This is a genomic window from Streptomyces sp. NPDC057697 (genome assembly GCF_042799335.1).
Classification (GTDB): Bacteria; Actinomycetota; Actinomycetes; order Streptomycetales; family Streptomycetaceae; genus Streptomyces.
The window spans coordinates 637,005-694,675 of sequence record NZ_JBHVJA010000003.1 but is presented as its reverse complement, the minus strand read 5'-3'; the positions used below and the strand labels follow the sequence as shown (position 1 = coordinate 694,675).

The 57,671-nt window shown below is 70.7% G+C and carries 39 protein-coding genes, 1 tRNA gene and 1 pseudogene (2 of these 41 cut by a window edge); 11 read left to right on the top strand and 30 right to left on the bottom strand.

The features are described from left to right. The 3 genes from ACFVFH_RS12900 to ACFVFH_RS12890 all read left to right on the top strand — a co-directional run. Positions 1 to 776 carry the 3' portion of a cytochrome P450 gene (locus tag ACFVFH_RS12900; RefSeq protein ID WP_383766543.1) on the top strand. It extends 430 nt beyond the left edge of the window, so the window shows 776 of its 1,206 coding nt (coding positions 431-1,206); its start codon lies beyond the left edge, outside the window; the stop codon is at positions 774 to 776. A gap of 831 nt (positions 777 to 1,607) precedes the next feature. Further along, positions 1,608 to 2,666, top strand: coding sequence for a type III polyketide synthase (locus ACFVFH_RS12895; RefSeq protein ID WP_383766541.1), 1,059 nt, complete (start codon positions 1,608 to 1,610; stop codon positions 2,664 to 2,666). A gap of 312 nt (positions 2,667 to 2,978) precedes the next feature. Further along, positions 2,979 to 4,703 (top strand): bifunctional 3'-5' exonuclease/DNA polymerase, encoded by a 1,725-nt coding sequence (locus ACFVFH_RS12890; RefSeq protein WP_383766539.1) that lies wholly within the window; start codon positions 2,979 to 2,981, stop codon positions 4,701 to 4,703. Positions 4,704 to 5,192: 489 nt separating this feature from the next. Here ACFVFH_RS12890 and ACFVFH_RS12885 read toward each other — a convergent pair whose 3' ends face one another. After that, positions 5,193 to 6,035, bottom strand: a complete 843-nt coding sequence (locus ACFVFH_RS12885; RefSeq protein WP_383766536.1) for a carbohydrate-binding protein — start codon at positions 6,033 to 6,035, stop codon at positions 5,193 to 5,195. Between the two features lie 436 nt (positions 6,036 to 6,471). Continuing rightward, the gene (locus ACFVFH_RS12880; protein WP_383766814.1) at positions 6,472 to 7,833 is read right to left on the bottom strand and encodes an alpha-lytic protease prodomain-containing protein; all 1,362 of its coding nucleotides are present in this window, start codon (positions 7,831 to 7,833) and stop codon (positions 6,472 to 6,474) included. Between the two features lie 194 nt (positions 7,834 to 8,027). On the opposite strand from ACFVFH_RS12880, the gene ACFVFH_RS12875 reads away from it, so the two are divergent. Next, positions 8,028 to 8,708 (top strand): phosphotransferase, encoded by a 681-nt coding sequence (locus ACFVFH_RS12875; protein WP_383766534.1) that lies wholly within the window; start codon positions 8,028 to 8,030, stop codon positions 8,706 to 8,708. 141 nt (positions 8,709 to 8,849) lie between these two features. On the opposite strand, the gene dapF is transcribed toward ACFVFH_RS12875, so the two are convergent. The 7 genes from dapF to ACFVFH_RS12840 form a co-directional block, all read right to left on the bottom strand. Beyond that, the gene (gene dapF, locus ACFVFH_RS12870; RefSeq protein ID WP_383766532.1) at positions 8,850 to 9,815 is read right to left on the bottom strand and encodes a diaminopimelate epimerase; all 966 of its coding nucleotides are present in this window, start codon (positions 9,813 to 9,815) and stop codon (positions 8,850 to 8,852) included. Positions 9,816 to 9,848: 33 nt separating this feature from the next. Further along, entirely contained in the window at positions 9,849 to 10,910 is a 1,062-nt protein-coding gene (locus ACFVFH_RS12865; RefSeq protein ID WP_383766528.1) for a fatty acid desaturase, read from the bottom strand. Between the two features lie 52 nt (positions 10,911 to 10,962). Next, complete coding sequence (locus ACFVFH_RS12860; protein WP_383766525.1) at positions 10,963 to 11,754, bottom strand: leucyl/phenylalanyl-tRNA--protein transferase; 792 nt, start codon at positions 11,752 to 11,754, stop codon at positions 10,963 to 10,965. Positions 11,755 to 11,767: 13 nt separating this feature from the next. Then, positions 11,768 to 13,621, bottom strand: coding sequence for a non-ribosomal peptide synthetase (locus ACFVFH_RS12855; protein ID WP_383766522.1), 1,854 nt, complete (start codon positions 13,619 to 13,621; stop codon positions 11,768 to 11,770). Positions 13,622 to 13,859: 238 nt separating this feature from the next. After that, entirely contained in the window at positions 13,860 to 15,125 is a 1,266-nt protein-coding gene (locus tag ACFVFH_RS12850) for an MFS transporter (protein ID WP_383766519.1), read from the bottom strand. A 61-nt stretch (positions 15,126 to 15,186) separates the two neighbouring features. Continuing rightward, positions 15,187 to 16,032: a thioesterase domain-containing protein gene (locus ACFVFH_RS12845; protein ID WP_383766517.1), complete on the bottom strand. Its 846-nt coding sequence runs from the start codon at positions 16,030 to 16,032 to the stop codon at positions 15,187 to 15,189. Positions 16,033 to 16,423: 391 nt separating this feature from the next. After that, positions 16,424 to 16,765, bottom strand: a complete 342-nt coding sequence (locus tag ACFVFH_RS12840; protein ID WP_383766514.1) for a hypothetical protein — start codon at positions 16,763 to 16,765, stop codon at positions 16,424 to 16,426. A 138-nt stretch (positions 16,766 to 16,903) separates the two neighbouring features. Here ACFVFH_RS12840 and ACFVFH_RS12835 point away from each other — a divergent pair, with 138 nt between their 5' ends. Further along, positions 16,904 to 17,893 (top strand): LuxR C-terminal-related transcriptional regulator, encoded by a 990-nt coding sequence (locus tag ACFVFH_RS12835; RefSeq protein WP_383766511.1) that lies wholly within the window; start codon positions 16,904 to 16,906, stop codon positions 17,891 to 17,893. Here ACFVFH_RS12835 and ACFVFH_RS12830 read toward each other — a convergent pair. The 12 genes from ACFVFH_RS12830 to ACFVFH_RS12775 all read right to left on the bottom strand — a co-directional run bounded on the left by ACFVFH_RS12830 (position 17,883) and on the right by ACFVFH_RS12775 (position 37,809). Further along, positions 17,883 to 18,284 carry a hypothetical protein gene (locus ACFVFH_RS12830; RefSeq protein WP_383766508.1) on the bottom strand — a complete coding sequence of 134 codons (402 nt, stop codon included), beginning with the start codon at positions 18,282 to 18,284 and terminating at the stop codon, positions 17,883 to 17,885. The two genes, ACFVFH_RS12835 and ACFVFH_RS12830, sit on opposite strands and share 11 nt — an antisense overlap. 148 nt (positions 18,285 to 18,432) lie before the next feature. Further along, positions 18,433 to 18,506, bottom strand: a tRNA-Thr gene (locus tag ACFVFH_RS12825). Positions 18,507 to 18,636: 130 nt separating this feature from the next. Next, the gene (locus ACFVFH_RS12820) at positions 18,637 to 20,190 is read right to left on the bottom strand and encodes an alpha/beta hydrolase (RefSeq protein ID WP_383766505.1); all 1,554 of its coding nucleotides are present in this window, start codon (positions 20,188 to 20,190) and stop codon (positions 18,637 to 18,639) included. A gap of 551 nt (positions 20,191 to 20,741) precedes the next feature. After that, positions 20,742 to 21,947, bottom strand: a complete 1,206-nt coding sequence (locus ACFVFH_RS12815) for a DNA polymerase III subunit delta' (RefSeq protein WP_383766502.1) — start codon at positions 21,945 to 21,947, stop codon at positions 20,742 to 20,744. A gap of 492 nt (positions 21,948 to 22,439) precedes the next feature. Then, positions 22,440 to 25,541 carry a dTMP kinase gene (gene tmk / locus ACFVFH_RS12810; RefSeq protein WP_383766499.1) on the bottom strand — a complete coding sequence of 1,034 codons (3,102 nt, stop codon included), beginning with the start codon at positions 25,539 to 25,541 and terminating at the stop codon, positions 22,440 to 22,442. 171 nt (positions 25,542 to 25,712) lie between these two features. Then, entirely contained in the window at positions 25,713 to 28,583 is a 2,871-nt protein-coding gene (topA, locus tag ACFVFH_RS12805; protein WP_383766496.1) for a type I DNA topoisomerase, read from the bottom strand. A gap of 389 nt (positions 28,584 to 28,972) precedes the next feature. Continuing rightward, on the bottom strand, positions 28,973 to 29,170 hold the full coding sequence (locus tag ACFVFH_RS12800) for a hypothetical protein (RefSeq protein ID WP_383766493.1): 198 nt from the start codon (positions 29,168 to 29,170) through the stop codon (positions 28,973 to 28,975). 1,145 nt (positions 29,171 to 30,315) lie between these two features. Beyond that, positions 30,316 to 31,830, bottom strand: coding sequence for a methyltransferase (locus ACFVFH_RS12795; RefSeq protein ID WP_383766490.1), 1,515 nt, complete (start codon positions 31,828 to 31,830; stop codon positions 30,316 to 30,318). Between the two features lie 179 nt (positions 31,831 to 32,009). Next, positions 32,010 to 32,612 carry a small secreted protein gene (locus ACFVFH_RS12790; RefSeq protein WP_383766487.1) on the bottom strand — a complete coding sequence of 201 codons (603 nt, stop codon included), beginning with the start codon at positions 32,610 to 32,612 and terminating at the stop codon, positions 32,010 to 32,012. A gap of 517 nt (positions 32,613 to 33,129) precedes the next feature. Then, complete coding sequence (locus ACFVFH_RS12785) at positions 33,130 to 35,592, bottom strand: sodium-translocating pyrophosphatase (protein WP_383766484.1); 2,463 nt, start codon at positions 35,590 to 35,592, stop codon at positions 33,130 to 33,132. Between the two features lie 649 nt (positions 35,593 to 36,241). Beyond that, positions 36,242 to 36,724, bottom strand: coding sequence for an ATP-binding protein (locus ACFVFH_RS12780; RefSeq protein WP_383766481.1), 483 nt, complete (start codon positions 36,722 to 36,724; stop codon positions 36,242 to 36,244). Between the two features lie 731 nt (positions 36,725 to 37,455). Beyond that, positions 37,456 to 37,809: an STAS domain-containing protein gene (locus tag ACFVFH_RS12775; RefSeq protein ID WP_003967428.1), complete on the bottom strand. Its 354-nt coding sequence runs from the start codon at positions 37,807 to 37,809 to the stop codon at positions 37,456 to 37,458. Between the two features lie 78 nt (positions 37,810 to 37,887). Here ACFVFH_RS12775 and ACFVFH_RS12770 point away from each other — a divergent pair, with 78 nt between their 5' ends. Continuing rightward, positions 37,888 to 40,506: a DEAD/DEAH box helicase gene (locus ACFVFH_RS12770; RefSeq protein WP_383766479.1), complete on the top strand. Its 2,619-nt coding sequence runs from the start codon at positions 37,888 to 37,890 to the stop codon at positions 40,504 to 40,506. Positions 40,507 to 40,546: 40 nt separating this feature from the next. Here the strand turns inward: ACFVFH_RS12770 and ACFVFH_RS12765 are convergent. From ACFVFH_RS12765 to ssd, 7 genes and pseudogenes are all read right to left on the bottom strand, one after another. Next, a pseudogene (locus ACFVFH_RS12765) lies at positions 40,547 to 40,768 on the bottom strand (Rv3654c family TadE-like protein); the annotation flags it as partial. A 278-nt stretch (positions 40,769 to 41,046) separates the two neighbouring features. Beyond that, positions 41,047 to 41,409, bottom strand: a complete 363-nt coding sequence (locus ACFVFH_RS12760) for a TadE family type IV pilus minor pilin (protein WP_383766476.1) — start codon at positions 41,407 to 41,409, stop codon at positions 41,047 to 41,049. Between the two features lie 106 nt (positions 41,410 to 41,515). After that, on the bottom strand, positions 41,516 to 41,716 hold the full coding sequence (locus ACFVFH_RS12755) for a DUF4244 domain-containing protein (RefSeq protein ID WP_383766474.1): 201 nt from the start codon (positions 41,714 to 41,716) through the stop codon (positions 41,516 to 41,518). A gap of 83 nt (positions 41,717 to 41,799) precedes the next feature. Beyond that, the gene (locus ACFVFH_RS12750; RefSeq protein WP_383766471.1) at positions 41,800 to 42,606 is read right to left on the bottom strand and encodes a type II secretion system F family protein; all 807 of its coding nucleotides are present in this window, start codon (positions 42,604 to 42,606) and stop codon (positions 41,800 to 41,802) included. Further along, the gene (locus ACFVFH_RS12745; protein ID WP_383766469.1) at positions 42,603 to 43,448 is read right to left on the bottom strand and encodes a type II secretion system F family protein; all 846 of its coding nucleotides are present in this window, start codon (positions 43,446 to 43,448) and stop codon (positions 42,603 to 42,605) included. Before ACFVFH_RS12745 ends, ACFVFH_RS12750 begins: the two co-directional genes overlap by 4 nt. A gap of 32 nt (positions 43,449 to 43,480) precedes the next feature. Next, a complete protein-coding gene (locus ACFVFH_RS12740; protein WP_383766467.1) occupies positions 43,481 to 44,629 on the bottom strand; it encodes a TadA family conjugal transfer-associated ATPase in 1,149 nt (382 codons plus the stop codon). Beyond that, the gene (gene ssd, locus ACFVFH_RS12735; RefSeq protein WP_383766464.1) at positions 44,626 to 45,687 is read right to left on the bottom strand and encodes a septum site-determining protein Ssd; all 1,062 of its coding nucleotides are present in this window, start codon (positions 45,685 to 45,687) and stop codon (positions 44,626 to 44,628) included. The genes ACFVFH_RS12740 and ssd overlap by 4 nt, the downstream gene beginning before the upstream one ends. Positions 45,688 to 46,252: 565 nt before the next feature. Here ssd and ACFVFH_RS12730 point away from each other — a divergent pair. Next, positions 46,253 to 47,092 (top strand): HAD family hydrolase, encoded by an 840-nt coding sequence (locus tag ACFVFH_RS12730; RefSeq protein WP_383766461.1) that lies wholly within the window; start codon positions 46,253 to 46,255, stop codon positions 47,090 to 47,092. A 671-nt stretch (positions 47,093 to 47,763) separates the two neighbouring features. Here the strand turns inward: ACFVFH_RS12730 and ACFVFH_RS12725 are convergent. Further along, positions 47,764 to 48,588 (bottom strand): oxidoreductase, encoded by an 825-nt coding sequence (locus tag ACFVFH_RS12725; RefSeq protein WP_383766458.1) that lies wholly within the window; start codon positions 48,586 to 48,588, stop codon positions 47,764 to 47,766. Positions 48,589 to 48,690: 102 nt separating this feature from the next. Here ACFVFH_RS12725 and ACFVFH_RS12720 point away from each other — a divergent pair, with 102 nt between their 5' ends. Then, positions 48,691 to 49,686, top strand: a complete 996-nt coding sequence (locus tag ACFVFH_RS12720; protein WP_383766455.1) for an ATP-binding protein — start codon at positions 48,691 to 48,693, stop codon at positions 49,684 to 49,686. 214 nt (positions 49,687 to 49,900) lie between these two features. Here ACFVFH_RS12720 and ACFVFH_RS12715 read toward each other — a convergent pair whose 3' ends face one another. Further along, positions 49,901 to 51,370, bottom strand: coding sequence for a hypothetical protein (locus ACFVFH_RS12715; RefSeq protein WP_383766452.1), 1,470 nt, complete (start codon positions 51,368 to 51,370; stop codon positions 49,901 to 49,903). A gap of 290 nt (positions 51,371 to 51,660) precedes the next feature. Between ACFVFH_RS12715 and ACFVFH_RS12710 the strand changes: the two genes are divergently transcribed. The 3 genes from ACFVFH_RS12710 to nhaA form a co-directional block, all read left to right on the top strand. After that, positions 51,661 to 54,684 carry a SulP family inorganic anion transporter gene (locus ACFVFH_RS12710; RefSeq protein ID WP_383766450.1) on the top strand — a complete coding sequence of 1,008 codons (3,024 nt, stop codon included), beginning with the start codon at positions 51,661 to 51,663 and terminating at the stop codon, positions 54,682 to 54,684. Positions 54,685 to 54,875: 191 nt separating this feature from the next. After that, positions 54,876 to 56,873 (top strand): acetate--CoA ligase, encoded by a 1,998-nt coding sequence (gene acs / locus ACFVFH_RS12705; protein ID WP_383766447.1) that lies wholly within the window; start codon positions 54,876 to 54,878, stop codon positions 56,871 to 56,873. A 330-nt stretch (positions 56,874 to 57,203) separates the two neighbouring features. Next, positions 57,204 to 57,671, top strand: partial view of a Na+/H+ antiporter NhaA gene (nhaA, locus tag ACFVFH_RS12700; protein ID WP_383766445.1) — the start only. Its footprint extends 942 nt past the window's final position; 468 of the gene's 1,410 nt are visible here — the first part of the coding sequence; the start codon lies at positions 57,204 to 57,206; its stop codon lies beyond the right edge, outside the window.

Genomic DNA, 57,671 nt, shown 5'->3' with positions numbered 1-57,671 from the left:
CCCCCCTGCCCCTGACCACCATCTGCGAGGTTCTCGACATTCCGGAGGCCGACCGCGCGCAACTGCGCGCCCACGCCCGGACCATGATGGACACCACCGTCGAGAACAAGGACGCGGCGGTACGCGCCAAGGCCGATCTCCGGGCGTACTTCGAGACGTTGACGGCCGAGCGGCGCGCCAACCCGGGCGACGACCTGATCAGCGCGCTGGCCACCGCGCGCGACGGTGACGAGATCCTCAACGACCAGGAACTGACCGTGATGGCCATGGTCCTGCTGATCACCGGCCAGGACACCACCACGTACCAGATCGGGAACATCGCCTACACGCTGCTCACCAGGCCCGACGAGCTCGCCATGGTGCGCGAGCGGCCCGAGATGCTCCCGCAGGCCATCGAGGAACTGCTCCGCTTCATCCCCTTCCGCAAGGGCGTCGGCATCCCCCGGGTCGCCACCGAGGACGTGGAGCTCAGCGGCGTTCAGATCCGGGAGGGGGACATCGTGCACGTCTCCTATCTGACGGCCAACCGTGACGGCCGGAAGTTCGACCGCCCCGACGAGCTGGACCTGGAACGGCAGGGGCCGTCCCACATGACCTTCGGGTGGGGCGGCCACCACTGCCTCGGTGCCCCGCTCGCGGCCACCGAGCTGGAGGTCGCCATCGGAACGCTGCTGAAGCGCTTCCCCGCCCTGAAGCTGGCCGCTCCGGCCGAGGAGGTCCGCTGGAACAAGACGTCCATCTGGCGCTATCCCCTCGAACTGCCCGTCACCTGGTGAACCGGGGGCGCCCCGGGTGCCCGCCCGCCCCGGCCACGGCCGACGACGGGCCGTCATCGATGATGCGTCGGCCTGCGGCCGGCGGCAACCCGGGGCGCCTGCCGCAGCGGACACCGGACGTATGCCGGGCGCGTACGCCCCGGCGCGCCGGACCCCGCCCGCAGACGAACACCAACGCGAACGCCACACGCGGACACACCGGCGCGCCGAGCCCCGCCCGCAGACGGACACCGGGGCGCCGGGCTGCTGCCCCGTACGAGCGCCCCCTCCGCACAGCCCACACGCGCCCCCTCCACGCACGCCACCCCACCCCACCCCACGAGACCACCCCACGAGCCACCCCCACCCCACCCCGGGAGCCACTTCCTCCCCGCAAGCCACCCCTCCGCGCGCCGCCCCGTCCCCACGAGCCACCCCCACTCCGCGCACCGCCCCGTCCCACGAGCCACCCCCTCCACGCGCCGTACGACCGTCCTGGCCACGGTTTCTCTCCGCGCGGAGGACCCGTGGCCGCCGCGCGCCAAGGCCCGCTCGACACGCGCCGGGGCCCGCTCGACATGCGGCCCCGATCCGGCTGCCGTAGCGTGATTCCGACGGTCACCCCAGCCGTGGCGGATCCGCTTCCGCCCACGAACGGCTGGCACTCATTCTTCGACGGTCGGCCCGTCCGCGCCCGTTCCAGGGGATACCTGGCCCGGCACCGGAATACACCAGCGCTCCAGCCCCACGCGATGACGCGTGCACGGAGCCGCGGTGGCCGTCTCCGGCAGGCGAATGCCCCGTGACTCTTCGGGCCCGGCCGTGTGAACCATGTCCGCTAGGAGGAGTTCCATGGCGGTTCTCTGCAAGCCGGCCATCGAGGTTCCCGAGTACGTCATCACCAACGAGGAAACCCTCGAACTGGCCCAACGGTTGCACGGCGACCATCCGCAGATCGACCTGGTGCTGCGTCTGATCGAACACACCGGGGTGCAGAAACGACATCTGATCCAGCCGATCGACAAGGTGTTGCAGCACCCGGGTTTCGACGCCCGCAGCGTGACCTACGAGGAACACACCAAGGCGCGGGTCCCCGCGGTGGTGCGCCGGGCGCTCGACCAGGCCGAACTTGAGCCGAGGCAGATCGACTTGATCGTCTACGTCTCCTGCACCGGCTTCATGATGCCGCCGGCGACCGCGTGGCTCATCGGCGAGATGGGCTTCCGGCCGGAGACCCGCCAGCTGCCGATCGCGCAGCTCGGCTGCGCCGCGGGTGGAGCGGCCGTCAACCGGGCCCACGACTTCTGCACGGCGTACCCCGACGCCAATGTGCTCATCGTGGCCTGCGAGTTCTGCTCGCTCTGCTACCAGCCCACCGACCTGGGCGTGGGATCGCTGCTCTCCAACGGGCTCTTCGGCGACGGCATAGCCGCCGTCGTGCTCCGGGGCAGCGGCGGTACGGGAGTCCGTCTGGAGCGCAATGGCTCGTACGTCATCCCGGCCACCGAGGACTGGATCTCCTACGCGGTCCGGTCCACCGGATTCCACTTCCAGCTCGACAAGCGGGTGCCCGGCACCATGGAACCCCTCGCACCGGCCCTGGAGGCGGTCGCCGAGGAGAACCAGTGGAACGCCGGAAAGATGGACTTCTACATCATCCACGCGGGCGGCCCGCGCATCCTGGACGACCTCAGCCACTTCCTGGACGTGCCGCCCGAGGCATTCCGCTTCAGCCGGGCCACACTCACCGAGTACGGCAACATCGCCAGCGCCGTGGTGCTGGACGCCCTGGGCAGGATGTTCGACGAGGCATCGGCGCTCGACGGCCACCGCGGCCTGATGGCCGGCTTCGGCCCCGGCATCACCGCCGAGATCTCCCTGGGCACCTGGACCTCCGAGTCGGAGACCTGACCCCCCGCCCGTTCCCGCTCCCATCCCCTGGCTCCCACCCCTCCATCGCCCCGCACCTCCACCCCACCCCACCCCACCTCACCTCCTCTTCGACCGCACCCCTCCCCTCCCCCGGCCCGCGCGCCTTCCCGGCATCCGCGGACCGGGGGCGGGGCCCGCCCCGCCACCTGCCGCCCGTGCCCCGCCCCCTGCCCCCTGCCCCTGTCAGCCGGGCCCCGCCCCCTGCTTCCCAGGCCGCCGCCCAGCGCGCCGGGCGGCAGTGTCAGTGCCGGGTGCCAGACTCGAAGGCATGACCGAACGCTGGGCTAAGGCATGACCGAACGCTGGGCTCTGGCCATGACGGAGACCGGTGGCGCCCTCCTCGCGCCACTGGCCCCCACCGGCCTGCCCGCCGCCCCGGTCGTGGCCGAGGCCGATCTCGTGACGGCGGTCCGCTCCCGCCCCGACGTCACCCGTTGGGTCTGGCGGTCCACCGCCGAGATCTACCCACGCCTGCTCGCGGCCGGCGTCCACATCAGCCGCTGCTACGACATCGAGGCCGCCGAGTCGCTCCTCCTCGCCCATGAGGGGCGCCTCGGTGAGCCCCGCTCGGCGGCTGCCGCCCATGCCCGCCTGAACAACGCCCCCGTACCCCCCGATCCGCCGATCCGCTCCGCGGAGCCCGGCTCGCAGTCCTCGCTTTTCGAGCCCCCGTCCGGCGCCCAGCTGCCCTTCGACGACCTCCTCCGGGTCTATGCCGAGCAGCTCCGCCGCCACGACACCACCGAACACCCGGACAGGATGCGCCTGCTCACGGCCTCCGAGTCGGCCGGGATGCTGGTCGCCGCCGAGCTGAACAGATCCGGCCTGCCCTGGCGCGCCGATGTCCACCGCGACGTCCTCCACGACCTGCTCGGTGAGCGGTACGCGGGCGGCGGCGAGCCCCGGAAGCTGGCCGAGCTGGCCGACAAGGTCTCGGCCGCCTTCGGCAGACGGGTCCGTCCCGACCTCCCCGCCGACGTCGTGAAGGCCTTCGCGCAGGCCGGGATCAAGGTGAAGTCCACCCGTCGCTGGGAGCTGGCGGAGCTGGACCACCCGGCGGTGGAACCCCTCATCCAGTACAAGAAGCTCTACCGGATCTGGACGGCGCACGGCTGGGGCTGGCTCCAGGACTGGGTGCGCGACGGCCGCTTCCGCCCCGAGTACCTCCCGGGCGGCACGGTCAGCGGCCGCTGGACGACCAACGGCGGCGGCGCGCTCCAGATCCCCAAGGTGATACGGCAGGCGGTCGTCGCCGACGAGGGCTGGCGCCTGGTCGTCGCCGACGCCGACCAGATGGAACCCCGGGTCCTCGCCGCGATCTCCCGCGACCGCGGTCTGATGGAGGTGGCGGGCCATGACGGCGATCTGTACACGGCGCTGTCGGACCGGGCGTTCCACGGCGACCGGGACCACGCCAAGCTCGCGCTGCTGGGCGCGGTCTACGGCCAGACCTCGGGCGACGGCCTGAAGAACCTGGCCGCCCTGCGCCGGAGATTCCCGCTGGCCGTGGCCTATGTCGACGATGCCGCGAAGGCGGGAGAGGAAGGCCGTCTCGTACGGACCTGGCTGGGCCGGACCAGTCCCCCCGCCGCGGGAAGCGGGGCGGGCGAGGAAGCCGGAATCCCGCAGGAGAGCCCCGAACCGCCCTCCGGCGACGACGGGTTCGCCTCCGGTGACGCCCCGTCGAGCGGGTTCACCCCCGGTTACGCCTCGTCGAACGCCCGCGCACGCGGCCGCTTCACCCGCAACTTCGTGGTGCAGGGCAGCGCGGCCGACTGGGCGCTGCTGCTCCTGGCCGCCCTGCGCCACTCGCTCCGCGCCGCCGGGCTCCGGGCGGAGCTGGTCTTCTTCCAGCACGACGAGGTGATCGTGCACTGCCCCGAGGAGGAGGCCCCGGCCGTGGTCGCGGCGATCCGGGCGGCCGGAGAGCTGGCCGGGCGGACCGCCTTCGGCGAGACACCGGTGCGCTTTCCGTTCACTACGGCGGTGGTGGAGCGCTATTCGGATGCGAAGTGAGCCCCTTGTCCGACCCCGCACCGGCACCGGACCCCGGACCGACACCTGGACCTGGACCGACACCGGAACCGGACCCCGGACCGGCGCCGCGCCTCGGACCGGTGGCCGGACCTTCGTCGAAGCCGGCCAGCCCGTGGTCGTAGTGCGCCGGGCGCAGATGCTGATGGCGGTGGCGGGCGTTGAGCAGATGAATGACGTACGCCGCGATCGCGATCATCGCGAGGACGACCACGACAGTGACCAGGGTTTCCATGCGATACCGGCCCCCTTCGATGCGCAGGCCGACCCGGGCGGCTCACCTGGAGCCGTATGTCTCCAGGTTACTCCGCAGCACCGCTCCCGGCCCCTGCCGGGAACCGGGAGCGGTGCGACGGTCGGGGGTCCGGGCCGGAAGCACTTCCGGCCCGGACCCGGCGCGGCGCGTGCCCCGCGAGGGAACGCTCCGGGGCACGCCCGCGCGGCGGGGTGCGCCCACGCCGAACTGCGTATCTACCCGCGTTCCCACAGCGCGGGGACGTTCGGCGGTTCCCAGCCGGCCATGGCCGAGTGCGCCTGCAGACAGCGGTACGCGACCCCGCCGTACGTGACGCGGTCTCCCGCGTTGTAGAGCGTTCCGGCCGCCCAGGTGGAGCCGGGCGGGTCGGTCGGCGGGTCCGTCGGATCGGTGGGCGGATCGGTCGGACTCTGGGCGACGTCGAGGACGAAGTCGAAGGTCCCCTGCTTCGCCGAACCGGCGTCCCGGACGTTCATCAGGAGCGCCGGGTCGAAGAGGGAGTCGGTGTTGTTGCGCGGCTCGCCGGGGAAGTACAGCTGGGTGGTCAGGATGCCCGAGCCGGGCGCCTGGACCTTGACGTGGATGTGGCGGGTGCGCCCCGGGTACAGCCCCGGCACGATCGTGGTCAGGCTGAAGGCTCCCGACTGATCGCTGAACTGGTGCCCGCGGAAGGCGAATCCGCTCATGTCGTACGCACCGTTGGTGTCCGCCTGCCAGAAGTCCAGCAGCACTCCGGAGATGGGCCTGCAGGCCCGCCCGAAGACATAACCGCTGACGGTCAGCCGGACGCCGGGCGTGCTGTCGGTCACCAGGCTCGTTCGGAGCGGGGAGTTGGGCTTGAAGTACGGCCCCTCGATCTGGTCGTGCGTCGGGCCGTCGCCGTCGTCGCAGTTCGGCGTGGGGGCCAGCGGCCGGCCACCGGTACCGGCGTCACGCGCCAGCGCGACGCCACCGCCCGCGAGCAACGGCACGGTTCCGGCGACGAGAGCGGCCTTGAGCAGGGTCTTGCGGCTGATCCGGCGGTCGCCGCCGGGGCCTTCGGTCGGTTCTGGGGTCATGGCTGATTCCTCGGGTGGGGGAAGGACACGTGCATGACACAGAGCAGGAGCGAGGTACGAGGAGCGAGGTGCGAGGAGCGAGGTGCGAGGAGCGAGGTGCGAGGTGCGAGGTGCTGAGCCCGGGTCCGAGCCCGGACGCGGGTCCGGGTACGAGTACGAGTACGGATCGGACGCCGGCCCGAGTAGTGACTCCGGCACGGGTCCGGGTGCGCGCCGCCCGGCCGGGAGGCCGGAGCGGAAGCCGGGCGGGCGCAGTCTGCGTGGCGACCCCATCGGGACCACCGGGACCAATCAGGGCCACCGGGACCACCGGGACCATCAGGGCCACCGGGACCACCGGAACCGCCAGGACAACCGAGACCACCGGACTCGCAGCAGTCCCTGAAGCCACAGAGGCTGCGCGGCCGAAGCCACAGAGGCTGCGCGGGCGTCACCCTCAGATGCGCTGCCAGAGGGCGGGCACGTTCGGCGGTGTCCAGCCGGCCTGCGCCTGGTGGGGCTGGAGGCACCGGTAGCTGTCGGAGCCGTACGTCACGACATCGCCCGCGGCGTACGTCGTGCCCGCCGCCCAGCTGCCGCCCGGCTCGGTCGGCGGGTCGGTGGGCGGCTCGGTCGGGGTGCCGCTGGTGACCAGGGTGAGACCGTACGCCTGGAGCGCCGGGTTCAACGGCTGGAAGTACGTCGTCCCGCCCTGGGAGCAGTTGCCGGAGCCACCGGAGGTGACGCCCTGCGCCTGGCTGCCGGAGATGAACGACCCGCCGGAGTCACCGGGTTCGGCGCACACATTGGTCCGGGTGACCCCGGAGACGGTGCCCTCCTGGTAGGTGACGCTGGTGTTGCGCTGCTGGACCGTCCCGCAGTGCCAGCCGGTCGTCGAGCCGGAGCGGCAGACCGACGCCCCTTCCAGCGCTTCGGTGGAGCCGGTGACCGTCACATCGCCCTGGCCGTAACCGTTCACCAGCGCGCGCGGCGTCCAGCTGGTGTTGGTGGCGACCCAGGAGTAGTCGCGGCCGGGGAAGGTCGAGCCCTGGAAGGAGCCCTGGGCCTGCTGGTTGTAGCCGCTGGTGCTGACCCCGGGCGTTCCGCAGTGCCCGGCGCTGACGAAGCCGGACTGGCTGCTGCCCCGCTTGACCGGGAAGCCGATGGAGCAGCGCCCCGAACCGTTCATGTAGTACGCGTCGCCGCCCCGCAGATCGGTGAACGTACGGGGCACGGAGTCGGTCTGCCGTACCGTCACCATCTTGGGCGACACTCCGGCACCGGCGAGGAACGCGTCGGCGGCCGAGGTGCGGGCGGCCTCCAGGACGACCCGGTTGCTTGCCACGTCGACGTACCAGACGGGCACGTCCTTCGGGGCCCGGTGCAGAGCCACCCGGTCCAACGCGGCCTTGGCCGCGTCCAGTTCGGCCTGGCTGTGCTCGACGACGACGGGCCTGGCGCCGGCCTCGCGGATCCTGGCCGCGTCCGCGGCGTCGGTGGTGGCCACGGTCAGGGCCGCGTCGTCCCCGCTCACCCGGGCACCGGCGAAATCCGCGCCGAGGGACTGCTTCAGCCCCGCGGCGACGGCCGCCGCCCGGGTCTCGTGTCCGATCCGGTCGCGCGCCTCGGCGGCGGTCAGTCCGAGATCGCGCCGCATGGCCGCCAGCAGACCGGGCGAGAGCTGCTCGGCCCCCGTGGCGGTGGGGGTACGGAGGTGGGGAGCCGGATCGGCGGATGCGCTGTTGGTCAGGCCCGCCAGCGCGAGCACACCGACGGCCACGGTGGCGGTACACGCGGCCAGGGCGCGTCTGCGGAGCATGGATCTCTCCACGGAACTCTCCTTGACTTCGGGGGAATTGCCGCCAAGGTAGCCGCGTACACGTCATCCCCAGGAGATCCCGTCCGCCCCCTCACTTCGCGTTATGGGCTCCCTGACCAGTGACGATGGGCCCCACGTTCCGCAGTCGGGCCGCGGACATGCCCTTCCGCCGCCGATCCCCGTAGGTTCGCCCCATGCGAATAGGCGAGCTACTGGGTGCCGGACGATCCGCCGATGTGTACGCGCTCGACGAGAAGTGGGTCCTGCGCCGATACCGCGACGGCATGGACGCCACTCCCGAATGGATGGTCATGTCCTACCTCGGCGCCCACGGCTACCCGGTCCCCCGCCTGGGCCCCCGGGACGCCACGACACCCCCCGGCGACCTGGTACTGCAACGGCTGTCCGGCCCGACGATGCTGGACTCGCTGCTGAGCGGCGAGCTGTCGGCGGCCGAGGCGGGCGCCCTGCTGGCCGGTCTGCTCGCCGAGCTCCACACCGTCCCGGCCAGGCTCTCCCCGCACCCCGGCGACCGGATCCTCCATCTCGACCTGCACCCGGGCAATGTGATGCTGACGGACAGGGGCCCCGTGGTGATCGACTGGAGCAACACCACGGAGGGCGCCCCGTCCGAGGACCGGGCCATGTCGTCCCTGATCCTGGCCCAGGTGGCGGTCGACCCCGACTCCCCCGCATCGGCAGGCGCCCGCTCCCTGCTGGAAGCCCTGGTGCCGCACCTCACCGCATCCGGCGGCATCCCCGCCCACCACCTCGCCGAGGCAGCCTCGCGCCGAACCGCCAACCCGACAATGAGCCCGCACGAGGTGGCCCTCATCGACCGCGCGACGTCCCTGGTCACAGAACTGACCACCTGAACACCGCCCCACCCCCGGCCACCGATGCCCGCCCGGTCCCCACGGGTCCACGTACCCACGGGTCCACGTATACGGCAGGACGTACCACGTACGACGACTCGCGCGGCACCCTCCGGCGGGCGATGCATGAAAATCCGGGCGTCAGCGTGACGAGGTGAGCCGCGTGGCGACCAGGCTCGCGCTGCGAGGTCGGCACTCCTCGGCGCCGCCCTCCGCGCCGGCGCCGGCACCGAAGAGCCCTGTTGACGTTCCGGCGGCTGTGAGGCGATGCGCGGGCCGGATCCCGGTGGCGACGATCCGGGTGGGGCCCGCGAGGAGGACTGTGCCGTCGTCGTGGACCGTGACGTGCAGGGTGCCACCGGGCACATCGACCCGGAACACACCGGTCCTCGGCCCGGCGGAGGTCAGTATGTGGGCGGTGACGGCGGCGCAGGCGCCGGTGCCACAGGCACTGGTCTCACCGACGCCGCGCTCATACACCCGCAAGTCCAGGTGGCGCGGGCCGCGGCGGTGGACGAACTCGACGGTGACGCCGTGCGGATAGGCGTCGGCCGGTGTGACGACCGGGGCTACGTCGAGGGGCCCGGGGTGGTTCAGGTCGTCGACGAAGGCAACCGCGTGCGGGTTGCCGACATCGACGTGCACGGCGGGCCGGCTGGAACCGCCGGCGGTGACGGTGATGGCGTCCGGACCGGGCAGGGTGGGACGGCCCATCTCGACTTGGATGTCCCGGCTGTCGTCGGTGGGCACGTGGACGGTGCGGATTCCGGCGCGGGTGGCGATCGTCATTCGGCCGGGCGCAGCAAGCTGCGTGGTGACGAGGTGGCGGGCGAAGACTCGTATGCCGTTGCCGCACATGGCACCGAGGCTGCCGTCCGCGTTGCGATAGTCCATGAACCAGTCGGCGCCATGAGCCATCGCGACGGCTTCGGGTGTGCGGCTGGTGGGGACGGCACGCAGGAGCCCGTCCGCGCCGATGCCTGTGCGACGGTGGCACAACGCGACCACATCGGCCGGACTCAGTTGCAGCTGGTTGTCCCGGTCGGTCAGAACGAGGAAGTCGTTCTGTGCTCCGTGCCCCTTGGTGAACGAAAACGTGTTGAGCATGATGTCCGGTTCTCCTGCCCGTGTGCGGCCGCGCTACCTGGTCGGCAGCGGAACGGTCTCTGGAGCGTCGGCCACCGTGCCGGTGGCCAGGGCTTTGCGGTGCCGACGCAGCACCGCGTCCTCCCTCAGGAGCAGGGCATCGGGCGAGTAGTGCGGGAAGCCGATGGCCTGCTCCAGCGCGGGAAGGAAGTTCCAGCGCACCGAGGGGTGAGCGGAGTGGGCGTAGTGGTAGAGGTCGCCGTAGGGCAGCCATGTGCCGCGCGCGAGAAGGGCGAGTGCGGGCAGGTTCGGGTACAGGCGGAGGCAGCGCGCGGCTTCGACGACGGCGGGCGGACCGGTGATCGGGTCGGCATCGAACCAGCGGTGTTCGACGAGCAGCGACATCCAGGCGAGCTGTGGATAGAGCAGCAGTCGCGGAATGACGAACACGAACAGTGCCACTTGCCAGCCCCAGGCCCACGTGGCGAAAGCGGGGGCGATGACGAGCGCGGCGAGGCGTCCCCAACGGGCCTGTGAAATGCGGACATTTGCACAGATGCTCTGGACCGTGTCGACGGCGCCGCGTGGCGTGAGCGGGTATACGACGGCACGTACGAAGTGCCGAGTGGGGACGCCGGGCAGGAGACCTGCCTGGTGCAGATCACCGAGGTTCGGGTCCACACCGGAGACGGTGGCGTTGGGATGGTGCTCACGCACATGCCGTTGCCGACGTACCGGTACGGGAACGAACCCGAGCGGAAGGTGCACGGCGACTTCCGCCAGGAAGGTGCTGAGCCGGGGGTTGCGGGTGAGGACGCCATGGACCGCGAAGTGACTGACCTCCTGGAGGTGACGCATCTTGACGGCGCTCACGATGGCGGTCAGCGCCCAGGCCCAGGCGCCGTGGTGGGCGGCGAAGAGGCACCATCCGGCTATCTCCAGCCAGTGACCGATGAGCAGCAGGACGGGAGTGGTGTTGTTGACGCGCTGACGTTGCAGCGCCATGACGTCGCGCAGCGTCTTCAGCGTGTGGCGTCCGCGGCGGGGACTGTGCCACCAACGGTCGGCCTGCCGGATCGTGATGCCCAGGGTGATGAAGAGCAGAGCAGTGAACATCGCGCCTCTCTCGGCGTCGGGTGCATGGGTCCATGAGGTCCGGGCTGTCCGGCTACGGGAGGAGAATGCGCTCGGCATCAGCGGGATGGCCGTCGAGGACGCCGGGGGGCCCTGCCGGGCCCAGCCTCTGTAGGTACTCGGCGCGCGGGATGCCTCGCGCCCCCACACTGACCGTGTAGTCGTTGTGGCCCTGCGCATCCAGGAGCCGGATGTTGCCGGGGCGGGTTCGGCGTGCGAGGTCCGCGATGGCGACCTTCGCGGCGTGGGGTCTGTGGCTGAAGGTGGACGACATGACGAAAACCTGGTCGAGGGCGAAGCCGAAGAGGCCGCCGACGAGTTCGTCGTCTTCCCACACCTCGATGCTCTTGACCCATCCGTCCCGGTGCAGGTCCTGGAGACACTCCATCAGGGCTTCGGTGATCCATCTCGGCTTGCGGTCGCCGCGGCAGGCTTGCAGGACACCGGTGAAGTCCTCGTCCACACGGGTCGTCCAGGACGAGCCGCGGATCTTTTTCCGGACCGTGCGACCCAGACGGATTTCGTCGGTGGGGATGACGTAGCGGAGATACGGCGACCACCACTGTGTGCCGTACGGATTCACTGTGGAGGGAATCACGGGGATGTCACCGGCCTGGACGTCCGGGCCGTAGGTGGCTTCGGCCTCGGCGAGGTCGTCGGCTTCGGATCGGGGAAGGCAGAACACGCCGTGGTGGTGGGCTGCGAGCAGGACTGCGGACGAGAGGTCGCCGCCGATGGCGACGGGGACGCCGAGCCCCATGCCCAGCGTCGCCTCCGACCAGAACTCCGGGCCCAGGGCGGCTACGTGCACGGAAGCTGTTGTCATGTCCGTCCCTTCCTCAGGCGGGCAGGGTCGCTTGCGCGTCGGCAGGCACCGTGGTCAGGTGCCGGCTGACGGCGTGCTGGAAGTCGGGCATACGCGGGTTCTCGAAGATCGTCCGAATGGGGAGGGCGATGCCCAGGCGGTGACGGAGCATGAGCGTGAGCTGGGTGGCTCTGGTGGAGTCACCGCCGATGTCGAAGAAGTGGTCACTGGCCCCGATCGCATCCGCTTTCAGGACCTCGTGCCACGCGGCGTTCAGGATCTCGGGCAGCTCCTCACCTGCCGCCTGTGAGGAGTCAGGGTGCTGCTGAGCCTCGGCGGTGAGAGAGGTGAGCGATCGGATGTCGGCCTTGCCCGCGGTGTTCATCGGGATGGAGCCGACCGCCACGAGGCGGGGAATCATGTGCGCGGGCAGGCTCTCGGCCAGCCGGGCGCGAACCGCTCCCAGGTCGGTGCCTTCGCTGAGGACGATCCAGGCGTGCAGCCCCTCGCCCGCCCGGCCCTCCAGCAGGGCAACCGCGGTGTTGGCCACTTCGCGGCATGCGCGAAGGTGATACTCGATCTCACCGAGTTCGACACGGTGCCCGTTGATCGAGACCTGATTGTCGAAGCGGCCGAGGAACTCCAGTTGGCCGCGCGAGTCGTACCGGCCCCTGTCCCCGGTGCGGTAGGCGCGCAGGGGCGTGGGGGTGCCGGGGCGGGCGAGCAGGACGAAGCGGGCCTGTTCGGCCGGACCGGGGTTGAGGTAGCCGCGGGCTACCTGGTCGCCGGTGATGCAGATCTCGCCGATCTCACCGTCGGGTACGGGCCCCAGCTCCGAGTCCAGGACGAGGGCGTGGTTGCCGGGCAGCGCGGTGCCGATGACCGGCCCCGGGTGCTCGGCCAGGACGGCTCCGGTGACGTACACCGTGGTTTCCGTGGGGCCGTAGTAGTTGTGGGTGCGCACGTGCTTCAGGGAGCGCAGCTGCTGCCACAGATCGGCATCGATGGGTTCGCTGCCCAGGATGAGGAACTTCAGCGAGTCCAGCGCGGCGGCGCCGACGGCCAGGAGCAGGGCCCGTAGCTGTGTCGGTGTGCCGTCGAACAGATCGATGCGTTGCGTACGCAGCAGGTTCCCGAGACGTTCCGGGTCACGGCGGGTGGCCTCGTCCACGATGACGAGCGTGCGCCCACGTGCCAGGTTGGCGAAGTCCGCGAAGAAGGGGTCGGCGCTGGTAGCGCCATTGAGTGCCACACGTCGCACTCCGGGATCACGCCCGCCGTACAGGGCCTGCTCCATGCTGTCGGCCATGGCCGACAGGGTCTTGTGCTCCACCATGACGCCCTTGGGCCGGCCAGTGGTGCCGGAGGTGTAGATGACGTAGGCGAGATCGGTGGCCTTCGTCGGCACGCCGCCCCGGTGCCACGGCTCAGCTTCGTTCGCCTGACCGGGTCCCGGGAGAAGCAGGGTACGGATGTCGGCGGGCAGGGAAGCGGCCAGCTCTTCGGTCGTCACCGCGATGCGGGTTCCGCTGTCACGGAGCATGTGCTCACGGCGGCGGGGCGGAGCGACGGGGTCCATCATCAGGCAGGCTCCGCCTGCCAGCCAGATGCCGAAGACGGCAGCGACGAGGGCGGGCGTGCGCGGCAGGCACATGGCCACGGTCATCTCGCGTCCGACGCCTTCGGCTCGCAGTCGACCGGCCAACTCGTACGCCTGTGCCGCAAGATCGCGATAGGTGAGTTGCGTGTCGCCGTGGACCACCGCGGCGCGGTCGGGATGCCGTGCTGCCATGGCGAGCACGGCGTGAGGCAGGCTGGTCGCCTGCCTTCCGCCCTCGCCGGCCGGAGTATGCGGCGTGATCTCGGCTATGTCAGTGAGGTTGGTCATGGGCGTTTCCTCCACAAGGCTTGGGATCGCTGTTCCGGGCGTGGTCTCGTGTCCCACGTCGAGCAGGGCTCGGAGAGTTGAGGCCGTCCGGGGCGCGGCGGGGGGCGGACCCAGGACGTACGTACGTGCCAGGCGCCGCCGGGCAGACGGGACTTTCGGCACACCCCCTAGGCCCTGTCTTCGAAGTGCGGTCGTCCGGCCGGACGCCGCACGGCAGACGACAGTTTGAAGACAGGGCCTAGCAGCGGACCGAGTCCAGGCGCCGCGTGGTCGGCAGGAGCACGGCGATGCCGCAGGCAGTGAGCATCGTGAACCCACCCACCGTGAGAACGGCGGAAGCGCTGGAATGGCGTGCGAGGAGGCCGGCGAAGAAGTATCCGAGCGGTTGCAGCGAGTACGAGAGAGTCATGTTCACGCTGTAGACCCGGGAGAGAAGGTGCTCGGGAACTCTGTTCTGCAACAGAGTGTTCTCGATGACGTCGAAGGACAGCCCGACACCGAACAGAATCGCACCGAGGAACAACATTCCGGGCTGATCGCCCAGCGTGCCGAGGACCGTGGCTCCCAGGCCCATCGCCGAACCCAGAGCGATCAAACCGGTGCCTGCCCTGATCCCTCGCAGAAGCCCGATGACCAGCGAGGCCAGCAGCAGTGCGGCGATCTCTGACGCGCTGACCAGTCCCAGGGTTCCCACTCCGCTGTGGGCTTGCTGCACGAGCGCGGGCAGGAGCACCGAATAGGGTGCCAGACACAGGATATTGACCGCGAGCGACAGGACGATGATCAGAATCAGCCAGGGCTCGGAGTACGTGTAACGCAGCCCCTCGGCGAGTTCCGTGCGGAGCCCGTCCTTGGTGCGCGTGCTGGGGCGGGCTCGGATCTTCGTGGCCACCATCGCGATGGCCGCGATCGCGAAGGAAGCCGCGTTCAGTGCGAAGACGAGCGCGGGGCCGCCGACGCTGAAAACACCGGCTGCCAGCAGGGGCCCCGCAAGGCGAGCCAGGCTCCCGGACGCGGTGAACACGGAGTTGGCCTTGCGGAACTCCTTCTCTTCGAGCAGTTCGCGGTTCATGGCCGCGTAGGCCGGGCTGTAGAAGGCACTGACGGTGCCCAGTACCACGGCCGCAGCCATCAGGAGCCCGAGGGAGAGGTGGCGTGCGGCTGCGAGCGCCGCGAGGGCACCGATGGCCAGAGCAGCCGTGCAGTCGGCGGCGATGATGACGGAGCGACGTGACCATCGGTCGGCCAGGGTGCCGCCGGCCACGGAGAAGACGACCTGCGGTGCGAAGTTGAGGGCCAGAATCAGGCCCATGGCGGCTGTTGACGATGTCAGCCGGTAGACGGTCCAGCCGAGCGCGACGGAGTACGCGCCGTTGCCGACTTTCGAGACCGTCTGCCCGACCCAGAAGAGGACGAAGTTGCGCTGGGCCCACAACCGTCGCGAAGCAGCGGGACGATCCGCCGCTACGGCGGCGGGCTCTGGTGCGCGCAGGGTGACGTTCACGGCCGCGGACCCGTCGTGGAGGCCACGCGCCCTGAAGCCGCGGGAATGTATGGCGGGCCGCTCACGCGCCGACCTGTTCGAAGGCGTCCCGCATGGCATCGACGAAGGCGGGGTGGCTCGTGATCTGGGCGCTCGTGACCTCGTCCATGGATCGCACCGTGCTGCGGGGAGCGATGTCGTCCCACAGGACCTCGGGGTCGTGCGCCGATTCCTCGGTGATGAAGACGTTGACGGGGATGTCGAGCCGGCCGAGCGAGCACCGTATGAACGCGTCGTACGACGCCGACCACAGCGCCTGCCGCCAATAGAAGTCCGAGGCCGGCACAGGCTCGTCAAGCCAGTGCAGCTCGCACATCTGCTCCATCACATGGTCGAGGTCGGTGTCCAGGTCCGTGGTCTTGAACCGCTGCGCCAGTGACGCGAGCCGCATGTCGTACAGGTCGGCGAGACCGAGACGGGGGCTGGTGTCCAGTTCGCCGCGCGCCGCGTTGACCAGGTTCAGCGGGCCGACCTGCTCGCCGGACTCGACGAGCCTGGTGGCGATCTCGTAGGCGATCTGCGAGCCGCCGCACAGTCCGCTCAACAGATAGGGCCCGTGTGGCTGGATACGGCGGATGGCGCACAGGTAGTGCTTCGCGATCTCCGGGACCGAACCCGGCGGCTCCGTGCGGTCCCGCAGCCCGATCGCTTCGAACCCGTAGACGGGATGACCGTCACGGAAGTTGTCCACGACGTCGCGCATGAAGGCGATGTTGCCCGCCGTGTACGGGGTGATGAATACGGGGATCCCCGAGCCGGAGGCCAACTCAAGCGGGGCGGGAACGTCCCCGTCGCGGGCCGGCCGACGCGTGGCCCATGCCGATGCGAAGTCGGTGACGGTAGAGGAAGTGCGCGTGATCGTGCCCATCTGACGAGGTTCTCCTCCTGCTCGAAGGTACGTGACCGGGCCCCGTGCCCCTGTGCCGGACTCGAAACGACAAGCCGACTGGACCGACCGGGACGACGCCGGGATCAGCCGCCCCAGGTGACGTCGGTCACCGTGACCGGAGAGCCCGAGGCGGCGACCGGGGCCCCCGGAAGAGCCATCGCGTTCGGGGCCAAGACCACTGTCACGCCGATGGCAAGGGTGCCGAGAAGGGCACGGGAAGCGACTCGGATCAAGGACATGGTTCCGCCTCTCAAATGATCTATACAGCGAAGGGAAATGTGAGTCATTTCGGACCGGTTGAAGGACCGCTGGTGAAGGCGGAAACCAATCTCGTCGATCCAAGGCCGCAGGTGAAGAGACTTCGGCTGTCCTAATTAGGGTCTGGCATATCCCGTCCACTCGGGCCTCGCCGGAACTGCTGGTCGTAGAAGTCCGGCACCAGACGGATGCCGCAGCTGGTCAGCCTGAACCCTGCGAGTTCAACGTGCTCGTCGAGCGCGCGCCGACAGGCCCGCGCCGCCACGCCTTCCGCTTCTTCCACGCTCCGGGCCAGCACATACAAGCCCACGAGCGAGTCGTCGCGTTCCATGGCGGAATGAACGACGACGTGTTCGACTCCCCGTTCGGCGCATCCATCCCATATCAACTGCGCCGCCTCGGCCGGAAGGGGAATGTGATGTGCATGGCTGAAATGCGCGTGGACCAGGTACATAAGGCTGAGCTTCGAGGCGACAGAATTCCACTTTCAAGCAGACCGCACACCGCTCTTTATGACATTGCATAAAGAGGCCACCCCGGCCGGGCTCACCTCGTACCCTGTTGATCTCGCCAACCGACTGGAGGAGTGAGGGTGTTGGAGTCCCTGGGTCTCTCGCCGACGGCCGAGAAGGTGTACCGCGCCATGCTGGCCTACCCCGATGAAGGGGTCGCAGAGCTGGCCCAGCGCCTGTCGTTCGCCGAAGAAGCGGTTCGAGACAGTCTCTCCCTGCTCAGCACGCTGGCCATCGTGCAACCTGTTCAGCGGGAGGGGACCCGGGGACAGCTACGTCCGGTCAGCCCGAAGATGGCGATGGAGATCCTCCTCGCCCGGCAACAGGCGGACCTGGCCGAACAGCAGTCACGCATCGAGGCATCACGCGCAGCCGCCGCCCAGCTCATCGCCGAGTGCTCCGGCATGAGACCACAGAGCGCAGACGGCGAACACTTCGACGACGCGGAGCAAATACGGGAGCGACTGGCGCAGCTCGCGCACCAGACGCAGAACGAGATCATGACGTTCGCACCCGGCGGCTCACACAGCGACGCAGACCTGAGGGCGAGCCGAGGTCCCAACCACGAGTTGCTGAACCGGGGAGTCGTCAGCCGCACGGTCTACCTCGACAGCGTGCGCAACGACAAACCGACCCTCGAACACGTCAACTGGCTGAACAAGCACGGCGCACAGGTGCGCACTGTCGTCTCACTTCCGGTGCGCGTGATCATCTTTGACCGGCGACTAGCCATGCTTCCCACCCACACGGTCGACGCACGCACAGGAGCCGTGCTTGTCAACGGAGAGGGAACCATCGCAGCCCTTTGTGCCCTTTTCGAGTCCACCTGGGCCACCGCCACCCCACTCGGAGACACCCCGGCCGCAGCGGAGAACGATCTCACCAGCCAGCAGGCCGAGATGCTCAAACTCCTCGGCGACGGCCTCACCGACGAGGCGATCGCTCACCGGTTCGGCATCTCCCCGCGCACCGCGCGCCGCATCGCTGCTGAGCTGATGGACCGCCTGGACGCACGCAGCCGCTTCCAGGCGGGGGTTCATGCGGCCCAACGGGGCTGGCTCACACGATGACGATCAGCTCGCCCCGCTTTCGACGCGGTGAAGATGGCGCTTGGGGTGCGCAGGACAGCCGAACCGTCGCCAGTACCTTGACGAAGAGGGCATCCGATCGGAGGACAACGTCGAGTGGATGGCGTTCGCTCGTCTTCCTGCCCTTCATGCCTTCACCATCAATCGAGGCAGTCACAGTTCCGTCCACGTCAGCCGCATTCGAAGCGCCGTGATCATCACCGCTGCGTCCCTCCAGGAGCCTGCCCTCAACGGGCGCGCGAACCGAGCGGCCGTCGAGCCGGCCCGACCTCATCACGTCGTGCGGTCCGGATGCGCTGCGGCAGCCCTCCGCCGCTGCCGTCACGATGAGCTCGGAAACCGCCTCTGGCGTCACCAGGTGAACGGCTTCCACGGGATCCGTTCCGGACTACTGCGCAGCGACCCCGACGAGACGGGCAGCGACCCATCTGTGCGAAGCCGAGCGTCCTCCGTCCTGCGGGCACGCCATGAGCGTACGCAAAAGGCCAGGTCACGGGTTATGTGACCTGGCCTTTTCACTGAGCCGCCTTCGGGATTCGAACCCGAGACCTACGCATTACGAGTGCGTTGCTCTGGCCAACTGAGCTAAGGCGGCACGCCCTGTCGCACCATGGTGCGATCAGCAGCGTCGCCAAGTCTACACAGTTTCCGGGGGTGCTCCGTACCAGCCTTGTTCCGCACCGTTTTCGCAGGTCAGTGGGGAGGTCGGCGAGGAGGCCGGGTGGTCAGGAGCACTTCTCGTCCTTGGTCGGCGGGGTGCCCTCCAGGAGGTAGGTGTTGATCGCCGTGTCGATGCACTTGCTGCCACGGCCGTACGCCGTGTGGCCGTCGCCCTCGTAGGTGAGGAGGGTGCCGGAGGAGAGCTGGCCGGCCAGGGACCGGGCCCACTTGTACGGGGTGGCCGGGTCGCGGGTCGTGCCTACCACGACGATCGGGGCCGCTCCCTTCGCCGTGATGCGGTGGGGGGTGCCTGTGGGCGGGACCGGCCATTCGGCGCAGTTCAGGGCGGCCCAGGCGAAGGACTTGCCGAAGACCGGGGATGCCTTCTCGAAGCTGGGGACGGCACGGGCGGCGGCCTTGGCGTCGGTGAAGGCGGGCGGCAGGTCCAGACAGTTCACGGCGGCGTTGGCGAACATGAGGTTGGCGTACGTGCCGTTCGGCCGGCGTTCGTAGTAGCTGTCCGACAGGGCGAGCAGACCGGAGCCGTCGCCCTTCTGGGCCGCGGCCAGGGCCTCGCGGAGCTGGGGCCAGGCCGACTCGTCGTACATGGCGGCGATGACGCCCGTGGTGCCCAGGGATTCGGTGAGCCTGCGGGACTCGCCGGTGGCGATCGGCCGGGCGTCGAGGTCGTTGAAGAGCCGCTTCAGACGGGTGGCGGCATCGGTGGCCGAGGTGGTGCCGAGCGGGCAGTCCTTCTTCTTCACGCAGTCGGCGGCGAAGGCCTGGAAGCCGGTCTCGAAACCGGCCGTCTGGTCGCGGTTCAGGGTGAGGGAATCGAGCGACGGGTCCATCGCCCCGTCGAGGACCAGCCGCCCGACCCGGGCGGGGAAGAGCCCGGCGTACGTCGCGCCCAGGAAGGTGCCGTACGACGCCCCGACGTAGTTCAGCTTCTCGTCACCGAGCAGGGAGCGCAGCACGTCCATGTCGCGGGCGGTCTCGACGGTGGAGACATGGGGCAGGATCTCGCCGGAGTGCTTCTCGCAGCCGTTGGCGAGCTTCTTGAACGCATCGGTCAGCTCGGTGACCTCGTGGGCGTCGTCCGGGGTCTGGTCGACCTCGGTGTAGCTGTCCATCTGGGGGCCGGTGAGGCAGACGACGGGCTCGCTGCGGGCGACTCCGCGCGGGTCGACGGCGACCATGTCGTAGCGGGCGCGGACCTGGGCCGGGTAGCCGAGCGCCGCGTAGCTCTGGAGGTACTCGATGGCCGAGCCGCCGGGGCCGCCCGGGTTCACCAGGAGGGATCCGATCCGCTTGCCGGGGCCGGTGGCCTTCTTGCGGGAGACGGCCAGATCGATCTCGGTGCCGTCCGGCTTCTTGTAGTCCAGCGGCGCCTTCATCGTCGTGCACTGGAACCCCTCGACGCCGCAGTCCCGCCACTTCAGCTGCTGCGCGTAGTACGGCTTGAGCCCTGCGGGGACGGCCGGTGCGGACAGGGCGGAGGAGGCAGAGGACGCGGACGACGACGTACTCGTCGAACTGCCGCTGGTGCAGCCGGAGATGAGCAGGCCGGCGATTCCGAGCGTGGTGGCGAGGATGTGGAGCGAGCGCCTGGTGTCCATCCCCGGAGCGTAGTCGCCATGCCACGGTTCGCCCCGATTCGCTCCCCGTACGGGTGAATGAACGATCATGAATGAGCGATCGTGAACGGGTCGGGCACGGACAACCGGCCACGAACGGACGAACCAGGAACGGCCTAGCGGGGGGGAAGGGGAGGAGGAACGGACCGTGGGGGCTGGGTCGTCCTCCGGTTGGGACGGGCCGTTGGATGGGGCGACCCGTTGGGGCGAACTGCGGGATGGGCCGACCGACCGGAGGGGGCGAGGCGTGGGATGCCGACCGGCGGTGGGACCGGAACGGGCCAATGGGACCGACTCGGGGACCGGAATGGCCGACGCGGAGACCGGAACGGGCCGACGGGACCCACATGCGGGAACGGGAACGGGCCAATGGGACCCACGCATCGGACCGGAACGGATCGACGGGACCCATGCGCGGGAACCGGAACGGGCCGACGAGACCCACGCACGAGACCCACGCATCGGGGACCGGAACGGATCGACGAGACCCACGCATCGGACCGGAACGGGCCAGCCGCCGGGAACGGAGCGTGTCAGCCCGCGCGCAGTGCCATCGTCATCGCCTCCACCGCGAGCAGCGGCGCCACGTTGCGGTCCAGCGCCCGGCGGCAGGCGATCACCGCCTCTATCCGGCGAAGCGTGCGTTCGGGCGTGGAGGAACGGGCGATGCGGTCGAGGGCGTCCTGCGCGTCGGCGTTGGCGATGGCGATCCCGGAGCCCAGCTGGATGGCCAGCACATCGCGGTAGAAGCCGGTCAGGTCGGTGAGCGCGAGATCGAGGCTGTCGCGCTGCGTACGCGTCTTGCGGCGCTTCTGCCTGTCCTCCAGCTCCTTCATCACCCCGGCGGTACCACGCGGCAGCCGTCCCCCGGCCGCGGCACCGAGCGCGGCCTTCATCTCCTCCGTCTCCTTGACGTCGACCTCCTCGGAGACCTGTTTGGCGTCGTCGGTGGCGGTGTCGATCAGCTCCTGGGCGGCCTTGAGGCAGCCCCCGATGTCCTCCACCCGCAGGGGCAGCTTGAGCACGGCGGCACGGCGCGAGCGGGCCCGCTCGTCGGTCGCGAGGCGGCGGGCCCTGCCGATGTGGCCCTGAGTGGCCCGCGCGGCGGACGCGGCCCGCTCCGGATCGATGCCGTCGCGCCGGATCAGGACGTCGGCGACCGCGTCCACCGGGGGCGTGCGCAGCGTGAGGTGGCGGCAGCGGGAGCGGATGGTCGGCAGCACGTCTTCGAGGGAAGGCGCACAGAGCAGCCACACCGTGCGGGGCGCGGGTTCCTCGACCGCCTTCAGCAGTACGTTCCCCGCGCCTTCGGTGAGCCGGTCGGCGTCCTCCAGGACGATGACCTGCCAGCGGCCGACCGCCGGAGAGAGCTGGGCGCGGCGGACCAGCTCGCGGGTCTCCTTCACACCGATGGAGAGCAGATCCGTGCGGACCACCTCGACATCGGCGTGGGTGCCGATGAGGCTGGTGTGGCAGCCGTCGCAGAAGCCGCAGCCGGGCGCGCCTCCCAGGGCGCGGTCCGGGCTGGTGCACTGGAGGGCGGCGGCGAAGGCACGGGCGGCGGTGGAACGGCCGGAGCCCGGCGGCCCCGTGAACAGCCAGGCGTGGGTCATCTTCGACCCCGACGGGACCGGCTCGCCCGCGGAGTGGGCGGTGACCAGCGCGTCGGCGTCCCGGGCGGCCGCGCCAAGCTGCTCCTGCACCCGGTCCTGGCCGACCAGGTCGTCCCATACGGTCATGCGTCACCGCCCTTCCGGTGGAGTGCGCGCCGCGCGGCCGTCGTACGGTGCCGCGGCGCGGCTCTGATGCCACTGGTTGTCATGGTCCGCGGCACTGTCGTACCGCTTGTCGTTCCGGCTCCCCGCTCCTGGCTCCCCGCTTCCGGCTCCCGGCCCTGGCCACCGGTTCTCGCACCCGGTCCCGGCGCACCGGTCCAGCTCCCGGGACCGTTTCCCCGAACCAGCTCCCATTGTGGGGGACGGGTCTGACAATCCCGGCAACGAGCCCCGCCGTGATCCGGGAGGACCGGGGCGGCCCTGCGGAAGACCGCAGTCCCCCGGTCCGACCGCCACCTCCCTCGTCCCCCGCCTCCGACCGCCGGGCGGCCCGACCCGGACACCCCGGACACCCGGCCCCGACGGCCGTCACGGATCAGCGGCAGTCCTCACGGATCAGCGGCAGTCCTCACGGATCAGCGGCAGTCCTCACGGGTCAGTGGCAGCCGTCACGGATCAGCGGCGCGGGCGGCGTCCCCGGCCCGAGCGGCCCGTGTCCCCGTCGTCGTGCTGGTCGCGGTGGTCGCCCAGCAGCTCGTCCGCCAGCGTCGGCAGATCGTCGAGCGGGGTCTCCTCGGCCCAGTCGGGACGGGGACGGCGCGCGGGACCCGCGTGCGGATCGTCGATCTGCGGGAGCTCGCGGGTGCGCTCGTTCTCGCTCTCCGCTCCGGAGCCCGCCGGGCGCTCGTCCCGGAAGATGCCCCGGGGGACCCGGTCCGCCGGATTCGCGTCCCGGACGTCCCGCACCGGAGGAAGGACCGTCGTCTCGTCCGCCGCACCCGACCGGTCCGGCCGGTCCTGGAACTTGGGGATCATCGTCGTCTCGGCCTCGTCGGAGGGGGTCGACGAGGACGGGCCGTCCGGCGCGGGCACCTGCTGCGTCACGTCGTTCGGGTTGACGATCGGCGTCGGCACCGTGATCTCGTTCTCCGGCACGGAGGCCGCCGCGGCGGCCTCCGCACGGGCCTTCTCCGCCGCGGCGGCCGCCTCGGCCTCCGCGCGCCTGCGGGCCTCCTCGGACCGCAACAGCGCCTCCTCGGCCTTGCGCTGCTTCTCCAGCCGCAGGGCCTCGGCCTCCTTGCGGAGCCGCGCCTCCTCCTCTGCCTGCCTGCGCAGCCTGGCCTGCTCGGCCTCGCGGGCCGCTTCCTCGGCCTCGCGCCTGGCCCGCTCCTCCTCAGCCACCCGGCGGGCTTCCTCGGCCCGCTGCCGGGCCTCCTCCGCCTGCCGTTCGGCCTCGCGGCGGCGGGCCTCCTCCAGCTCGCGGGCCTTGCGCTCCTCCTCCTCGGCGCGGAGCTTGGCGAGCTGTTCCTGTCGCTCGCGCTCCAGCCGCTCCTCCTCGGCCTTGCGGGCCGCCTCTTCCTCCGCCTTGCGCCTGGCCTCCTCCTCGGCGGCCCTGCGCGCCTCCTCCTGGGCCTTGATCTCGGCCTCGGAGAGCGGAAGGAGCCGGTCGAGCCGGTGACGTACGACCGTGGTGATCGCCTCGGGGTCCTGGCCCGCGTCCACGATCAGATAGCGGGTCGGGTCCGCGGCGGCCAGCGTCAGGAAGCCGGTCCGTACCCGGGTGTGGAACTCCGGCGGCTCGGACTCCAGCCGGTCGGGGGCCTCGGTGAACCGTTCCCTCGCGGTCTCCGGGTCGACGTCCAGCAGCACCGTCAGATGCGGCACGAGACCGCTCGTCGCCCAGCGCGAGATCCGGGCGATCTCGGTCGGGGAGAGGTCCCGGCCCGCGCCCTGATAGGCGACGGACGAGTCGATGTAGCGGTCGGAGATGACGATCGCGCCGCGCTCCAGCGCCGGGCGGACGACCGAGTCGACGTGCTCGGCGCGGTCGGCGGCGTACAGCAGCGCCTCGGCCCGGTTGGACAGGCCGGCCGAGGAGACGTCCAGCAGGATCGAGCGCAGCCGCTTGCCGACCGGCGTCGCGCCCGGCTCGCGGGTGACGACGACCTCGTGGCCCTTGGCGCGGATCCATTCGGCGAGCGCCTCGACCTGGGTGGACTTGCCCGCTCCGTCGCCGCCCTCCAGGGCGATGAAGAACCCGGTCGCAGCGGGGGCGACCGCCGGGTCGCCGCCGCGCAGCGCCTCCCGCAGATCGCGGCGCAGCGGAACCCCGGAGCGGTCGTCCGTCTTGGCGAGGACGATCACGGCGACCGGCAGCAGCAGGGCGCCGATCAGCATCAGAGCGAAGGCGGCCCCGCCGTGCTCGAAGACGAAGTCGCCCGAGACCAGCCGGTGGGCGCCGATCGCGGCGGCCAGCAGCGGGCCCGCGAGCGCGCCGACCGCGATGAGGACCCGAACGACGGCCTGGAGGTGCTCGGTGGTACGGGCCCTGCGGTACTCCTCGGTCTCCTGGTCGACCAGGACATGACCGGTGTGGGCGGCGACGCCGGCGGCGTATCCGGCGAGCACCGCGATCATCAGCACGGTCGCCGTGTCCGGCACGAGGCCCATGGCGAGCAGTGCGATGCCGGTGACGGCGGTGGCCAGCGCGAGCAGACGGCGCCGCGACAGGGCGGGGAGCACCTTCTCCGCGGTCCGGATGCCGACGCCCGTGCCACCGGTCAGGGCGAGCACCAGCAGTGCGAAGGTGGCGGGTCCGCCGCCCAGGTCGGCGGCGTGCAGCGCCGAGACCGCGGCGGCTGCGGCGACGGCCCCGGCGACCGCGGCCGAGGCGCCGACGATCAGCGGGACGGCCCCGGTGCGGCCCTTGTCGGGCCCGCCGCCGGCCGACGGCCGCCGCAGACCCTCCAGCGGCGAGCGCGGGCGGGGAGTCTGCGTACCGGGCAGTTCCAGGAAGTACAGGGTGGAGATCGAGGCCGAGAAGAGCCCGGCCGCGACATACGAACCGAGGGCCGCCTGGTGGATCGAGAACCACTCCAGGCCCGAGCCCAGCAGGTTGCCGACGAGGGTGGCGACCAGCAGGACGACGGCCGCGCCCGGGATCGCGGCGAAGTCGGTGCGGATGGAGAGCCGGCGCAGTGCGTCGAGGTGGTCGGGGAGCGGGCGTACCGCGGCGCCCTCGGGGGGCGGGCCGGGCAGCAGCGCGGGGGCGGCGCCGTCCTTGGCGACCGTCCACAGGCGTTCGGCCGCGCCGACGACGAAGACGGTGATGAGGATCATCATGAGTGCCTTGTCGGGCATCCAGTCGATCCACAGCGGCGCGACGACCAGCAGAGCGAGCCGCAGCCCGTCCGTCCCGATCATCAGCCACCGCCGGTCCAGCGGTCCTCCGGGCGCGGTGAGCGTCGTCAGCGGCCCGAGGAGTACGGCTCCGAAGAGCAGGGTGGCAAGGATCCGGGCACCGAACACCGCGGCGACGGCAAAGGCCGCCCCTCGGTACCCGGCTCCGAATGAGCCCTCCAGGACCGCCGCTTGCAGCGACATCAGCACCAGCACGAGAAGGGCGAGTGCATCGCCGGTACTGCCGACGAGCTGCGCGCTCCACAACCGCTTCAGCGGGGGAACACGCAACAGGGCTCGTACGGCGCGCTCGCGTGAGTCTGCGGCAAGTGTGTCGGAGGTGGGGCTCACGACCGTTGGCTGCTCGGCTCGCGTCATCCGCCCAGCCTATCCGGAGCGGTGGTGTCCCCGGAGGCCCCGTCCGAACATACGCCCGCACGGGCCGTTCCGGCGCACCTCGCGCCCCTGCCCCGGCACCGCGGAAAACGCCGTAGGGGGCCGGAATCACCCGGCCCCCTACGGCGTATGTCGTCCTCGGACGTATGCCGCTCAGTCCTCCACGGACGCGGCGGCCGTCTTCTTCGCCGCGGTCGTCTTCTTGGCGGCGGTCTTGGCCGTCGTGGTCTTCTTGGCGGCCGTCGTCTTCTTCGCGGTGGTCTTCTTGGCCGCCGTGGTCTTCTTGGCGGCGGTCTTCTTCGCCGCCGTGGCCTTCTTGGCCGGGGCCTTCTTCGCCGCCTTCTTCTTGGCGGGGCCCTTGGCGCGCTTCTCGGCGAGCAGCTCGTAGCCGCGTTCCGGAGTGATCTCCTCGACGCTGTCCCCGGTCCGCAGGGTCGCGTTGGTCTCACCGTCGGTGACGTACGCGCCGAAACGGCCGTCCTTGACCACGACCGGAGCCCCGCTCACCGGGTCCGTGCCCAGTTCCTTCAGCGGCGGCTTGGCCGCGGCCCGGCCGCGCTGCTTGGGCTGGGCGTAGATCGCGAGGGCCTCTTCGAGGGTGATGTCGAACAGCTGGTCCTCGGAGGTGAGCGAGCGCGAGTCCGTGCCCTTCTTCAGGTACGGGCCGTAGCGGCCGTTCTGCGCGGTGATCTCGACGCCCTCGGCGTCCTCGCCGACGACGCGCGGCAGCGACATCAGCTTGAGCGCGTCGGCCAGTGTCACCGTGTCCAGGGACATGGACTTGAAGAGCGAGGCGGTCCGGGGCTTCACCGCGTTCTTGCCGGTCTTCGGAGTGCCCTCGGGCAGCACCTCGGTGACGTACGGGCCGTAGCGCCCGTCCTTGGCGATGATCTGGTTCCCGCTGACCGGGTCCGCGCCGAGCTCGAAGTCGCCGCTCGGCTTGGCCAGCAGCTCCTCCGCGTACTCGACCGACAGCTCGTCGGGCGCCAGATCCTCCGGCACGTCCGCGCGCTGGTGGCCCTCGGCGTCCTTCTCACCGCGCTCGATGTACGGGCCGTAGCGGCCGACCCGGAGCTTGATGTCGTTGCCCACGGGGAAGGAGGAGATCTCCCGCGCGTCGATCGCGCCGAGGTCGGTGACGAGCTCCTTCAGGCCGCCGAGGTGGTCGCCGTCGCCGTTGCCCGCGTCGGAGGCCGCGCCCGCGCCGGCCGTGTCGTCGTCGCCCGCGCCGAAGTAGAAGCGCTTGAGCCACGGCACGGACTGGGCCTCGCCGCGTGCGATGCGGTCGAGGTCGTCCTCCATCTTCGCGGTGAAGTCGTAGTCGACGAGCCGGCCGAAGTGCTTCTCCAGCAGGTTGACCACGGCGAAGGAGAGGAACGACGGGACGAGCGCCGTGCCCTTCTTGAAGACATAGCCGCGGTCCAGGATCGTGCCGATGATCGACGCGTACGTCGACGGGCGGCCGATCTCGCGCTCTTCGAGCTCCTTGACCAGCGAGGCCTCGGTGTAGCGGGCCGGCGGCTTGGTGGCGTGGCCGTCGACCGAGATCTCCTGGGCGGACAGCGCATCGCCCTCGGCGACCTGCGGGAGACGCCGCTCGCGGTCGTCGAGCTCGGCGTTCGGGTCGTCGGCGCCCTCGACGTACGCCTTCATGAAGCCGTGGAAGGTGATCGTCTTGCCGGACGCGGAGAACTCGGCGTCCCGGCCGTCGCTCGCCCGGCCACCGATCTTGACGGTGACGGAGTTGCCGACCGCGTCCTTCATCTGGGACGCGACGGTCCGCTTCCAGATCAGCTCGTAGAGCCGGAACTGGTCGCCGCTCAGGCCGGTCTCGGCGGGGGTGCGGAAGCGGTCGCCGGAGGGGCGGATCGCCTCGTGCGCCTCCTGCGCGTTCTTGACCTTCCCGGCATACGTACGCGGCTTGTCCGGCAGGTAGTCGGCGCCGTAGAGCTGGGTGACCTGCGCACGGGCCGCGGAGACGGCGGTGTCCGAGAGGGTCGTGGAGTCGGTACGCATATAGGTGATGAAGCCGTTCTCGTACAGCTTCTGCGCGACCTGCATGGTGGCCTTGGCCCCGAAGCCCAGCTTCCGGCTCGCCTCCTGCTGGAGGGTCGTCGTACGGAACGGGGCGTACGGGGAGCGGCGGTACGGCTTCGACTCGACGGACCGTACGGCGAACGTGGCATCGGCGAGCGCGGCGGCCAGGGCGCGGGCGTTCGTCTCGTCCAGGTGCAGGACCTGGGCGGAGCCGGGCTTCAGCTGACCGTCCGGGCCGAAGTCGCGGCCCTGGGCGATACGGCGGCCGTCGACCGCGCTGAGGCGGGCGGCGAGGGTCGACGGGTCGGAGGCGTCACCGGAGCGGCCGGTGGCGAAGGTGCCGGTGAGGTCCCAGTACTCGGCGGACCGGAAGGCGATGCGCTCGCGCTCCCGTTCGACGACGAGACGGGTCGCCACGGACTGGACGCGGCCGGCCGACAGGCGCGGCATGACCTTCTTCCACAGGACCGGCGAGACCTCGTAGCCGTAGAGGCGGTCGAGGATGCGGCGGGTCTCCTGGGCGTCGACCATGCGCTGGTTGAGCTCGCGCGGGTTGGCGACGGCGGCCCGGATCGCGTCCTTGGTGATCTCGTGGAACACCATCCGGTGGACCGGGACCTTGGGCTTCAGGACTTCCTGAAGGTGCCAGGCGATGGCTTCGCCCTCGCGGTCCTCATCGGTGGCGAGGAAGAGTTCGTCGGACTCGGCCAGCAGCTGCTTGAGCTTCCTGACCTGCGCTTTCTTGTCCGCGTTGACGACGTAGACGGGCTGGAAGTCATGCTCGACGTCGACGCCGAGCCGACGGACCTCGCCGGTGTACTCGTCCGGAACCTCTGCGGCGCCGTTCGGCAGGTCGCGGATGTGCCCGACGCTCGCCTCGACGACGTATCCGGGGCCGAGGTAGCCCTTGATCGTCTTCGCCTTGGCAGGCGACTCGACGATGACGAGTCGGCGGCCGCCCTGTGCGGTCTCGCTGGTCGGGGACAACTTCGCTCTTCTCTCCGGTCGACGCTCGGTGGGCATCCGGGCAGCGCGATGACGCTGCCGACGGTGCTGTCGCTGCGGAGTGTGACGGTACAACCCGCCCCCGTGTCAAACGGCAAAAGCCCGCAACGGCCACTCGAACGGTAACCCGACTTCCGCCATTCCTGCCGCCCGGACTGCCCGGTACGCCGTGTGCGCGGCCGCTGCCTGCGGGTTTCAGGGTGGTGTTGCGGCGCTACGGGCGCCGGGGGCGGGCCGCCCACGGTCCGGGCGTGTTCCCCGCCACTCCTCGCCGCCGCGCGGGGTCCGCCGGAGCCGGAGGGTGCCGGGCCGGGCCGGTGAAGCGCGGCTCAGAGCCGGTGAGGGGCGAGTCGGAGCCGGTGAGGGGCGGGTCAGATTCGAGTGAAGCACCACACGCCGAGGACGAGAAAGAGTACGCCGAACACAGTGGCGAGCGCGGCGGAGGCGGCGGGGCCGACCCCGTGCGCCACTGGCTCGCGGTGCAGCAGGCGCGCTCCCGTCCACAGCAGCAGCACGGCGCCGAACAGCGCGAACACCGTTCCGGCGAAGACCGCAGGTCCGCTCTCCATGCCCGTACGCCTCCCTGTCCTGTCCGGCCGGGGCGGGTGCCGCCCGGCCAAGGGGGACGCTGCCACCCCAGGGCATCGCCGACGCGAACCCCGGGTGAATGGCCGGATTCGCCCGCCTCCGGCTCGCGGCCCCCGGCAGATGTGCGAGGCGCACGCCCTGGGCGCGAGGGGGGGGGGAGAGGGCGAGGGACGAGGCGGGGCGGGTGCGGAGAGGGCGAGGGGCCAGGCGAGGCGAGGCGGGTGCGGAGAGGGGCGGGGCGGGAACGGGGCGGCCACGGGCTGGAGTGGTCCGGACGCGGACCGAATGTGGTCATGACCCGGACCGGGTGTGGTCCGGACACGGACTGGAAGTGGTCGGGACGCGGACCGGGTGTGGTCCGGACACGGGCTGGAGTGATCCGGACGCGGACCGAGTGTGGCCCGGACGGGGGGCCGGACCGTAGGACGGGCGCGAGGCCGGACCGTAGGACGGCCCGGCGAACGGCCCTGAGGCCCGCCACGAACACCATCCGGGCACCGCCCCGGAGCGCCGCCCCAGCGCACCCTCCCTTGTGCCGTCCGGAGCGTCATCCGGAATCCGCACGCGCCATGACGTGTCGGCGGCGCGGGCCCGAAACCGCAGATGGCACGGCTCTTCCTTATCTACAGCGGTACGCACCCGAACAGGACCGGAGCCCGCAGAAGGGGCTGGTGACACGCCCACCGCGCCTGTCGGACCGGAAGCGGATGACACAGACCGGTCGGGCCAGCCCGAGCCGGGGCGAACGAACAGGTCGGCCGCGCAGGTCGGACGAACGACCAGACCTGACGACTCAACCGGACCGGACAACACAGCACGATCCCGAGCGCCCGTGCCCGCACCGGCAAGCCAGTACGGGCAGGAGGACAGCGCAAACAGGCCCGGACGGCAGGTCGGTGCGGAAGACCATGGAACAGGCCAGTGCGCACACCTGGCCGTCGCGGTCAGACCACCCTGGTCCGGCCACCACGATCCGAGCCGCGCGACCAGGCCGGCACGGCCCAGCTGATACGACCAGACCAGCGCGACCGGCCCAGACCGGCCCGGCCACCAGGGCCCGGCCATACCTGCCAGACCTGCCAGACCAGATCAGCGCAGTCAGAACACCGCCATCAGTCCACCGCCATCAGTCCACCGGCGGCGCCGGTTCCAGAAAGCCCTCCTCGACCAGCAGCCGGATCGCCTGCGGCGTCCGATCGCGCAGCAGTACCGGGTCCTCGTTCATCAACTGGGCGATCGCGTCCAGGATTCGCCCGGCGGGCAGGCTCCCGTCGCAGACGCCCGCGAAGCCGGCACCCACGGCATCGACCTTCGTCGCCCGCCGCATGCCCCGGTTCTGACGGAGTACCACATGCTCCGGGTCCTCCGCGCCGGGCAGGCCCACCTGCTCCTGCACCACCTCGGCGGCCAGGGTGAAGTGCCCGGCGAGAAGCGCCGCGTCATCCTGCTCGCGCAGGTAGTCCTGACGGGCGAAGTGCGCCTCGACCGCCGGTCCGAGCGGCTGCTCCACCGCGTGCGGCCACTCCTCGATGACCACGGACGGACGGCCCGCGGCGGCAGCGGCGGACTTGCGCAGGGTGATCCAGCCGAAGCCGACGCCCTTGGTCTTGCGGGCCTCGAACTCGTCCAGCCAGGCGTCGTAGCGCGCGGCGTACTCCCCGGGGTCCGTACGGTGGTCGCCGCTGTCGCGCAGCCACAACTCCACGTACTGCGTCACGTCCTGGACCTCGCGCTGCACGATCCAGGCGTCGCAGCCGTGCGGAACCCAGGAACCCAGCCGGCTCTGCCACTCCTCGCCCTCCACATGCTGCCAGTTGGCGAGGAAGTGGGCGTATCCGCCTTCGTTCAGCCGGTCGCCCGTCTGCTGGACCAGGGTCCGGCACAGGTCGTCGCCGCCCATGCCGCCGTCGCGGTAGGTGAGGCGGGCGCCGGGCGAGATGACGAACGGGGGGTTGGAGACGATCAGGTCGTACGTCTCCGCGCCGACCGGCTCGTACAGCGAGCCCTGGCGCAGCTCGGCCGGGGCGGCGCCGGACAGCGCGAGCGTCAGCCGGGTGAAGTCCAGCGCACGGGGGTTGAGGTCGGTGGCCGTGACCCGGGTGGCGTGCTGCGAGGCGTGCAGCGCCTGGATACCGGAGCCCGTACCGACGTCGAGCGCCGAGGCGACAGGCGTACGGACGGTGATCCCGGCGAGCGTGGTGGACGCCCCTCCGACCCCCAGGACCACGCCCTCCTCGCGCGAGCCGATGCCGCCCGCGCCGCCGACCGCACAGCCCAGGTCGGAGACGATGTACCAGTCCTGCCCCTCGGGGCCGCTGTACGGCCGCACGTCGACCGTGGCCCGCACCTCGTCACCGACGTGGGTCACCCAGCCGTCCTCGACGCACTCGGCCAGCGGGAGCGCGGCACGCGCCTGCTCGTACGGAACGGGGTGCTGGAGCAGGAAGAGCCGCACCAGCGTGTCGAGCGGGGAGTCGCCCCGGGTGGCGCGCAGCGCCGGGACCGTCTCACTGCGGGCGAGCGCGGCGTAGGCGGGCGCGCCGAGCAGGTCGAGGAGCCCGTCGGCGGTGAAGGCGGCGGCAAGCAGGGCTTCGCGGAGCCGGGGCGAACGGTCGGGCGCGGGAAGACTGGTCGTACTCACCCACCCATTGTGGCCGCTCCCTCTGACAACGGCAGCGGCCCGGCGCCCATCGGGGCATCCGGGCCGTCCGTACGAACTGCCGCCGACGCGCCCGGCCGCGCATCACGACGCCGTGGCCGCCGCCCGGTCACGCCTTCTCGACGAGCCAGGCACTCACACCTTCGCGACGGCCGGGGCGGTCACGCCTTCTTGCTGGCCATGGTGGACGGTGAGGTGGCGTTCGGAGGCACCGAGGCAGTCGGCTTCTGGCAGCCCTTCTGCTTCGCCATCGCGGTTCCGACCTCGCCGGACTGGAGCTTCTTCAGCGCCTTGTCACCACTGGTGCTGATCTTGTTCAGCTCGTCCGCGATGCCCTTGAGCCCATCGGCGAACTTCCCCTGGTCCTTCGTCTCCAGCGCGTCGACCTTCTTCTGAAGGTTCGCGTACGACGCGGAGGACGCGTTGAGCTCCTTCACGGCTTCCTTCTGCGTGGTCTCGCCACCGTCGACCGGCGGGGGACCGGCGGAGTCGACTGCCGAACCCAGCGCCTTGTACGCCTGCGAGATCTGCTGGAAGGCTGCCGAGTCGGTCTTCTGGACGTCGGCGGGCTTGCTGTTGTCCGCGGTCTGCTGCTGGATGGCGGCGTTGGCGTTCGCGATCTTCTGGAGCTGGGGCTGGACCTGGTCGCAGACCTTCTTGGCCCAGTCGTTCACCTTGTCGCTGTTGTCATCGCTGCTGCAGCCCGACAGCGTCAGTACCAGTACCGCACCGCCGGACAGTGCGGCCGCAAGCTTCTTGTTCACCGGATCGGTCCCTTCCAAGGCTCTCGGCCCCGGAACTTACACGGCGAGCGACCTCCATCCGGGTGCCAGGCATCCGATGAGTGACCATTTGCAGCCATTTGCACCAAGGGAAATGAGGGAGATACAACTCACCCACACAGCCCTCCGCACCTTGGAACACACGCACGAGCAAGCACACGATCGGCGGACGCATCGGTGGCGGTCCGCGGCGGCACAGCGGCAGACCGGCGACAGACCGGCGACGGCCCAGCGCCCCGGCCGGAGCGCGGCCGGGATGCGGCCGGGATGCGGCCGGGCGGACGCCACATCAGAATGTGCTGCCCACCCGGCCTTTGGACCGGCACCGCTCATCAGCGCCCGACACCGGTCATACGTCACCAGTCATACGTCAGCGCCCGGCACCGGCACTCGCACGGACGTGGACACGGGACGGACACGGACACGGACACGAGACCGGTCCGGACGCGGACGCGGACACCGGCACTCGCGCCAACGCCCGCCTCGCCTCGCCCCGGCTTCACGAAACGGCCGCCTCGCCGGGCGACTCGGACGGCCTGTGTCCTCCTCCGTCACCGCTGCCCCCTCCGCCCCCGGGGTCCTCCCCGTCGCCCACCGCGATCCCGCGCCGCTTGGACACGTAGACCGCGCCGACGATGACCGCGACGGCCAGCACCGCCACCACCGCCCGCACACCGGCGCTCGCGTCCTGCCCGTAGCTGAACTGCACCACCGCGGGCGCGATGAGCAGGGCGACCAGGTTCATCACCTTGAGCAGGGGGTTGATCGCCGGTCCCGCCGTGTCCTTGAACGGGTCACCGACCGTGTCGCCGATGACGGTCGCGGCATGGGCCTCGCTGCCCTTCCCGCCGTAATGCCCGTCCTCGACGAGTTTCTTGGCGTTGTCCCACGCGCCACCGGAGTTGGCGAGGAAGACCGCCATCAGCGTGCCGGTGCCGATGGCGCCCGCGAGATACGAACCGAGCGCTCCGACACCGAGGGTGAACCCGACGGCGATGGGTGCCAGAACGGCCAGCAGGCCGGGCGTGGCGAGCTCGCGCAGGGCGTCCTTGGTGCAGATGTCGACGACGCGCCCGTACTCCGGCTTCTCGCTGTGGTCCATGATCCCGGGGTGCTCGCGGAACTGCCGTCGCACCTCGTAGACCACGGCCCCGGCCGACCGCGACACCGCGTTGATCGCAAGGCCCGCGAAGAGGAAGACGACCGCGGCGCCGAGGATCAGGCCCACCAGGTTGTTGGGCTGCGAGATGTCCAGGCTGAGCGTCATCCCACCGGCCTTGGTCCCCACGTCGTCGACCGCCGTGGCGATCGCGTCGCGGTACGAGCCGAAGAGCGCCGACGCCGCCAGCACCGCAGTGGCGATGGCGATGCCCTTGGTGATGGCCTTGGTGGTGTTGCCGACGGCGTCCAGGTCGGTGAGGACCTGCGCGCCGGCGCCCGTGACGTCGCCGGACATCTCGGCGATGCCCTGCGCGTTGTCGGAGACCGGGCCGAAGGTGTCCATGGCGACGATGACACCGACGGTGGTGAGCAGCCCGGTCCCCGCGAGTGCCACCGCGAAGAGCGCCAGCATGATCGACGTACCGCCGAGCAGGAACGCCCCGTAGACGCCCAGGCCGATCAGCAGCGCCGTGTAGACGGCGGACTCCAGACCGATCGAGATGCCGGCGAGTACGACGGTGGCCGGACCGGTCAGCGAGGACTTGCCGATGTCCTTGACGGGACGTCGACCGGTCTCGGTGAAGTAGCCGGTCAACTGCTGGATCAGCGCGGCCAGCACGATACCGATGGCCACCGCCACCAGGGCGAAGATCCGCGGATCGCCGCCGTGCGAGGTGATGGCGCTGTCCGTGACGCCCCCCAGATCCGCGTACGAGGACGGCAGGTAGACGAAGACGGCCACGGCCACCAACGCCAGCGAGATCACCGCGGAGACGAAGAACCCGCGGTTGATGGCGGTCATTCCGCTGCGGTCGGCGCGCCGGGGGGCGACCGCGAAGATCCCGATCATCGCGGTGATCACGCCGATCGCCGGAACGATGAGCGGGAACGCCAGCCCGGAGTCGCCGAAGGCGGCCTTGCCGAGGATGAGCGCGGCGACGAGCGTCACGGCGTACGACTCGAAGAGATCGGCCGCCATTCCGGCGCAGTCGCCCACGTTGTCGCCCACGTTGTCGGCGATGGTGGCCGCGTTGCGCGGATCGTCCTCCGGGATGCCCTGCTCGACCTTGCCGACGAGGTCGGCGCCGACGTCCGCCGCCTTGGTGAAGATGCCGCCACCGACCCTCATGAACATGGCGATCAGCGCGGCACCGAGACCGAAGCCCTCCAGCACCTTCGGGGCATCGGCGGCATAGACGAGCACGACACAGGACGCACCGAGCAGGCCGAGGCCCACGGTGATCATGCCGACCACACCACCCGTACGAAAAGCGATCTTCATCGCCTTGTGCGAAACGGCGGTGAGATCTTTTTCCGGCTCGCCTTCCGCAGGAGTGGCCTCACGCGCAGCAGCAGCCACACGGACATTGCTGCGTACGGCGAGCCGCATCCCGATGTATCCGGTGGCCGCCGAGAAAAGCGCACCCACCAGGAAGAACAACGAACGGCCCGCGCGCTGCGACCAGTTGTCGGCCGGCAGCAGCAGAAGCAGGAAGAAGACCACGACGGCAAAGATGCCGACCGTGCGCAGCTGCCGGGCCAGATAGGCATTCGCGCCTTCCTGGACGGCCGCCGCGATCTCCTTCATGCGCTCGGTACCCTCGCCGGCCGCCAGCACCTGGCGGACCAGTAGCCTGGCCACGACCAGTGCGGCGACGGCGACGACCGCGACGACGATCACGATGACGCGATTGTCATCGGTGAGGACCGCGGCCGCCAGAGAAGTGGATCGACCCGAAGGCGCGGAAAATGCGGATTCTTGTGCCGGTCCTGCCAGTGGGATGTTGAAGAACTCCGCCATACGTCCTCCTTGACGCTCAGCGCTCAAGACGTGGACGGATTGTAGGGAGCGGGAGCCGATCAAAACAGTGCGCGGTAAATGTAATTGACCTTCACCCGTCGATCGGTAAATGATCGGGCTCTCGATCCGCCCAAATGCAGTAATGGGGCAGGCACATTTTCTGCAGATCATTGATCACGCATAAACGATCAGGGATATACGAAAAAGGCCCTGCTCAGCAGGGCCTCGAAGACAGGTCGCAAAATGGACCGCAGGCGGACCGCAGGCGGACCGCAGGCGGACCGCGGCAGACCGGCACGGTGGCACAGCCCCGGCGCGCCGCCCCCAACCGCCCCCGTGGCTCCTCAGCGGCCGAGAAGGAAGCGGGAGGGCGGGGAAGCAGTCGGAGCAAGGGGCACAGCGAGCAGGCGCCAGGCGAGCGCCGGACCGAGCGAGCAAGCGCCAGACGAGCAGGGGCAAGCGGGCAGGGGCCAGACGAGCAGCGGGCCAAGCAGGCAGACGCCAAGCACGCAGCGGGCCGAGCGAACATGCGGCGGGCGGGCGCCGGGCCAAGCGAGCAGGCGCCAGACAAGCAGCGGGCCGAGCGAGCAGGCGCCAGACGAGCGCCGGGCCAAGGAAAGGCGTAGAGCTGCCGAGAAGAGGCGTAGAGCTACGGCAGCACGGTCACGGGCGTCTTCGGCCAGCTCATGCGGATCACTCCGCCGTTGGCTCCCGATCGGACTTCCACATCATCGACGAGGCCGCTGATGACCGCGAGACCCATCTCGTCCTCGCCATCGGCGTCACTCTCATGATCCGGCTCGTCGAGCCCCCCGCCGGGCGTGGCGCCGCGTGTCGCGGAGGCGCCGACGGGCCCGCCGAGATCGGGGTCGTCCCCCGGTCCGGGCACCTCGTCGCCGACCTCGGCGGAGAAGGACTTCTCTTCCTCGATCAGGACGACGGAGACGGGCGCGGTGATGCCATGACTGCGGTGCAGGCCGACCGCCCGGCTACAGGCCTCACCGACAGCGAGTCTGACCTCGTCGAGCACGGCTTCGTCGACCCCTGCCCGGCGCGCCACGGCGGCTGCCACGAGGCGGGCCGTCCTGACGTGCTCGGGCTGGGCGCTGAAGCGGAGTTCAACGGTGGTCATTCGATCCCCCTCAGACGTACGGGCGTGCATCCCAGGGAGCCGGGCACACTGCCCGTCGTCCCTGCTCTTCTTCAGGAGCCGACACCTCTTCCGCCCGGAACCGCTGGTTCCTGTTCCGGACTTCTTCGGCTCTTCTTCGGCTCTTCTTCAAGTCTTCTGCGGGCCTTCGACGAGTCTTGCGCGGGTCTTGTTCCGGAACCAACGATCCAGAAGGTCCCATCGGATCCGACCCTCGGCTCGCCGGTCCCGCCACCGACCGCCCGTACAGCCGACCTGAACCGGCGTACGGCCATACGGCCAACCGGACGTACGGCCGGCATACGGCTGTCGGTCTGCCGACGGATGATCCGCCGGACGGCCCGACTGCCGGCCGCCGACCGCCCTGACCACCACCGGACAAACGACGTCCGCCGGACCCGGCCGGACGGTGATCCTCCGACCATCTGCCGAACGGCTTGCCGACCGGTCGAACCGGTTGGTCGGAACGGTTGGCCGACATCCCGCCGAACGCCTCCCGGCTCCGGCCGACCGGCGGTGGAGGTGCCGGTCATCCGACTCCCCGGCCTCCGATCGCCCGACCGGTCGATGTCACGCAGACCAGTCGGCCAGCCGGCCTGCCTGCGGCCATCGGCCGACAGGCACGCCCACGTCGCACCTGCCGCCTGGCGGGCGGCTGGCGCGCCGGTCAAGCGCCGAACCGGCCTTCGACCGGCCCGGCCCCGGGCCGAACGTCAGTCGGTGGCCGCCACAGCCTCGTCGACCGTGGTGTGAATCGGGAACACCTTGGTCAGACCGGTGATCCGGAAGATCTTGAGAATGCGCTCCTGGTTGCAGACCAGGCGCAGCGAGCCCTCATGGGCCCGGACACGCTTCAGGCCGCCCACGAGCACGCCGAGGCCGGTGGAGTCGAGGAAGTCGACGCCTTCCATGTCGACAACCAGGTGGTAGCTGCCGTCATTCACCAACTCGACCAACTGCTCGCGCAGCTTGGGCGCGGTATACACATCAATCTCGCCACCGACCTCGACGACCGTACGGTCGCCACCAGGGCCGGACACATTGCGAGTCGACAAGGACAGGTCCACGGATCCTCCAGCACCTTGCTATCGAGCGGTCGCCCCTCGGTCTCCCCGGCGGAGCCAGGGAACGGATCGCCAGCCGCGATGGCATTCAATCACTTACCAGCAGCCATGCACGACGCCTTGGGACCATTGTCCGTCACGCCAGTGACACACTCGGTGCCGATGGCCAAGAATCACCGCCCCAGTCGACCACCCGGGAACAGCGACACCAGCCACTCTCCCGCCCTGGTCCTCGACCGGCTCGCCGCAGTGGCGGGCCGGTCCGCGCGCATCACTCATACGGAGCACTTGCCCCCGCGTGCGGGAACCCATGCCATCTGGCCCGATCGCATCCGGCCAGAAGTCATTTCCGCGATCCAGCGGGCCGGAATCGAACACCCGTGGGCACACCAGTCGGCCGCTGCCGAGCACGCCCTGGACGGCGAATCCGTGGTCATCGCCACCGGCACGGCGTCCGGCAAGTCGCTCGCCTATCTCGCCCCGGTCCTCAGCGCGCTGCTCGACGGCTCCGAGGCCCCGAACGGCCGCGGCGCCACCGCACTGTACCTGGCCCCCACCAAGGCCCTGGCCGCCGACCAGAGACGTGCCGTGAAGCAGCTCGCGGCACCGCTCGGCAACGCCGTCAGGCCCGCGGTCTACGACGGCGACACACCGGTCGAGGAACGCGAGTGGGTGCGCCAGTACGCCAACTACGTCCTGACCAACCCCGACATGCTGCACCGCGGGATCCTCCCGTCCCACCCCCGCTGGTCCTCCTTCCTGCGCGCCCTGCGCTTCGTCGTCATCGACGAGTGCCACACCTACCGCGGTGTCTTCGGCTCCCACGTCGCCCAGGTGGTGCGTCGGCTGCGCCGCCTCTGCGCCCGTTACGGTGCCGATCCGGTCTTCCTCCTCGCCTCCGCCACCGCGGCGGAACCCTCCGTCGCGGCCGGTCGCCTCACCGGTCTCCCGGTCAGGGAGGTCGCCGACGACTCCTCGCCCCGCGGCGAGCTGGTCTTCGCGCTGTGGGAGCCGCCCCTGACCGATTTGCACGGCGAGAAGGGTGCCCCGGTCCGGCGCACCGCCACCGCCGAGACCGCCGACCTCCTCACCGATCTCACCGTCCAGGGCGTCCGCTCGGTCGCCTTCGTACGCTCCCGGCGTGGCGCCGAGCTGATCTCCGTCATCGCGAAGGAACGCCTCGCCGAGGTGGACCGCTCCCTGCCCGCCCGGGTCGCCGCCTACCGCGGGGGCTACCTCCCCGAGGAGCGCCGCGCCCTGGAACGCGCCCTGCACTCCGGGCAGCTGCTCGGGCTGGCCGCCACCACCGCCCTCGAACTCGGCATCGACGTCTCCGGGCTGGATGCCGTCGTCATAGCCGGCTACCCGGGCACCAGGGCCTCCCTGTGGCAGCAGGCGGGGCGCGCCGGGCGCTCCGGTCAGGGTGCCCTGGCCGTCCTGGTGGCCCGCGACGACCCGCTGGACACCTTTCTCGTCCACCATCCCGAGGCGCTCTTCCAGCAGCCCGTGGAGTCGACCGTCCTCGACCCGGACAATCCGTACGTCCTCGCCCCCCATCTGTGTGCAGCCGCCGCGGAGCTCCCGCTCGCCGAGCCGGACCTGGAGCTCTTCGGCCCGGCCGCGTCGGAACTGCTGCCGCAGCTGGAAGCCGCGAAGCTGCTGCGCAGACGGGCGTCGGGCTGGCACTGGACCCGCCGCGAGCGCGCCGCCGACCTCACCGACATCCGTGGCGAAGGCGGCCGCCCCGTCCAGATCGTCGAGGAGGGCACTGGCAGGCTGCTGGGCACCGTCGACGAATCGGCCGCGCACACCGCCGTCCACGAGGGCGCCGTCCACCTCCATCAGGGCCGCACCTACCTGGTCCGGAAACTGGATCTGAAGGATTCGGTGGCCCTGGTCGAGGAGGCCGTCCCGCCGTACTCGACCACTGCGCGCGACACCACCTCCATCGCCGTCCTGGAGACCGACACCGAGATCCCGTGGGGTGACGGGCGGCTCTGTTACGGCTCGGTGGAGGTCACCAGCCAGGTCGTCTCCTTCCTGCGGCGCAGGCTGATCACCGGCGAGGTCCTCGGCGAGACCAAGCTGGATCTGCCGCCCCGCACTCTGCGCACCCGTGCCGTCTGGTGGACGGTCACCGAGGACCAGCTCGACGCCGCCCGCGTCAATCCGGAGATCCTGGCCGGTGCCCTGCACGCCGCGGAGCACGCGTCGATCGGGATGCTGCCGCTCTTCGCCACCTGCGACCGCTGGGACATCGGCGGCGTCTCCGTGCCCCTGCACCCGGACACCCTGCTGCCCACGGTCTTCGTGTACGACGGCCACCCGGGCGGCGCCGGATTCGCCGAGCGGGCCTTCCACACCGCCCGTGCCTGGCTGGCCGCGACCCGTCAGGCGATCGCGTCCTGCGAGTGCGAGGCGGGGTGCCCGTCCTGCGTCCAGTCCCCCAAGTGCGGCAACGGCAACGAACCCCTGCACAAGCGCGGTGCCGTGTGCCTCCTCACCGAACTCCTGCGGTCCGCGCCTGCGGACCCGGGGGAGCCGAAGAAGACGCCGGCGGGGCCGGAACCGCAGGAACCGGAGGTGCGGGCGGAGACGGAAGCGGACGTGCGGGTGGAGACAGAAGCGGTGGTGCGGCCTGGGACGGAAGCGGTCCGGGAGGCCCCGGAGCAGCCGCCGGAGGACCGGCCCTCGACCTGACCTCCGGTTCGTACGGGCCGAAACCCACCCGGGCCGTCACATCGGCGACCTCTCCGAGCACCGCACACCGGACCACCACGGCTCCCTGCGCGGCGGCCACCTTCTCGGCGGCCCCGCACGCCGCCCCCGGGCCTTGGAGGGCCCGATCGGCCGCGGCCAGGGCCGCCAGGTCCGCTGCGCCCCCTGCCCGGTGCCGAACGACCACCACCTGCCCGAGGGCCAGCACCACCGCGAACACCGCGCACAGCGTGGCCGTGGTCATCGCCACCCACACCGTGGCCAACCCCTTGTCCCGCTCCGTCCTTGCCGCCTCCCTGCCCCCACGCAGCCGCACCAGCACCGCAGCACCCAGCCGCAGAAGGGTCTCCGCACCCCGCCGCCGCCCACGAAGGGCCGTCAGCGACCGCATCGAGACCGCTGCACACGACCGCCCGGAAACCGCTGCACTCGACCGCGCGAGGACGGCCGTACGCGACCGCGCGAGGACGGCCGTACGCGGCCGTGCGAGGGCGGCCACGCGCCTCCGCCCATCCGTCCCGCTCACCGCGTCGCCCCCACCATGTCCTCGGCCGACGCCGCCGCCTCCGCGTGCAGCGTCAGGGCCAGCGGGCCCGGCCCCGGCATCGACGCCGCCACCCGTACCCGCCAGAGCTCCCCGGTCCGTTCCATCGCCACTTCGGCCCCCTCGGGTGCCGCCGAACGGGCGGCCTCCAGCGCTTCGGGCTCCGGCTCGGAACGGGCCGCCGCCCTCGCCCCGGCCCTCGCCGCGTCCACACACCGGATCTGGGCCGAGGCGGCCATCAGCGCCCAGACCAGCGCCAGCGCGAACACCACCAGTACCGGAACCGCCATGGCCGCTTCCGCCGTCACCGCGCCCCGGTCCTTCCCCAACCCGGCTCTCATGCCTTCCGCTTTCATGCCCGCCGCTCTCCCGTCCCTTGCTCTCCCGCCCCCTGTTCTCACGCCCCGAGTGCCGGAACGGCTTTCGGCACACGCCACGGCGTCGCTCTCAGAACTTCGCATCGAGCGCGCCCTTCAACAGTGACTGCAATGCGGACATGACCGGCTGGCTGGTGACCACCTTGTAGAGCACCGCCGCGAACGCGCAGGCCGCGATCGTCCCCACCGCGTATTCGGATGTCGTCATTCCGTTGTCCGACCGGACTCGGCGCGCCATGCCCCGCACCCAGCCCTTGATCCGCTGCATCATTCCGACCCCCCGTGGAATTCCTCATCGGATTCCTCTTGGAACCCTTAATTCATATTGAATGGATTTTTACTGATTCTTTTCGGTCATCCGGTGGAGAGCAGTCCGGTCGCCAGACCGATCACCACCGGGGCCACCCCGACCGACAGGAACGCGGGCAGAAAACAGAGCCCGACTGGGGCGGTCACCGCCACGCCCGCCCGCTGGGCCCGGGCCACGGCCGCACTCGCACGCTCGGCCCGCATCGCCTCGGCAAGCCGCGCCACCGGCTCCGCCGCCGGAGCCCCGGTCGAGCCCGCACGGTCCAGGCAGCGGGCCAGCGCACCCGCACCCGGTATCTCCCCGAACCGCCCCCAGACGGCCGAGGGTTCATCACCGAGGCGGATCTCCACGGCCGTCCTCGCCAGGCCCATGCCGACCGGCCCGCCGAGCGACTCCCCCACCGCCTCCGCCGCCTCCAGGGGGCCCGCTCCGGCGGAGATACAGGCCGCCAACAGGTCGGCTGCCAGCGGGAGCTGACGTGCCGCCTCTGCCATCTCCGCAATGCCGGCGCCCGACCCGTGCCTGCGTCGGGTCCGCTGCCACCGCCAGGCGCCGTACGCCCCGGCCAGTCCCGCCACGCACCCCGGAAGGCCGCCGATCAGGACCCAGCCGACCGCCACGGCGCCCAGTGGCGCGACCAGCTCCTTCGTCCGGGCGCCGGGTACCCGTTGTCCGCGGCCGGGCCCCCGCCGCCGCTTCCGCGAGCCGATCGCCAACAGCGCAGCGCCCCGGCGGCGCACCGCCCGCCCCCGTCGCACCCCTACCAGGGAAAGGGCCGTACAGACGGCCGCACTCACCGCCGCGCACACGACCGCCACCTGGTGGACGGCTTCCCCCGTCACCGGGCTCACGGCTCCTCCCCCGCCCGTACGATCCGGGCGGCCCAGCAGAGCCCGGCCGCTTCCAGCAGCCCGCCCGTCGCCAGGCAGCCCAGTCCGGCCGGGGTGTGCAGGAGCACCCGTAACGGATCGGCCCCGAGCGCCGCCCCCAGGCCCAGTCCCAGCACCGGGAGCAGCGCCAGCACCGCCACCGTCGACCAGGCGCCCGCCAGTTGGGCCCGCAACTCCTCCCGTCTGCGCTGCTCGGCCCGCAACGCGCCTTCCAGGCGGTCCAGGCCCGCCGCGAGTCCCGCCCCGCCATCGGCTGCCACTCGCCAACAGGCCGCGACCCCGGCGAGCCCGTCCAGCCCCGGCTCACGTGCCGCCTGCCCGAGCGCCCCCGGCACATCACCGCCGAACCGTGCCGCCGCGGAAACCCTGGCCTCCGCCGCCCCCAGCACGCCTGTGCCACGGACAGCGACGAGCAACGCCCGGCCCGGTTCCTGCCCCGCCCGCAGCTCACCCACGACCGCGGCGCACAGCGCGACCACCCCGGCCGCCCCGCGCTCACGCTCCTTGCCCCTGGCCCGCCTCCGCAGCCACCTCCACACCAGCGGCACCGCCAGCGCACCCGCGAGCAGCGGCAACACCGACTTCCCCAGCACGGCGACGACCAGCGCCACCGGAAGACAGAGCAATTCCCGGCGCTCCCCCGACCACTCCCGCACCCACGCCCCGGCCCGCTCCCTGCGCGCCCGCAACGGCGACCGGACCGCCCCGTCGACGAACAGCACCCGGGCCCTGCGCCGCCCGTGGTCCTGCGCCATCACCAGCCAGGCCGCCGCCCCGACGCACAGGGCCACCGTCGCGCTCATGCCCACCGGCACCTCCGACGCCGCGCCCCCGTTCACCCCGCACCCCCGATCAGCGACCGCAGCCTCTCCCAGCCCCGCTCCCGCACGAATCCGTCGGCGCCCCAGCACAGCGCGGGCACGGTCACCACCAGCCCCGCCGCGTCCCGCTCCAGGACCTGCACCTCGGCGATCCGCCGCTGCCCGGTCCGGTCCCGCACCAGATGGACCACCACCGACAGCGCGGCCGCCAACTGGCTGTGCAGCGCCGTCCGGTCCAGCCCCGCCGCCGTCCCCAATGCCTCCAGACGGGCCGGCACATGCTCGGCGGCGTTGGCGTGGACCGTCCCGCAGCCGCCTTCGTGGCCGGTGTTCAGCGCGGCCAGGAGTTCGGTGACCTCGGCGCCCCGTACCTCTCCGACCACCAGCCGGTCGGGCCGCATCCGCAGCGCCTGCCGCACCAGGTCCCGGAGCGTCACCCGCCCCGCTCCCTCCTGGTTGGCGGGGCGCGACTCCAGGCGCACCACATGAGGATGGTCCGGTCGCAACTCCGCAGAGTCCTCGGCCAGTACGATCCGTTCCCGCTGCCCGACCGCGCCCAGCAGACTCGACAGCAGGGTCGTCTTTCCCGCTCCCGTCCCGCCGCTGATGAGATAGGAGACCCGGGCCTCCACGAGGGCCCGCAGCATCCGGTCACCGCCCGGCGGCACGGTTCCCGCCGCGACCAGCTCTGCCAGCGAGAAGGCCCTGGGCCGCACCACCCGCAGCGACAGGCACGTCGAGCCGACGGACACCGGCGGCAGCACGGCATGCATGCGGGTGCCGTCCGGCAGTCTCGCGTCCACCCAGGGACGGGCGTCGTCCAGCCGCCGCCCCGCCACGGCTGCCAGCCGCTGGGCCAGCCTGCGCACCGCGGCCGCGTCCGCGAAGGTGACCCCGGTGAGTTCGAGCCCGCTGCCCCGGTCCACCCACACCCGGTCCGGCGCCGAGACCAGCACATCCGTCACCACCGGATCGGCGAGCAGCGGCTCCAGCACCCCGGTCCCGACCAGCTCGCCCCGCAGCTCGTCGGCGGCTCCCAGCACTTCGGCGTCCCCGAGCAGCCTTCCCTGGGCACGCAGCGCGGCCGCGACTCCGGCCGGTGTCGGCGCCGTGCCGCTCTGCGCGAGCCGCTGCCGTACGGCATCGAGCAGGGTCTCCGTCATGACGCACCCCCGGCGACGCGTCCCCCCGCACCCTCCGGTGCGAGTGCCCGCTCCCAGAACGCCGCGCAGAACCTGGCCAGCGGACCGCGCGGGCTGCCACCCGGTGGCGCACCGCCGTCCTGGGCAGCCGACAGCCCGGCGTCGAGCGGGAGTTCGCCGGCGAGCGGCAGCCCCAGCGCCTGTGCCACCCACTGCTCGTCGAGGCCCGCCGCGTACGGGCCGCGAGCGACCACCCTCAGATCCTCAAGGACCATCCCGGCCATCGCCGCCACACGCTTCGCTGCCGCGACCGCGCGAAGCTCACCGGGAACCACCAGCAGCCCGAGATCCAGCTGCGCGAGCGCCTCGGCCACCGGCTCGTCGACCCGGCGCGGCAGATCGACGACCACCACCCCGCCGAGCCGGCGTGCGGCGGCCAGTACAGCCCGTATGGCCTGCGGCGGGATGGCCACCCAGTCGTCGCGGCCCCAGCTGAGCACCCGCAGCCCATGCAGCGCGGGCAGCGATTCCTCCAGCGCCCCGCCGCCGACCCGCCCCTTGGAATGGGCGAAATCCGGCCATCGCATTCCCTCGGCCCGTTCGCCTCCGAGCAGCACGTCGATGCCTCCGCCGAGCGGGTCACCGTCGATCAACATGGTCCGCCGCCCGGCCCTGGCCGCGGTCACCGCGAGGGCGCAGGCCAGTGTGGAGGCGCCCGAGCCGCCCCGGCCGCCGATCACCCCCACGGTGAGCGCCGGGCGGCCCACGCCCTCCGCCGCGTTGGCGATCTGGTCGACCAGCCAGCCCTCCGAATCGGGCAGCCTCAGCACATATTCGGCCCCGATCTCCACAGCACGACGCCATACGTCCGGGGCGTCCTGGCCCCGGCCGACGAGCATCACGCCCCGTCTGCGCACCGCTCCTCGGCACCGCTGGGCGGCATCGTCGCCCACGAGAACCATCGGAGCCTGCTCCCAACCGCCTCTGTTTTCGGGCAACGAATGATGAACTTCCGGTTCCGCCCCGGCTGCCGCGCACAGCCGCAGCAGATCGTCGAGCAGTTCCACGTCCTCGGTCACGATCAACGGTCCGCCCCGCCGCGCTCCGGCGGCCGGCGGACGATCACATGCGAGGGGCTCGGCCACGATCTCCACCCCCTTCTCACTGCACCTTCATCGCGGTTCGCGTGATCTCGGAACGTTTCCGGGATCGGCGATTCCGCAACCCGCGGACTTCGCGGCTGGAATCACCGTGCAGCGGTTCGGGAAATCTTGTGGATCTTGCTCGAAAACTGTGGACAACTCCGCCGTTGTGAATAACTCCGTCGCCCATACCAGCGACTTCCGGAGCGCAGCACTTCCGCTACACACTGTGACGAGCGAGAGGGATGCGGGCGGCACGAGGAGTGGGCCGTCGCGGCCGAGAAGGAGGCAGAATGCTTGATTCCGAACGACAGAAACGCGTCCGGACATGCGACGACCCCCGCCGGGGGGGAGAGCGGGGGTCGTCCCCACGGCCGACTCGGGGGGGGAGGAGCCGGACCGGGTTAGCACGGTCGCGAACGATCCGTGACTTCCATGGTGTACCCGAGAGCCTTCTCAGGCAAACCCACGCGCCAGAGTTTACGCCGAATGGTGTCCCCCTATGCTCTGCCTTGTGGAAAACCGCTTCTTGCCGCGCACAGCCGCCTTCTTTGACCTGGACAAGACGGTCATTGCGAAGTCTTCGACGCTGACCTTCAGCAAGTCCTTCTACCAAGGCGGGCTGATCAACCGCCGCGCTGTACTGCGCACTGCGTACGCACAGTTCGTGTTCCTTGCCGGGGGTGCAGATCACGACCAGATGGAGCGGATGCGGGAATATCTCTCCGCACTCTGCAAGGGCTGGAACGTCCAGCAGGTGAAGGAAATCGTCGCCGAGACCCTGCACGATCTGATCGACCCCATCATCTACGACGAAGCCGCGACGCTCATCGAGGAGCATCACACCGCCGGACGCGATGTCGTGATCGTTTCGACCTCGGGCGCCGAGGTCGTCGAACCGATCGGCGAGCTGCTCGGCGCCGACCGGGTCGTCGCCACCCGAATGGTCGTCGGCGACGACGGCTGCTTCACCGGCGAGGTCGAGTACTACGCGTACGGGCCGACCAAGGCCGAGGCGATCAGGGCCCTCGCGGTGTCGGAGGGATACGACCTCTCGCGCTGCTACGCCTACAGCGACTCCGCCACGGATGTCCCGATGCTGGAGTCGGTCGGTCGCCCGCACGCGGTCAATCCGGATCGCGCGTTGCGCCGTGAAGCGACCCTGCGCGAGTGGCCGATTCTCGTCTTCGACCGACCGGTCCGGCTCAAGCAGCGACTGCCCGCGTTCTCACTGCCACCGCGTCCGGCGCTGGTCGCGGCGGCAGCCGTGGGCGCGGCCGCCGTCACGGCGGGACTGGTCTGGTACACCTCACGTCGCCGGGCCGCCGCGGGCTCCGCCTGACGCGCCCCTGGACAGCAACGGCACACCAGGGCTCGCCCCGTGTCGAAATTATCCAACTCGCCCGTAATTGAACCTAAAAGTAAAGAAGTGGGGCCAGCACTACCGCTCATCTCGGTGCTGGAGTACAAATGACTCAACGGCCCGCGAGACCAAGGACATCCGAGAGGATTACCTGTAACGCAGAGACGGCCCCACGGACCGAGCATGAAAACCGAGCACCCACGCGACGTCGACCCGTCGATTACGGGCCAGCCGCACCAGGTAACGGGCAAAGCACCCCGACCTGATGGGCGAATACCGAGGACGCATGGTAACTGGGTAGACATGCCAGCGGCGGTACCGAAAACGGTACCGCCGCAACCCTTTGCAGGGCAGTGAGCGGGCCGCGACGAAGGCCGTACGGCGAAGACGACGCGGCCAGGACGACGTGGCGAAGAGCCCGCGACGAAGACGGCCGATGGTGACAATTCGGCGAAGTTACCGCAATGAAGTTACTTCGGTGAATTCACCGAAACACGCACCCCGCGCACGCCCCACGTACGCCTCGGCGCACACGGCGCCGCCCCGGCACCCGCCCCCGGCGGGTGCCCGACCGGCCGGTCGGTCGCGGCACAGGAGCCCGGCCCGCACGCCCGTTACACGGCTCCGCGCGGGAACCCGCCCCGCTCCGGTTACGCGGCTCCGCGTTGCAGCGCCTCGCACACCGCCGTCGACTCCCTGACGCCCAGCTCCACGGAGCGTCCGCAGTGCGCGATCCAGGCCGCCATCCCGTCCGGCGCCCCCGACAGGTAACCCTCGAACGCCGCGAGATACGCTGCCCGCCCCTGTTCGGCATGGCCCACCTCGGCGGGGCAGATCGATTTGGGGTCGAGACCGCTCCCGATCAACACGATCCTCTCGGCGGTCCGTGCGACAAGACCGTTGTACGAGCCGAACGGGCGCAGGGCCAGCAGTTCGCCGTGCACGACAGCCGCCGTCACCAGCGCGGGAGCCGAAGTGCCCGAGAGAATCAGCCCGGAAAGCCCTTCGAGCCGACCCGCCACCTCATCGGCGTCCGGCAGCGACGCCTCGATCAGCGGCTCGTCGACCGGCTCGCCCGCCAGCCTCGGCCGTCCGACCGCGTCGTCGGGCGCCGCCCCGCCGGCCGCGACCAGGTGCAGCCGCGCCAGCACCCGCAGCGGCGACTGCCGCCAGATGGAGAGCAGTTGACCCGCCTCGGCGGTCAGCCTCAGGGCCGCCCCGATCACATGCGCCTCGCCGTCTCCGCTGAAGTCGGTGCGTCGGCGCACCTCCTCCAGATTCCAGTCGGCGCCCGACAGGGCCGCCGAGCCACGGGCGCCGCGCAGTGCCGCCTCCGCGGTCACCTCGTTGCTGCGGCGCCGCATGACACGGTGACCGTAGACCCGGTCGACGGCCTTGCGCACGGAGTCCACCGCGTCGGCGACACCCGGCAGGGCGCCGAGGGCGGAAAGCGGATCAGAGGCAGTCGTACTCATAAGTAGCGAGGCTACGCGCCCCCCGGGCCGATACCGCCCGTGAGTGGTCTTCTTCACGAAGTGCGACAGCGCACCGCGATCGCACCGCTACCCTAGGTGAACATGAAGATCGCTTTCGTGGGGAAGGGCGGCAGCGGCAAGACGACGCTGTCCTCGCTCTTCATCCGACACCTCGCAGCCAATGAAGCCCATGTCGTCGCGGTGGACGCCGACATCAACCAGCACCTGGGGGCCGCGCTCGGCCTCGACGACCAGGAAGCCGCCGCGCTGCCCGCCATGGGCGCGCACCTGCCTCTGATCAAGGAGTATCTGCGCGGCAGCAATCCCCGTATCGCCTCCAGCGAGACGATGATCAAGACGACTCCGCCCGGCGAGGGCTCTCGGCTGCTGCGGGTCCGCGAGGACAACCCGATCTACGACGCGTGCGCCCGCACGGTCCGGCTCGACGACGGGGAGATCCGGCTGATGGCCACCGGGCCGTTCACGGAGTCGGATCTGGGAGTGGCCTGCTACCACTCCAAGGTCGGCGCGGTCGAGCTCTGCCTCAACCACCTCGTCGACGGCCCCGACGACTATGTCGTCGTTGACATGACAGCGGGTTCGGACTCCTTCGCCTCGGGGATGTTCACCCGCTTCGACATGACGTTCCTGGTCGCCGAACCGACCCGCAAGGGTGTCTCCGTCTACCGCCAGTACAAGGAGTACGCGCGGGACTTCGGGGTCGCACTGAAGGTCATCGGCAACAAGGTGCAGGGCGAGGACGATCTGGAGTTCCTGCGCGCCGAGGTGGGCAAGGACCTGCTGGTCAGCGTCGGGCACTCGGACTGGGTACGGGCGATGGAGAAGGGCCGCCCCAACCGCTTCGAGCTCCTGGAGGCGGACAACCGGATGGCCCTTCAGGCACTGCAGAACGCCGCGGAGGACTCCTACGAGCAGCGCGACTGGGGGCGTTACACCCGGCAGATGGTGCACTTCCACCTGAAGAACGCGGAGAGCTGGGGCAACGAGAAGACGGGCGCCGATCTGGCCGCCCAGGTCGACCCCGCCTTCGTCCTCGACGAGCAGTACGCGCAGGACGGCGCCGCTCAGCCCGCCTGAGCCCGTGCACCTCCGGAGGGCTCCCGTACTCCGCGCGGGAGCCACTGCTCTTGCGTCATGGAGCGCCGGACGGACTCGCCGCTGCGGCCCGTCCGGCGCCCGACGGCCCGTCCGGCGCCCGACGCCAGGCCCTGCTCCCGGCCTGTCGGCCTGTCCGGGCACATGACGTGCTGGCCAGGGCCGAAAGGCGGCACGGCTCAGCGGCGTGGCGCGGTCATCGGTCCGGGCTGCCGTGCGTCCGGCTGCCCTTGTCGGCGCCGGAGCCCGCGTGAGCCTTGTCGCCGCCGGGCCCTGCATGGGCCTTGGCGGCGTCCGACCCCATATGGGCCTTGTCGGCGCCCGCCGCCCGACCTGTCACGGAATCCTTCGCTCCGCCGAGGAACGCGGTCCAGCCCTTCTCGGGCGCCTGGCCGACGTCGAGGGTGCCGAGCTTCGCCAGCGTCGCCGGGTCCTGCGCGTCGAGCCAGTCGGCCAGCTGCCGGAAGGACACGCAGCGCACACCCTTCTTGGTGCAGACCGTCGCGATGGTGTCCTCGACCGCACGCATATAGGTGCCGCCGTTCCAGGATTCGAAGTGGTTGCCGATGATCAACGGGGCGCGGTTGCCGTCGTACGAGCGGTCGAAGGCCTGGAGCAGGCCGTCGCGCATCTGGTTGCCCCAGTACGCGTGCATGCCCGGGTCGCCCTGCGTCGTGGTGCCGGACTGGTTGAACATGAAGTTGTAGTCCATCGAGAGGGTCTCGAACTCCCGGCCCGGTACGGGGACGAGCTGCATCGAGAGGTCCCAGATGCCGGCCTTCTTCTTCGGCCAGACCTGGTCGTTGACCCCGCTGGAGTCGTAGCGGAAGCCCATGGACCGCGCCGCGGCCACCAAGTTCTTCCGCCCTTCGAGGCAGGGGGTGCGACCGCCGATGAGTTCCTTGTCGTAGTCGAACGGAAGCGGCTTCTCCCCGTCGAGACCGGGGGCGTTGGTCTTCCAGTTCTTCACGAAGGACTTGGCCTGGCCGATCTCGCTCTTCCACTGGTCGACGGACCAGGTGCCGCCGCCTTCGGGGCCGCAGAAGTGACCGTTGAAGTGGGTGCCGATCTCATTGCCGTCCTCCCAGGCCCCGCGTACCTGGGTGAGGGTGTTCCGGATTCCCTCGGTGTCGTTGAAGCCGATGTCGGAGCTGCCGGCGTTGTGCTTCGGCGGGTCGTAGAGCTCCCGTTTGTTCTCCGGCAGCATGTACACGCCGCTGAGGAAGTACGTCATGTTCGCGTGGTACTTCTTGCCGACCTCGCGGAAGTGCGAGAACAGCTTCTGGCCGTCCTCACCCGCGCCGTCCCAGGAGAAAACCACGAACTGCGGGGGCTTCTCACCGGGCGCGAGTCGCTTGGCCACCGGCTGCTTCGGCTGATTGCCGGTGAAGGCGGTGGAACCGTCACCGATGAGCCGGAAGACGCTCTTGGGGGCGGCCTGCGGGGCCTTCTCCTTCGTCCCGGAAACCGGCTTCGCCGCCTCCGATCCTCCGACTCCGCGGCCGGGCCCGGGACCGGACGAGCAGCCGGCCACTCCCGCGGTCAGCGCGACGGCCACGACGCCGAGGACGGCCCGGCCCGCGCCGGCCCTCTTCGCTGTGCACCTCTCCGTCACCGCTCTCTTCGTCGCCGCTCTCTTCGCGGCGGCTCCCGTCGTGGCGGCCATCATCCGCCCACCTCTTCCCTGCTGCGGGTCATTCGCGTCGAAGTGCCGACACGGCGCGGCCAAGTTCGCACACGGCTCCGTCGGATCAGCACGACAGGCCGAATGAAAAGATGCTTATTCACTGGAATGGGTGGTCAACCCGCTCATTTGACCCCAAGCATGGACAGAGATATTTACTCTCCATTACGATCTATTTACTGAGAGTTGAGAAAGTCCCGCCGCTGCAAGCCGTGACCCACGGCCGCGTCCCCACATTCCGCGACCGCGCTGCCCCGGAGGAGACGGGAATCATGTCTGCCTGCGTACCCACTCGTCACAACCGCACTTCCCGTAACTCGCGCCCACCACGCGCCTCGGGAATCAAGCGACCACACAGCCCGCCGCCATCGCGCGGTGGACGATTCCGTATCGCGGGCGCCGATGTGTCCGCCTCGATCACAGTCTTCCTGCTCGCCGTACCCATGTCGCTCGGCCTCGCCGTCGCCATGGACGCCCCGTTGCAAGCCGGTCTCATCTCCGCCGCGATCGGCGGCATCGTCGCCGGTCTGCTCGGCGGCACCCCACTCCAGGTCAGCGGTCCGTCCGCCGGACTGACCGTGGTCACAGCCGAGTTGATCCAGACCTACGGCTGGCGCACCACCTGCGCGATCACCATCGGTGCCGGGCTCCTTCAGATCCTGCTGGGCTCGCTGCGGGCGGCGCGCAGCGCCCTCGCCGTCAGCCCCGCCATCGTCCACGGCACCCTCGCCGGGATCGGCGTGGCCATCGCGCTCGCCCAACTGCACATTGTGCTTGGAGGCTCCCCGCAGAGCTCCGCCGTCGCCAACGCCCTCGCTCTGCCGGACCAGCTGGGCCGGTTGAGTCCGGCCGCCCCGCTCATCGGTGTGCTGACCATCGCCGTCCTGGCCCTGTGGCCCCGGATTCCGGGCCGGATCGGCAGCGGGGTGCGACGGATCCCGGCCGCCCTGGCAGCAGTGGTGGCCGCTACGACGGTCGCCGCGCTCGCCGCCCCCGGGATCGCCCGGGTCGACCTGCCGTCCTGGCGTTCGCACGTCCTGCCGGAGATGCCGCACGGCCCCGTACTCGCCCTGGCCACCGCCGTGTTCACGGTGATGCTGGTGGCCAGCCTGGAGTCGCTGCTCGCCGCGATGGCGGTGGACAAGCTGTCGGCGGCGCCTGCGCCCTCCCCTTCGCCCAGATCCTCGCACTCGGCCTCGGCCTCACCACCACCGCCACCGCCACCGCCACCGGCCACGCCATCCGGCTCCCCAGGATCACTCAGATCACCCGCGCCACTCGGATCGTCCAGCGCACCAACTTCGTCCGCGCCGCCCGCGTCACCCGAGCCACACGCGCCACCCAAGCCACCCACACCACCCGCGCCACCCGTCAGACGTGCCGACCTCGATCGCGAGCTACGCGCCCAGGGCATCGCCAACACCCTGTCCGGGCTGGTGGGCGGGCTGGCCGTGTCCGGCGGCGCGGTGCGCAGCTCGGCGAACGTACGTGCAGGGGCACAGGGGCGTGCCTCCACCGTGCTGCATGGTGTCTGGGTGCTGCTCGCGACCGGGCTGCTGGTCACCGTCCTGGAGTGGATCCCCTTGGCCGCGCTCGCCGCGCTGGTGATGATGGTCGGCATCCGGATGGTGAGCCTCGCCCATATCCGCAACGTCCACAGACACCGCGAAGTCCTGGTCTACGGGGCGACGATCACCGGCGTGGTCCTTTTCGGCGTGCTCAAGGGGGTGGCGATCGGCATCGCGGTGGCGGTCGCGGTCGCCCTCCACCGGCTGGCCCGGACGAGGATCACGGTCACCGAGCAGGACGGCGAGCATCTGGTCGTCGTACGGGGGCAGTTGACGTTCCTCGCGGTGCCCCGGCTCAGTCGTACGCTCGGCCAGCTGCCCCAGGAGGGGAACGCGGTCGTCGAGTTGGACGGCTTCTTCATGGATCATGCCGCGTACGAGGCGATCCAGGACTGGAGCACTGTCCAGGCCGCGCACGGTGGCAGGGTCGTGTTCACCGGCAGGTCCGGCGGCAGAATCGCCGAGCCCACCTCGGCCTCCCACTCCTGCTGCCGCCCCTGGACGCCCTGGCGCAACCACCACTGCCATGACGAACCCGTCCGTACGCCCGGCGCCCTCCACACCCCCGACGCCGCCCCTCCCAATCCGGGCGCCCCCTTTACCGACACGGGTCACCGCACCAGCGTCCCCTTCGCCGACACCGTTCGCGGCACCGGCGCAACGGGCCCCCAAGCCCACCCCGGGACCGATCCCGCCGGCGCACTCCACGAGATGCCCCACGGCACCTCCGTCCCCGCTCCCACTCCCACTCCCGCCTCCACCCCCATCTCCCCGGTCGCATCCACCCCCGGTTCGGCCCCTTCCTCGGATCCGGGTGCCGCTCCGGGCCGCTCCCCGGCCCCCTCGTTGCCCCGCTCCCCCGCCCGGCCTACCGGTCCGTCCTCCGCCGGCCCCCGCCCGGCCGGAGGCAATCGGCTGATCAGCGGCCTGAGTTCGTTCCAGCGCAACACCGCTCCCCTGGTGCGCAAGGAGCTGGCCCGCCTGGCCGCCGAGGGCCAGCGGCCTTCCCAGCTGTTCATCACCTGCGCGGACTCCCGCCTGGTCACCAGCATGATCACGGCAAGTGGTCCGGGCGATCTGTTCACCGTGCGGAACATCGGCAATCTGGTGCCCCTGCCGAACGCCGAGTCGGGTGACGACTCGGTCGGTGCGGCGATCGAATACGCGGTGGACGTACTGAAGGTGGAGTCCATCACCATCTGCGGGCACTCCGGCTGCGGAGCGATGCAGGCACTGCTTGGCGCCAAACCGGACCCGCAGACCCCGCCGTCGTCCCTCTGGCGGTGGCTGAGGCATGGGCTGCCGAGCCTGGACAGGATGGCGTCCCGGCACCATGCCTGGGCCCGGATCTCCGGGCGGCTGCCGACCGATGCGCTGGAGCAGCTCTGCCTCACCAATGTGGTGCAGCAGCTGGACCATTTGCGGGCACACGAATCGGTGGCGCGGCGGCTCGACGAGGGTACGCTCCGGCTGCACGGCATGTACTTCCATGTGGGCGAGGCGCAGGCCTATCTCCTGACCGAGGGTGCGAGCAGCGGGCTGGAGCTCGACGAGGTCTTCGACCGCGTGGGCCCCGGCGACTCCGAGACCTCTGCCGGGCTCGGCGATCCCATCGGCCCCAGCGATCCCCCGGGCCCCGCAAGCCCCGGCGCATCCGGCGCATCCGGCACATCCGGCGGTCCCGGCGACCCCACCGGCTCCGGCGAGTTGGAACGCGTCGGCATCTGAACCGCTATCGCCCCGGGTCCGTGAGACCTTGTGGTCCTGCCCCCGCGTCGCACCGCGTCGCACCGCACCGCGCTGCTCGGCATCGCGTCGCACCACACGCGGAGGGCGGGACCCGTGCCTCCATACACGAGACACAGGTCTAAACCAATTCCGGGCAGACACTTGTCACCCGGCCTTTGGCCTGATGAGCTATGCCCCGGGACACAACGGACACCCTGGGAATGGGAGATGTCGTGAGCAACGAAAGCCTGGCCAATCTGCTCAAGGAGGAGCGGCGGTTCGCACCGCCTGCCGATCTGGCCGCCAATGCCAACGTCAAAGCGGAGGCGTACGAGCAGGCCGAGGCGGACCGGCTGGGCTTCTGGGCCGAGCAGGCCCGTCGCCTGACCTGGGCCACGGAGCCGACCGAGACGCTCGACTGGAGCAACCCGCCCTTCGCGAAGTGGTTCGCGGACGGCAAGCTCAACGTCGCGTACAACTGCGTGGACCGCCACGTCGAGGCCGGCAACGGCGACCGGGTCGCCATCCACTTCGAGGGCGAGCCCGGCGACAGCCGCGCCATCACCTACGCACAGCTCAAGGAAGAGGTCTCCCGGGCCGCCAACGCGCTCATCGAGCTCGGGGTCGGCAAGGGCGACCGGGTCGCCGTCTATCTGCCGATGATCCCCGAGGCCGCCATCGCGATGCTGGCCTGCGCCCGCATCGGCGCCGCGCACTCGGTGGTCTTCGGCGGTTTCTCGGCCGACGCCATCGCCGCCCGCATCCAGGACGCGGACGCCAAGGTCGTCATCACCGCCGACGGTGGCTACCGCCGGGGCAAGCCGTCCGCGCTCAAGCCCGCCGTCGACGACGCCGTCTCGCGCATCGACAGCGTGGAGCACGTCCTCGTGGTCCGGCGCACCGGCCAGGACACCGCGTGGACCGAGGGCCGTGACGTCTGGTGGCACGAGATCACCGGTCGGCAGTCCGCCGAGCACACCCCCGAGGCCTTCGAGGCGGAGCAGCCGCTCTTCATCCTCTACACCTCCGGTACGACGGGTAAGCCCAAGGGCATCCTGCACACCTCCGGCGGCTATCTGACGCAGGCGGCGTACACCCACCACGCGGTCTTCGACCTCAAGCCGGAGACCGACGTCTTCTGGTGCACCGCCGACATCGGCTGGGTGACCGGCCACTCGTACATCGTCTACGGACCGCTGGCCAACGGCGCGACGCAGGTCATGTACGAGGGCACGCCCGACTCCCCGCACCAGGGGCGTTTCTGGGAGATCGTGCAGAAGTACGGCGTGACGATCCTCTACACCGCGCCGACCGCGATCCGCACGTTCATGAAGTGGGGTGACGACATCCCCGCCAAGTTCGACCTGAGCAGCCTCCGGGTCCTCGGTTCGGTCGGTGAGCCGATCAACCCCGAGGCGTGGATGTGGTACCGCAAGCACATCGGCGCCGACAAGTGCCCGATCGTGGACACCTGGTGGCAGACCGAGACCGGCGCCATGATGATCGCGCCGCTGCCGGGCGTGACGGAGACGAAGCCGGGCAGCGCCCAGCGCGCCCTGCCCGGTATCGCGGCCACGGTCGTCGACGACGAGGCCAACGAGGTTCCGGACGGCGGGGGCGGCTACCTCGTCCTCACCGAGCCGTGGCCGTCGATGCTGCGCACCATCTGGGGCGACGACCAGCGCTTCATCGACACCTACTGGTCGCGCTTCCAGGGCCAGTACTTCGCGGGCGACGGCGCCAAGAAGGACGAGGACGGCGACATCTGGCTGCTCGGCCGGGTCGACGACGTGATGCTCGTGTCCGGGCACAACATCTCGACCACCGAGGTCGAATCGGCGCTCGTCTCGCACCCCTCGGTCGCCGAGGCGGCCGTCGTCGGTGCCGCCGACGCGACGACCGGCCAGTCCATCGTCGCCTTCGTGATACTGCGTGGCACGGCCGAGGCCTCCGACGAGCTCGTCGCCGAGCTGCGCAACCACGTCGGTGCCACGCTCGGCCCGATCGCCAAGCCGAAGCGGGTCCTGCCGGTCGCCGAGCTGCCGAAGACCCGGTCGGGCAAGATCATGCGGCGGCTGCTGCGCGATGTCGCGGAGAACCGCGAGCTGGGAGACGTCACGACCCTCACCGACTCCTCGGTGATGGACCTCATCCAGACCCAGCTCCCGTCGTCCTCCTCCGAGGACTGATCGCGGGCGCCGGGGCCTGATCGCCGCCGCCGAGGACCGACACCACTCGCGGTCCAGGGGAACGGTCACGGTCCCGAGCGCTGACAGCGAGCGGGCGGCAGGCTGGCAGCGAGCAGGCGGCAGTACGTCCCCGAGGGGCATCCGGCAACGCGCCGGATGCCCCTCGGGCATTTAAGGTGAAGATCACCGGATACAGCCCCGCGCACCCCGGGTACAGTGGCAAGTGCGTCAATGAAGCAATAAGAAAACTTCACAGGGGTGCCGGGAAGTCTGGTCGGCAAGTGCATCAGCCATGCCATCGCTGCCGTACCGACCCGGAGGTCTCCACCCGTGGCCGCGCCCACCCCTGCCCCCGTGCCCCCCTCCCGCCGCACCTTTCTCGGGCGGATCTCGCTCCCCGAGCGGAACCACCTCGCCGAGGCCCTGCGCACCGAAACCGTCGGCGGCGTCATCCTGTTGGTCGCCGCGATAGCCGCCCTGGTGTGGGCGAACACCTTCTACTCCGGCTACCGGGCCGTCAGCGACTTCCACTTCGGTCCGGAGACGCTCGGGCTCAACCTCTCGGTGGCGCACTGGGCGGCCGACGGGCTGCTCGCGGTCTTCTTCTTCGTCGCGGGCGTCGAACTCAAGCGGGAACTGGTCGCGGGCGAGCTGCGCGACCCCAAGGCGGCCGCCCTCCCCGTCGTCGCCGCGCTGTGCGGAATGGCGGTCCCGGCTCTCGTCTACACCCTGGTGAACGTGGTCGGCGGAGGTTCGACCAGCGGCTGGGCCGTCCCCACCGCCACCGACATCGCCTTC

Coding starts and splice junctions, on each gene's coding strand:
- ACFVFH_RS12725 (WP_383766458.1), bottom strand. CDS start 48,588: ATGAGTACGACTGCCTCTGATCCGCTTTCCGCCCTCGGCGCCCTGCCG.
- ACFVFH_RS12820 (WP_383766505.1), bottom strand. CDS start 20,190: ATGGACACCAGGCGCTCGCTCCACATCCTCGCCACCACGCTCGGAATC.
- ACFVFH_RS12740 (WP_383766467.1), bottom strand. CDS start 44,629: ATGACGGAGACCCTGCTCGATGCCGTACGGCAGCGGCTCGCGCAGAGC.
- ACFVFH_RS12800 (WP_383766493.1), bottom strand. CDS start 29,170: ATGGAGAGCGGACCTGCGGTCTTCGCCGGAACGGTGTTCGCGCTGTTC.
- ACFVFH_RS12755 (WP_383766474.1), bottom strand. CDS start 41,716: ATGATGCAGCGGATCAAGGGCTGGGTGCGGGGCATGGCGCGCCGAGTC.
- ACFVFH_RS12760 (WP_383766476.1), bottom strand. CDS start 41,409: ATGAGAGCCGGGTTGGGGAAGGACCGGGGCGCGGTGACGGCGGAAGCG.
- acs (WP_383766447.1), top strand. CDS start 54,876: ATGCCCCGGGACACAACGGACACCCTGGGAATGGGAGATGTCGTGAGC.
- ACFVFH_RS12855 (WP_383766522.1), bottom strand. CDS start 13,621: ATGACCAACCTCACTGACATAGCCGAGATCACGCCGCATACTCCGGCC.
- tmk (WP_383766499.1), bottom strand. CDS start 25,541: ATGACGCGAGCCGAGCAGCCAACGGTCGTGAGCCCCACCTCCGACACA.
- ACFVFH_RS12720 (WP_383766455.1), top strand. CDS start 48,691: ATGAAGATCGCTTTCGTGGGGAAGGGCGGCAGCGGCAAGACGACGCTG.
- ACFVFH_RS12865 (WP_383766528.1), bottom strand. CDS start 10,910: ATGTTCACTGCTCTGCTCTTCATCACCCTGGGCATCACGATCCGGCAG.
- ACFVFH_RS12895 (WP_383766541.1), top strand. CDS start 1,608: ATGGCGGTTCTCTGCAAGCCGGCCATCGAGGTTCCCGAGTACGTCATC.
- ACFVFH_RS12875 (WP_383766534.1), top strand. CDS start 8,028: ATGCGAATAGGCGAGCTACTGGGTGCCGGACGATCCGCCGATGTGTAC.
- ACFVFH_RS12890 (WP_383766539.1), top strand. CDS start 2,979: ATGACCGAACGCTGGGCTCTGGCCATGACGGAGACCGGTGGCGCCCTC.
- ACFVFH_RS12880 (WP_383766814.1), bottom strand. CDS start 7,833: ATGCTCCGCAGACGCGCCCTGGCCGCGTGTACCGCCACCGTGGCCGTC.
- ACFVFH_RS12710 (WP_383766450.1), top strand. CDS start 51,661: ATGTCTGCCTGCGTACCCACTCGTCACAACCGCACTTCCCGTAACTCG.
- ACFVFH_RS12785 (WP_383766484.1), bottom strand. CDS start 35,592: ATGGCGGAGTTCTTCAACATCCCACTGGCAGGACCGGCACAAGAATCC.
- ACFVFH_RS12840 (WP_383766514.1), bottom strand. CDS start 16,765: ATGTACCTGGTCCACGCGCATTTCAGCCATGCACATCACATTCCCCTT.
- ACFVFH_RS12780 (WP_383766481.1), bottom strand. CDS start 36,724: ATGACCACCGTTGAACTCCGCTTCAGCGCCCAGCCCGAGCACGTCAGG.
- ACFVFH_RS12815 (WP_383766502.1), bottom strand. CDS start 21,947: ATGACCGTATGGGACGACCTGGTCGGCCAGGACCGGGTGCAGGAGCAG.
- ACFVFH_RS12845 (WP_383766517.1), bottom strand. CDS start 16,032: ATGGGCACGATCACGCGCACTTCCTCTACCGTCACCGACTTCGCATCG.
- ACFVFH_RS12885 (WP_383766536.1), bottom strand. CDS start 6,035: ATGACCCCAGAACCGACCGAAGGCCCCGGCGGCGACCGCCGGATCAGC.
- dapF (WP_383766532.1), bottom strand. CDS start 9,815: ATGCTCAACACGTTTTCGTTCACCAAGGGGCACGGAGCACAGAACGAC.
- ACFVFH_RS12745 (WP_383766469.1), bottom strand. CDS start 43,448: ATGAGCGCGACGGTGGCCCTGTGCGTCGGGGCGGCGGCCTGGCTGGTG.
- ACFVFH_RS12715 (WP_383766452.1), bottom strand. CDS start 51,370: ATGGCCGCCACGACGGGAGCCGCCGCGAAGAGAGCGGCGACGAAGAGA.
- ACFVFH_RS12860 (WP_383766525.1), bottom strand. CDS start 11,754: ATGACAACAGCTTCCGTGCACGTAGCCGCCCTGGGCCCGGAGTTCTGG.
- ACFVFH_RS12730 (WP_383766461.1), top strand. CDS start 46,253: ATGCTCTGCCTTGTGGAAAACCGCTTCTTGCCGCGCACAGCCGCCTTC.
- ACFVFH_RS12770 (WP_383766479.1), top strand. CDS start 37,888: ATGGCATTCAATCACTTACCAGCAGCCATGCACGACGCCTTGGGACCA.